At 54.9% G+C, this 56670-nt stretch carries 54 protein-coding genes and 1 tRNA gene (1 of these 55 only partly in view); 20 read left to right on the top strand and 35 right to left on the bottom strand.

Translation table 11 applies throughout. The features are described 5' to 3' along the window. The 5 genes from FEE96_RS19275 to FEE96_RS19255 all read left to right on the top strand — a co-directional run. Positions 1-594: the 3' portion of an alpha/beta hydrolase gene (locus FEE96_RS19275; RefSeq protein ID WP_138164761.1), read on the top strand. It extends 156 nt beyond the left edge of the window; 594 of the gene's 750 nt are visible here — the last part of the coding sequence; its start codon lies beyond the left edge, outside the window; its stop codon occupies positions 592-594. Then, positions 594-1586 carry an alpha/beta hydrolase gene (locus FEE96_RS19270; protein WP_138164760.1) on the top strand — a complete coding sequence of 331 codons (993 nt, stop codon included), beginning with the start codon at positions 594-596 and terminating at the stop codon, positions 1584-1586. Before FEE96_RS19275 ends, FEE96_RS19270 begins: the two co-directional genes overlap by 1 nt. After that, a complete protein-coding gene (locus tag FEE96_RS19265) occupies positions 1586-2011 on the top strand; it encodes a VOC family protein (protein WP_138164759.1) in 426 nt (141 codons plus the stop codon). The genes FEE96_RS19270 and FEE96_RS19265 overlap by 1 nt, the downstream gene beginning before the upstream one ends. Positions 2012-2030: 19 nt before the next feature. Continuing rightward, the gene (locus FEE96_RS19260; protein ID WP_138164908.1) at positions 2031-2645 is read left to right on the top strand and encodes a hypothetical protein; all 615 of its coding nucleotides are present in this window, start codon (positions 2031-2033) and stop codon (positions 2643-2645) included. Between the two features lie 91 nt (positions 2646-2736). Continuing rightward, positions 2737-3459, top strand: coding sequence for an alpha/beta fold hydrolase (locus FEE96_RS19255; RefSeq protein WP_138164758.1), 723 nt, complete (start codon positions 2737-2739; stop codon positions 3457-3459). 3 nt (positions 3460-3462) lie between these two features. Here FEE96_RS19255 and FEE96_RS19250 read toward each other — a convergent pair whose 3' ends face one another. From FEE96_RS19250 to phaZ, 3 genes are all read right to left on the bottom strand, one after another. Further along, the gene (locus FEE96_RS19250) at positions 3463-3888 is read right to left on the bottom strand and encodes a GFA family protein (protein ID WP_138164907.1); all 426 of its coding nucleotides are present in this window, start codon (positions 3886-3888) and stop codon (positions 3463-3465) included. An 87-nt stretch (positions 3889-3975) separates the two neighbouring features. Then, the gene (locus FEE96_RS19245; protein ID WP_138164757.1) at positions 3976-4554 is read right to left on the bottom strand and encodes a DUF6151 family protein; all 579 of its coding nucleotides are present in this window, start codon (positions 4552-4554) and stop codon (positions 3976-3978) included. Position 4555: 1 nt separating this feature from the next. After that, the gene (gene phaZ / locus FEE96_RS19240; RefSeq protein WP_138164756.1) at positions 4556-5833 is read right to left on the bottom strand and encodes a polyhydroxyalkanoate depolymerase; all 1278 of its coding nucleotides are present in this window, start codon (positions 5831-5833) and stop codon (positions 4556-4558) included. 132 nt (positions 5834-5965) lie between these two features. On the opposite strand from phaZ, the gene phaC reads away from it, so the two are divergent. Then, a complete protein-coding gene (gene phaC / locus FEE96_RS19235) occupies positions 5966-7768 on the top strand; it encodes a class I poly(R)-hydroxyalkanoic acid synthase (protein ID WP_138164755.1) in 1803 nt (600 codons plus the stop codon). Positions 7769-7901: 133 nt separating this feature from the next. Further along, positions 7902-8345 (top strand): phasin, PhaP, encoded by a 444-nt coding sequence (locus FEE96_RS19230; protein WP_138164754.1) that lies wholly within the window; start codon positions 7902-7904, stop codon positions 8343-8345. A gap of 121 nt (positions 8346-8466) precedes the next feature. On the opposite strand, the gene FEE96_RS19225 is transcribed toward FEE96_RS19230, so the two are convergent. Next, on the bottom strand, positions 8467-9336 hold the full coding sequence (locus tag FEE96_RS19225; protein ID WP_138164753.1) for an NAD-dependent epimerase/dehydratase family protein: 870 nt from the start codon (positions 9334-9336) through the stop codon (positions 8467-8469). A 210-nt stretch (positions 9337-9546) separates the two neighbouring features. Here FEE96_RS19225 and phaR point away from each other — a divergent pair, with 210 nt between their 5' ends. Next, positions 9547-10104: a polyhydroxyalkanoate synthesis repressor PhaR gene (phaR, locus tag FEE96_RS19220; protein WP_138164752.1), complete on the top strand. Its 558-nt coding sequence runs from the start codon at positions 9547-9549 to the stop codon at positions 10102-10104. A gap of 101 nt (positions 10105-10205) precedes the next feature. On the opposite strand, the gene FEE96_RS19215 is transcribed toward phaR, so the two are convergent. The 15 genes from FEE96_RS19215 to FEE96_RS19145 all read right to left on the bottom strand — a co-directional run bounded on the left by FEE96_RS19215 (position 10206) and on the right by FEE96_RS19145 (position 26112). Then, complete coding sequence (locus FEE96_RS19215; protein WP_138164751.1) at positions 10206-11414, bottom strand: DegT/DnrJ/EryC1/StrS family aminotransferase; 1209 nt, start codon at positions 11412-11414, stop codon at positions 10206-10208. A 138-nt stretch (positions 11415-11552) separates the two neighbouring features. Continuing rightward, a complete protein-coding gene (locus FEE96_RS19210; RefSeq protein WP_138164750.1) occupies positions 11553-12863 on the bottom strand; it encodes an NAD(P)/FAD-dependent oxidoreductase in 1311 nt (436 codons plus the stop codon). A 117-nt stretch (positions 12864-12980) separates the two neighbouring features. Continuing rightward, on the bottom strand, positions 12981-14339 hold the full coding sequence (locus FEE96_RS19205) for a glutamine synthetase family protein (protein ID WP_138164749.1): 1359 nt from the start codon (positions 14337-14339) through the stop codon (positions 12981-12983). Then, positions 14339-15019, bottom strand: coding sequence for a type 1 glutamine amidotransferase (locus FEE96_RS19200; protein WP_138164748.1), 681 nt, complete (start codon positions 15017-15019; stop codon positions 14339-14341). Before FEE96_RS19200 ends, FEE96_RS19205 begins: the two co-directional genes overlap by 1 nt. A 59-nt stretch (positions 15020-15078) precedes the next feature. Continuing rightward, positions 15079-16398 carry a glutamine synthetase family protein gene (locus tag FEE96_RS19195; RefSeq protein WP_138164747.1) on the bottom strand — a complete coding sequence of 440 codons (1320 nt, stop codon included), beginning with the start codon at positions 16396-16398 and terminating at the stop codon, positions 15079-15081. A gap of 151 nt (positions 16399-16549) precedes the next feature. Beyond that, positions 16550-17356 (bottom strand): ABC transporter permease, encoded by an 807-nt coding sequence (locus FEE96_RS19190; RefSeq protein WP_138164746.1) that lies wholly within the window; start codon positions 17354-17356, stop codon positions 16550-16552. Next, a complete protein-coding gene (locus tag FEE96_RS19185) occupies positions 17353-18234 on the bottom strand; it encodes an ABC transporter permease (RefSeq protein ID WP_138164745.1) in 882 nt (293 codons plus the stop codon). The genes FEE96_RS19190 and FEE96_RS19185 overlap by 4 nt, the downstream gene beginning before the upstream one ends. Before the next feature lie 100 nt (positions 18235-18334). Further along, positions 18335-19042, bottom strand: a complete 708-nt coding sequence (locus FEE96_RS19180) for a transporter substrate-binding domain-containing protein (protein ID WP_138164744.1) — start codon at positions 19040-19042, stop codon at positions 18335-18337. A 40-nt stretch (positions 19043-19082) separates the two neighbouring features. Next, positions 19083-19856, bottom strand: coding sequence for an ABC transporter ATP-binding protein (locus FEE96_RS19175; RefSeq protein WP_138164743.1), 774 nt, complete (start codon positions 19854-19856; stop codon positions 19083-19085). A gap of 381 nt (positions 19857-20237) precedes the next feature. Continuing rightward, entirely contained in the window at positions 20238-21008 is a 771-nt protein-coding gene (locus FEE96_RS19170) for a phosphate/phosphite/phosphonate ABC transporter substrate-binding protein (RefSeq protein ID WP_138164742.1), read from the bottom strand. After that, complete coding sequence (locus FEE96_RS19165) at positions 21005-21445, bottom strand: tellurite resistance TerB family protein (protein ID WP_138164741.1); 441 nt, start codon at positions 21443-21445, stop codon at positions 21005-21007. The genes FEE96_RS19170 and FEE96_RS19165 overlap by 4 nt, the downstream gene beginning before the upstream one ends. Next, positions 21445-21906, bottom strand: a complete 462-nt coding sequence (locus FEE96_RS19160; RefSeq protein WP_138164906.1) for a tellurite resistance TerB family protein — start codon at positions 21904-21906, stop codon at positions 21445-21447. The genes FEE96_RS19165 and FEE96_RS19160 overlap by 1 nt, the downstream gene beginning before the upstream one ends. 42 nt (positions 21907-21948) lie before the next feature. Next, the gene (locus tag FEE96_RS19155; protein ID WP_138164740.1) at positions 21949-22242 is read right to left on the bottom strand and encodes a DUF1330 domain-containing protein; all 294 of its coding nucleotides are present in this window, start codon (positions 22240-22242) and stop codon (positions 21949-21951) included. 211 nt (positions 22243-22453) lie between these two features. Next, entirely contained in the window at positions 22454-25561 is a 3108-nt protein-coding gene (locus tag FEE96_RS19150) for a valine--tRNA ligase (protein WP_138164739.1), read from the bottom strand. A gap of 119 nt (positions 25562-25680) precedes the next feature. Then, positions 25681-26112: an Lrp/AsnC family transcriptional regulator gene (locus FEE96_RS19145; protein WP_138164905.1), complete on the bottom strand. Its 432-nt coding sequence runs from the start codon at positions 26110-26112 to the stop codon at positions 25681-25683. 105 nt (positions 26113-26217) lie between these two features. Between FEE96_RS19145 and FEE96_RS19140 the strand changes: the two genes are divergently transcribed. Then, entirely contained in the window at positions 26218-27375 is a 1158-nt protein-coding gene (locus tag FEE96_RS19140; RefSeq protein WP_138164738.1) for a type III PLP-dependent enzyme, read from the top strand. A gap of 365 nt (positions 27376-27740) precedes the next feature. After that, a complete protein-coding gene (locus FEE96_RS19135; RefSeq protein ID WP_138164737.1) occupies positions 27741-28823 on the top strand; it encodes a DUF2235 domain-containing protein in 1083 nt (360 codons plus the stop codon). 140 nt (positions 28824-28963) lie between these two features. Here FEE96_RS19135 and FEE96_RS19130 read toward each other — a convergent pair whose 3' ends face one another. Beyond that, on the bottom strand, positions 28964-29455 hold the full coding sequence (locus tag FEE96_RS19130) for a PaaI family thioesterase (RefSeq protein WP_138164736.1): 492 nt from the start codon (positions 29453-29455) through the stop codon (positions 28964-28966). 52 nt (positions 29456-29507) lie between these two features. Next, complete coding sequence (gene metF / locus FEE96_RS19125; protein WP_138164735.1) at positions 29508-30374, bottom strand: methylenetetrahydrofolate reductase [NAD(P)H]; 867 nt, start codon at positions 30372-30374, stop codon at positions 29508-29510. Between the two features lie 96 nt (positions 30375-30470). Here metF and FEE96_RS19120 point away from each other — a divergent pair, with 96 nt between their 5' ends. Beyond that, positions 30471-31376, top strand: a complete 906-nt coding sequence (locus tag FEE96_RS19120; RefSeq protein WP_138164734.1) for a LysR family transcriptional regulator — start codon at positions 30471-30473, stop codon at positions 31374-31376. Between the two features lie 87 nt (positions 31377-31463). Here the strand turns inward: FEE96_RS19120 and FEE96_RS19115 are convergent, their stop codons facing one another. Beyond that, complete coding sequence (locus tag FEE96_RS19115; RefSeq protein ID WP_138164733.1) at positions 31464-32492, bottom strand: NADP-dependent oxidoreductase; 1029 nt, start codon at positions 32490-32492, stop codon at positions 31464-31466. A gap of 179 nt (positions 32493-32671) precedes the next feature. Between FEE96_RS19115 and FEE96_RS19110 the strand changes: the two genes are divergently transcribed. Further along, on the top strand, positions 32672-33457 hold the full coding sequence (locus tag FEE96_RS19110; RefSeq protein ID WP_138164732.1) for an inositol monophosphatase family protein: 786 nt from the start codon (positions 32672-32674) through the stop codon (positions 33455-33457). Between the two features lie 155 nt (positions 33458-33612). On the opposite strand, the gene FEE96_RS19105 is transcribed toward FEE96_RS19110, so the two are convergent. Next, positions 33613-34389: a rhomboid family intramembrane serine protease gene (locus tag FEE96_RS19105; RefSeq protein WP_138164731.1), complete on the bottom strand. Its 777-nt coding sequence runs from the start codon at positions 34387-34389 to the stop codon at positions 33613-33615. A 47-nt stretch (positions 34390-34436) separates the two neighbouring features. Next, the gene (gene putA, locus FEE96_RS19100) at positions 34437-37841 is read right to left on the bottom strand and encodes a bifunctional proline dehydrogenase/L-glutamate gamma-semialdehyde dehydrogenase PutA (RefSeq protein WP_138164730.1); all 3405 of its coding nucleotides are present in this window, start codon (positions 37839-37841) and stop codon (positions 34437-34439) included. A 115-nt stretch (positions 37842-37956) separates the two neighbouring features. On the opposite strand from putA, the gene FEE96_RS19095 reads away from it, so the two are divergent. The 5 genes from FEE96_RS19095 to FEE96_RS19075 all read left to right on the top strand — a co-directional run bounded on the left by FEE96_RS19095 (position 37957) and on the right by FEE96_RS19075 (position 42663). Further along, on the top strand, positions 37957-38433 hold the full coding sequence (locus FEE96_RS19095; RefSeq protein WP_138164904.1) for an Lrp/AsnC family transcriptional regulator: 477 nt from the start codon (positions 37957-37959) through the stop codon (positions 38431-38433). Positions 38434-38509: 76 nt separating this feature from the next. Beyond that, positions 38510-39112: a tetratricopeptide repeat protein gene (locus FEE96_RS19090; protein ID WP_246079519.1), complete on the top strand. Its 603-nt coding sequence runs from the start codon at positions 38510-38512 to the stop codon at positions 39110-39112. A 92-nt stretch (positions 39113-39204) separates the two neighbouring features. After that, positions 39205-39291: transfer RNA gene (locus FEE96_RS19085), tRNA-Leu, on the top strand. Between the two features lie 466 nt (positions 39292-39757). Continuing rightward, a complete protein-coding gene (locus FEE96_RS19080; RefSeq protein WP_138164729.1) occupies positions 39758-42346 on the top strand; it encodes a CHASE3 domain-containing protein in 2589 nt (862 codons plus the stop codon). A 134-nt stretch (positions 42347-42480) separates the two neighbouring features. Further along, complete coding sequence (locus tag FEE96_RS19075) at positions 42481-42663, top strand: hypothetical protein (protein WP_138164728.1); 183 nt, start codon at positions 42481-42483, stop codon at positions 42661-42663. Here the strand turns inward: FEE96_RS19075 and FEE96_RS19070 are convergent. Then, on the bottom strand, positions 42660-43460 hold the full coding sequence (locus FEE96_RS19070) for an alpha/beta fold hydrolase (RefSeq protein ID WP_246079518.1): 801 nt from the start codon (positions 43458-43460) through the stop codon (positions 42660-42662). The two genes, FEE96_RS19075 and FEE96_RS19070, sit on opposite strands and share 4 nt — an antisense overlap. 58 nt (positions 43461-43518) lie before the next feature. Here FEE96_RS19070 and FEE96_RS19065 point away from each other — a divergent pair, with 58 nt between their 5' ends. Both FEE96_RS19065 and FEE96_RS19060 read left to right on the top strand, forming a co-directional pair. After that, entirely contained in the window at positions 43519-43884 is a 366-nt protein-coding gene (locus FEE96_RS19065) for a hypothetical protein (protein WP_138164727.1), read from the top strand. 63 nt (positions 43885-43947) lie between these two features. Then, complete coding sequence (locus tag FEE96_RS19060) at positions 43948-44541, top strand: TetR/AcrR family transcriptional regulator (RefSeq protein ID WP_138164726.1); 594 nt, start codon at positions 43948-43950, stop codon at positions 44539-44541. Positions 44542-44579: 38 nt separating this feature from the next. On the opposite strand, the gene FEE96_RS19055 is transcribed toward FEE96_RS19060, so the two are convergent. The 3 genes from FEE96_RS19055 to glyA form a co-directional block, all read right to left on the bottom strand. Beyond that, positions 44580-45344: a DUF817 domain-containing protein gene (locus FEE96_RS19055; RefSeq protein ID WP_342770981.1), complete on the bottom strand. Its 765-nt coding sequence runs from the start codon at positions 45342-45344 to the stop codon at positions 44580-44582. An 89-nt stretch (positions 45345-45433) separates the two neighbouring features. Beyond that, a complete protein-coding gene (locus tag FEE96_RS19050) occupies positions 45434-45967 on the bottom strand; it encodes an RNA 2'-phosphotransferase (RefSeq protein WP_138164724.1) in 534 nt (177 codons plus the stop codon). 100 nt (positions 45968-46067) lie between these two features. Then, on the bottom strand, positions 46068-47363 hold the full coding sequence (gene glyA, locus FEE96_RS19045; RefSeq protein WP_138164723.1) for a serine hydroxymethyltransferase: 1296 nt from the start codon (positions 47361-47363) through the stop codon (positions 46068-46070). Positions 47364-47529: 166 nt separating this feature from the next. Here glyA and FEE96_RS19040 point away from each other — a divergent pair, with 166 nt between their 5' ends. After that, the gene (locus FEE96_RS19040) at positions 47530-48297 is read left to right on the top strand and encodes an NAD kinase (protein ID WP_138164722.1); all 768 of its coding nucleotides are present in this window, start codon (positions 47530-47532) and stop codon (positions 48295-48297) included. 207 nt (positions 48298-48504) lie between these two features. Here FEE96_RS19040 and FEE96_RS19035 read toward each other — a convergent pair whose 3' ends face one another. The 7 genes from FEE96_RS19035 to FEE96_RS19005 form a co-directional block, all read right to left on the bottom strand. Beyond that, the gene (locus FEE96_RS19035) at positions 48505-49950 is read right to left on the bottom strand and encodes an amidase family protein (protein WP_138164721.1); all 1446 of its coding nucleotides are present in this window, start codon (positions 49948-49950) and stop codon (positions 48505-48507) included. Between the two features lie 200 nt (positions 49951-50150). After that, on the bottom strand, positions 50151-52043 hold the full coding sequence (gene prpE / locus FEE96_RS19030; RefSeq protein ID WP_138164720.1) for a propionate-CoA ligase PrpE: 1893 nt from the start codon (positions 52041-52043) through the stop codon (positions 50151-50153). 307 nt (positions 52044-52350) lie between these two features. After that, a complete protein-coding gene (locus tag FEE96_RS19025) occupies positions 52351-52968 on the bottom strand; it encodes a hypothetical protein (protein ID WP_138164719.1) in 618 nt (205 codons plus the stop codon). Further along, complete coding sequence (locus tag FEE96_RS19020; protein ID WP_138164718.1) at positions 52965-53378, bottom strand: hypothetical protein; 414 nt, start codon at positions 53376-53378, stop codon at positions 52965-52967. Before FEE96_RS19020 ends, FEE96_RS19025 begins: the two co-directional genes overlap by 4 nt. Further along, positions 53378-54448, bottom strand: a complete 1071-nt coding sequence (locus FEE96_RS19015) for a hypothetical protein (RefSeq protein ID WP_138164717.1) — start codon at positions 54446-54448, stop codon at positions 53378-53380. Before FEE96_RS19015 ends, FEE96_RS19020 begins: the two co-directional genes overlap by 1 nt. 290 nt (positions 54449-54738) lie before the next feature. Next, complete coding sequence (locus FEE96_RS19010; protein ID WP_138164716.1) at positions 54739-55233, bottom strand: hypothetical protein; 495 nt, start codon at positions 55231-55233, stop codon at positions 54739-54741. Next, positions 55230-56543: a phage head spike fiber domain-containing protein gene (locus FEE96_RS19005; RefSeq protein WP_425467342.1), complete on the bottom strand. Its 1314-nt coding sequence runs from the start codon at positions 56541-56543 to the stop codon at positions 55230-55232. The genes FEE96_RS19010 and FEE96_RS19005 overlap by 4 nt, the downstream gene beginning before the upstream one ends. Positions 56544-56670 lie beyond the last annotated feature (127 nt).

Here is a 56670-nt window from a genome sequence, read left to right as displayed (position 1 = left end):
GGCCGGGCGTTCCTACGGTTTGACTATTCTGGACATGGCGAAAGCTCGGGCACATTCGAAGAAGGCTGTATTGGCGACTGGCATGAGGACACTGTGGCGGCAGTCTCTGCGTTGACCCAGGGCCCAATTGTACCTGTCGGGTCATCAATGGGCGGGTGGCAGGCGCTGTTGCTGGCCAAAGAGATGCCAGAACGTATCCAAGGGTTGGTGACTGTGGCGGCGGCGCCAGATTTCACTGAAGATGGCTATTGGGCAAATTTCACGGTTGCCCAGAAACAAGCGCTGGAAGAGGTTGGCCATGTCGAACTGCCAAGCGACTATATGGAACCCTATATCATCTCGAGGCGGATGATTGAGGATGGCCGCACCCAGCTTGTGTTGCGCGCGCCGTTAAACCTGCCGTTTCCGGTGCGGTGTTTGCAAGGGACCGCTGATACAGCAGTAAGCACCGAGACCGCATTGCGCCTGATGGACCACGCCACTTGCGACGACATGCGCCTGACATTGGTCAAAGATGCCGATCATCGGTTTTCGGATGGACCGTGTTTGCAGATGATCGAAGATGCCGTGGTTGATGTACTGGGCGGGCTCTAGTGCGTCTGTTTGGAAAATGGCTGGGGCGGGTCCTGCTGGCATTGGTTGTCATCGGGGCTGCCCTGTGGGCATTTGGGCCTTATGAGGAAGTTGATCTCAAGACCTCGTTTGAACCGCGTCGATTTGGCGAAGGGGTGCAGGTCTATTTCGAAAGCATTGAAAGCCATCACAAGGATGTAACCCCTGGTGTTGAGAAGCGTGTGATCTGGCGCGAAGGGTTCAAGGAACAGCGCACGCCTGTTTCGGTGCTTTATGTACATGGATTCTCGGCAACCTCCGAAGAAATCCGTCCAGTACCGGATCAGGTCGCTGAGGCGCTGGGCGCCAATCTGGTGTTCACCCGGCTGCGTGGTCATGGACGGTCAGGAGAGGTATTGGCAGACGTGACCGTCAATGACTGGATGATGGACATGGCCGAAGGTCTGGCCGCTGCGCGACAGGTTGGGGACCGGGTTGTGGTGATCGCCACATCGACAGGCGCGACGCTAGCAACAGCTGCTGCATTCGACCCTGAGATGTCAAAGAACGTGGCTGCGATGATCTTTGTGTCTCCCAACTACGGCATCAACAAACCGCTGGCGCCACTTCTAACCTTACCGGCTGCGCGGTATTGGGTACCGCTGTTGGCTGGCCGTGAAAGAACACGACCTATGCAGAATGCAGACCATAAGACCTATTGGACCACGACATATCCGCTTGTGGCGGTGTTTCCGGTGGCGGCTCTTGTTGACACGGTTGTAAAAATGGACGTATCACAAATAAATGTTCCGGCTTTGTTCTGGATTTCTAACAGGGATCAGGTTGTGCGTCCTGATATGACGGCGCTTGTCGCCGATCGGTGGGGTGGCCCTGCCGACCTGCAGCTGGTGGTCCTTGACGGGAAAGGCGATCCGCGGTCGCACGTTATCGCAGGGGATATCAGATCGCCTGACCAGACCAAAGCCGCGACCGAAGGGTTTTTGAAGTGGTTGAAGATGCAAGGAATTGAGTGATGGAACAACGTGTCAGCCTGATTACATTGGGTGTTGAAGATATGGAAAAGGCCGCTGCGTTTTATGAGGCGCTGGGCTGGAAACGAGCAGAAAGCCCGGATGGGGTGATTGCTTTTGATATGGTAGGGCAGACGCTGGGTTTGTATCCGCTAACGGCGTTGGCAGAAGACATTGGTCTGCCGGTTTCTGCACTGGGGCAGGGGGCAATCACGCTAGGCCATAACACGCGTGCAAAGGAAGATGTTGCTGAGATCCTGGCACGAGCCGAAGTGGCTGGCGCAGAAGTTTTAAAGCCAGCAGCGGATGTATTCTGGGGTGGTCATCACGGGTATTTTCGGGCTCCGGATGGCTCAATTTGGGAAATAGCCCATAATCCATTCTCAACTCTGGGTGAAAACGGCGCGTTCCGTTGGAACGGCTACTGACATGCGTCGCCCAGGCAGCATGTGGAGCCTGGAAACGCTGGGCCGTGTGCGCCTGTCCGAACATTTTTACATGCGCGAATTTCTGTATTCAGAGATCGCCAATTTTCACCAGATCCAGAACATTCCCGATGATCCGGATCTGGCCATTGAGAGCGGCAGCGCGTTTTGCCGGTCTTTGCTCGACCCTTTGCAGGATACCTTTGGCCGGGTGGCAGTGCGGTCTGGGTATCGGTCTCGGGCGGTAAATGAATATGGCAATAAGAACCGTTTGAACTGTGCCCGCAATGACAATCCGCTGGAATGCCACATCTGGGATTGGGCGCGCGGTGATGCGCGTGTGGCCGGAGCATCAATTGTGATCCCCTGGTTTGCGGATCAGTATGACCGCGGGCGGGACTGGCGGGATCTGGCCTGGTGGCTGCATGATCATCTGGAATACTCCGAGATTTGGTTTTTCCCCAAACTCTGTGCCTTCAATCTGGTTTGGCGCCCCCAGCCCATGCGCCGCATCGACAGCTATATTGCACCGCGCGGACGGCTGTTGATTGCAGGTGAAACGCCGACGGAGACGTTAACGCAACGACAGTGTCGATATGGTGACTTTCCGAAATTCCAAGGATTGGTCTGGGCTTAGGCCTCTTGCCATGGCGAAGATAAGGGCGCAGTGATAGGAAATAGATCAATGCTTGCGCTTTGCTGGCGATCATGACCAACGGATAGGCACTATGGAACAGACTGGGCAATTATCACAGGATCCGCTGGTGTTGTTGCCTGGGATGATGTGTGACGCGCGCATTTTCCAACCTCAAATCATGGCGCTGTCGACGCAGGTTCCGGTGACCGTCGCCCCGTTGATTGGCGGCGAACGCATAGAAGACATAGCAATCCAGCTACTACAGCAACTGCCATCGAGATTTGCACTGGCGGGATTGTCGATGGGTGGAATTGTGGCGATGGAAATCCTGCGCCGTGCCCCAGAACGGGTCAGCCGGTTGTGCCTGATGAGCACCAGCCCTTTGCCAGACACTCCAGCCCAGGCTGCCACCCGCGAGCCGTTGATTATTGGTGCCCGAACAGGGCGCATGGATGACGTTCTGCGCCAGTCCATGCTGCCTGAATACCTGGCCCCAGGACCGCAACGGATCGAGGTCTTGAACCTGATGCATCAGATGGGCATGGAGTTAGGGCAGGCCCTGTTTGTCGCGCAGACGCGGGCCTTGCAACGGCGGCGAGACCAGCAGGGGACTCTGCGTAAGTGCAAGGTCCCAACATTGATCCTGTGTGGGGAATACGACCCGCTGACACCTGTGAAGCGTCATGAGTTCTTGGCTGAACTGATACCGAATGCCTCCTTGCAGGTGATCACCTCTGCTGGGCATCTCCCAACACTGGAACGCCCGGATGTGGTGAACAGGGTGTTGGCAGAGTGGTTGGCAGGTCAAACCTGATTTTTACGTATCAGGTTTCCAATCCGGCTGGGTCGCAAAAGACATGACATCCGCCCCAAGCTGGTCCCAATGCTGTTTGTCGCGTTCGAACACCACGACCTGTATTTCCAGAGCCGTGGCATCATCCATTGTGCCGAGGGAAAAGGTCAAATGATCTGGTGCGTGCGAATTGGAGCCGTAGATTGGGCTTCCACATTTCCCACAAAAGGCTTTTGTAACTTCAGAACCTCTGTTTGACTGGTATTTGAATGTGCTCAGTTCTCCGTTCAGAGTGACTGTATCCAAGGGGAACATAGCGCCAACCGTGTGGCCCGTTCCGCTCAACCTGCGACATTCTTCGCAGTGGCACTGTGCGACCACTACTGGTTGTCCGTTTGCCTTGTAAGTGACCGAGCCACACAGGCATTTTCCAGAGAAATTGTTTTTCATAAGCCGGAGAATACGGGCTGTCACAGCGGGTACAACTCACATCCCAGTGAGGCTTAACGCTCGATCACCCACTGTGTGGGCCAGCCCCTAATAGAACTTTGCCCGTTCTTCCTTGGTCGGGATCTTGGGCTCTGCAACAGGTTCGCCTGTTTCGATATTGAAAAATGGGGTCTGGCGCCAGCGGCCCGACATGCGACTGGTGGCCATGCGGCTGATGATACCTAGGGCCATGACGGCAGCGCCAGTCGTTTTGGAAGGCTTGCCTGGTTGCGGGACAAAGGCACGAGCGCGGATTTTCCCCAAGGCATCTTGGTTTGCAAAGATATCTGAAAGTAGACCGGCAAAGGGCAGGCCGGGTTTTGCGAGGGTGTTGGCAAAGGGGGTGCCGCAGCAGCTCGCGTACCAGCGCAGAGTGCCTTTGGGGCTTAGCCGCAGCAACTGCAGACAATCCGTACCCTGTGTAATTTCGATGGTATCTGGTGACACTTGGAAAAGGTCCACTGGGCCAGGGGCGGGGTCCGGCTGATTGTGATAGAGTTGTACGGCACGGCAATCGGGACAAAAACACACAACCCGAGTGCCCGTTTTCATCCCATGGGCGGTGACATGGCCGCGTAGTGTCCCACATTTGCAGGAAAAGGCTTGCTGTGCTGCGGTGGCCATCATCTTATTTCACCTTGGTTTTGCGCGGTGCTTTGCGTTTGGGTGCTGGCTTGCGGCTGTTGGCGTCCATGAATTCAATCACCAGTGGGCGGATGTTGTTGCGCCAGCTGCGGCCAGCAAAAATCCCGTAGTGGCCTGCGTCTGGCTCAACATGGCTGGCCTTGCGGGCGTCGTCCAGTCCGGTGCACAGATCCAATGCGGCGATACATTGGCCAGGGGCCGAGATATCATCATTGGCGCCTTCGACGGTTTTTACTGCGACATCGGTGATTTTTCCGAAGTCGACCTTGTGCCCGTCGATGGTGAACTCATTCCGGGCGATATCTCGGTTCTTGAACACCCTTTCAACGGTCGATAGGTAGAACTCGGCGGGCATATCCATCACTGCCAGATATTCATCGTAAAACCGGTTGTGGCTGTCATGATCCGAGGTTTCGCCTTTGGCGGCGCGCTGGATCTGATCGTTGAACGCCTGAGAATGGCGCTCGCCATTCATCGAGATGAACGAGGTGAGCTGAAGCAGCCCCGGATAGACCATGCGGCCAACACCGGAGTATTTGAAACCAACCTGCTGGATCATGGTTTCTTCGAGCTGACCCATGGTGACCCGGCGGCCAAAATCGGTGACTTCGGTTGGCGCAGCGTCTGGGTCAATTGGGCCGCCGATCAGGGTCAGCGAACTGGGTTGAGCCTTGGGATCCTGTTCGGCCAAATAGGCCGTGGCGGCCAAGGCAAGCGGGACCGGCTGACAGACTGCGACCACATGGGTCTCTGGGCCCATCTCACGCATGAAATCAACCAAGTAGAGAGAGTAGTCTTCGACGTCGAATTTACCTGCGGAAACCGGAATGTCGCGGGCGTTGTGCCAGTCTGTGACATAGACCTCGCAGTTTACGATCAGGCTTTTGACGGTGGAACGCAGCAAAGTGGCGTAGTGGCCGGACATTGGGGCGATGAGTAAAACCTTGCGCGGCTGTTCTTCGCGGCCCGCAACTTTGAAGTGAATGAGGTCGCCAAAGGGACGTTCAACCACTGTATCGATTTCGACCAAGTGGTCCTTACCGTCTTCGCAGGTGAAGGTGCGGATACCCCAGTCGGGTTTCACTGCCATGCGCTGAAAACTACGCTCGGTCACTTCCCCCCAGGCCGCCATCCAATTAAGGGCCGGGTTAGGCATTGCGGAAAACATAGGGTAAGATGCCATAGCTCTGGCGGTTGAGCCCAACCATTGGTTTGTGTTGCGGGCTGTTTCCATCAGATCGTAGGTCATCATATAGCGCATGCGTGTTTCCCTTGATTGCCGCCCGCATCACAGGGATAAAAGAATTCCAACCCATCGGACTTTTCGTCGCTTTGCCATAACGTTGGGGCGACATTATTCTGCATGGCAGAAAGTTAGGGGTAATTTATTAAAATGACAACAATTGACGATACTTTCACTGGAATATCCCCGGAACATATTGAACGACTTAAGAAAAACATGGATCATGTCGAGCAGCTTTCAAAGCGGTTGGCAGACGTGATGGGAAATAAGACAGCACATAACGCGGCTCTGGATGGTCCGAATCAAGATCTCTTTGCACGTGCAGCAACGGCATATTGGGCCGAAGCGGTGCAAAACCCTGCCAGACTATTGGAGCAACAGGTTGAATTCTGGGGCAAATCCGTGATGAACTTTGCTGAAGCCCAACAGGCGATAACGGCAGAAAGTGCTGAGGGATCCGTGCCGAAATCCAGTGATCGTCGCTTTGCCAACCCCATGTGGCAGAACAACCCTTATTTTCATTTTGTCCAGCAACAATACATGACCAATGCAGATGCTATCCGTCAGTCTGTCGCAGACATCACTGATTTGGAGGGCAAGGATAAACAGCGGCTCAGCTATTTTGCGGATCAGATCGTTGATATGATGGCGCCAACTAATTTTCTGGCCACCAACCCGGATGCTCTGGAAAAGGCCGTCGAAACCGAGGGGCAGTCCCTGATCGACGGATTGGAAAACCTGGTTGCTGACCTAGAAGCCAACGGTGGCGAGCTGGTTGTCAAACTTGCCGATGAAAGCGCCTTTGAGCTGGGGCGCAATATCGCCACATCAGAAGGCGAAGTTGTCTATCGCAACCGGATGATGGAGCTGATTCAATACAGTCCCAGCACAGATACTGTTTGTGAGACCCCAATCGTTTTGTTCCCGCCCTGGATCAATAAATTCTACATTCTGGATTTGAAGGCGCAGAACAGTCTGATCAAATGGGTGGTCGAGCAAGGCTATACCCTGTTTGTGGTGTCCTGGATCAATCCGGATGAAAGCTATGCTGAAGTGGGCATAGAGGACTATATTCAGGATGGGTTCCTGACCGCAATTGAAGAGGTCAAACAGATCTGTGAGGTCAAACAAGTCAATGCGGTGGGGTATTGCATTGCTGGCACCACACTGGGCCTGACCTTGTCACTGCTGAAGCAACGCGGTGACAAATCGGTGAAATCGGCGACATTTTTCACAGCACTGACAGATTTTTCCGATCAGGGTGAATTCACGCCATTCCTGCAAAATGATTTTATTGACGGTATTGAAGAAGAAGTGGGCGAGGTTGGCATGCTGCGCTCTTACATCATGGCGCGTACGTTTTCGTACCTGCGATCCAATGACCTGATCTATGCGCCAGCCATACGCAGTTACATGATGGGGCAAACGCCGCCAGCCTTTGATCTGCTGTATTGGAACGGTGATGGTGCTAACCTGCCGGCCAAAATGGCAGTGCAATACCTGCGTGGGCTTTGCCAGCGAAATGAGTTTGCTGATGGTGGGATTGAGCTGATGGGGCACACGCTGCAATTGAGCGAAGTGGATGTTCCATTGATGGCGATCACTTGCGAGACGGATCACATTGCGCGTTGGAAAGACTGCTATCGCGGCGTGCAACAAATGGGGTCTCGCTCAAAGAGCTTTATCGTCTCGCAGTCGGGTCATATCGCTGGCATCGTCAATCCACCAAGCAAGAAGAAGTATGGGCACTATACCAACGCCGACCTGAAAGTTGATGCCGATGCGTGGTTTACGAATGCCCAGTTCCACCAAGGGTCGTGGTGGCCGCGCTGGCAAACATGGCTGAAAAAGCGATCCGGTAAGCAGATTGCAGCGCGTCAACCGGGTGATTCGAACCACCCGCCGTTGTCCCCAGCGCCCGGAACCTATGTGAAGGTTAGTGCAAGGCGTTGAAAACATTGATGGCGTAAGTTTTTTCTGCAGTGCAGCAATAAATATCTTGAAATGCTGCGCTGCAGAATGCATATAGTTCTCATGCTGAGCAGGCGGGATTGTCCCACCGGCGGCACTTTGAGGATTTGGAACAATGGCTTCGACCCAAGACTTTACCGCCGTCATGAAAGACATGATGGGTGCATTTCCCGTAGACACCGCTTCGATGGAAGACGCGTTCAAGAACACTGCTGCTCTGAACGAAAAACTGTCGACTGTTGCTCTGACTGCTGCTGAGAAATCAGCTGAAGTGTCCAACAAGTGGACCAAAGAAACTCTGGCTAAGCTGAGCGGCGTATCGAAAGCCCCTGCTGATCCTGCTGACTATGCCAAATCGGTCACTGACTTCGCCAGCGCATCAGCAGAAGTTGCAGCTGAAAACCTGGCTGCTTTTGCTGAAATCGCCAAGAAGGTCCAGATGGACACTGTTGAGCTGATGATGGCTGCTGGCAAAGACATCAGCGAAGAAGCAGCAACTGCTGTTAAAAAGGCCACCGCTGACGTGACCACTGCTGCTAAAAAAGCCGCAACCAAGTAAGATATAAATGCGAGCGGCACCGGCTCCTCCCTCTTGGTGTTCTCGCAATGACGGGCAGGTCGTAAGACCTGCCCTTTGTCGTTTCAGAGCCTGGGTTTCTTGCTGGAACACCTAGGACCCGTCAAAAGACAGCATTCTGGAATTGAGCATGTCGCGGTGACCAGCCACACAGGCGGCGAATTTTCTCTGCGCTCATTTGCTGGTCCAGCGTTGGTCCCTCGGCCCAATTGCCATGTTTAGCCACCACATGTTTTAAGTTCCGAACGAGGTAACCTGCCTTGTGGCTGTGCCTTTTAGAAATCTCGGCGACGATGTCGCCTACGCTGGTACCGTCCTCTGTGCTGACGTTGAAAGAGCCGGTCAGATTGCTATCTTCCAGTACCATGCGATAGGCTACCGCCAAGTCGTCACGATGGACCAGTGGCCAGCGGGTGGAGATACTGCCCCAGACCTCAATTGGGTCACCATCCTGTGCCTGCTGGATGAAGCGTGCAAACACGCCACCATCTTGGTGGTAAACCATCGCAGGGTGAAGAATTGCCGCTGAGATCTGTGCAGCATTTGCCAGAGACTGACCATTCTTCGTCATCCAGGCAAAAGATTCGATTGGACGCAGCGGCCGGGTCTCGCTGGCAACACTGTTGCCGGTAGCCCCATATAGCCAGCACCCCCCAGTATATAACAATCGGAGCGGAGTTTCACGCTGGGCTGCACGGCGCAGAATTTCCGTGATTGCACGGGTATCCACTGCTGCCATATTGTCATCAAAAGTGGTGGCCAACTGGATCAGCCCGTCGACTTCACGTACCAAGTGCGCCCAGTGGTCCGGTTTGCGTAAGTCTCCCCGATAGGGGGTCGCACCCAGTTGCAACAGTGTCTGGTCCGAGATTGCCGAGCGGCTAAGTCCGATGACGTTATGCCCGTGCCGGGTCAACTCTGTGGTCACTGCGGTGCCGATGGTACCTGTGCCACCCAGAATAAGAACTTTCATGGAGATCTCCCAAATCATCAGTATTGGGATAAGTCTGTAAAAGCTGAAGCCTACTTGAGGTCAAGTGAAAATTGTGGACGTGGAGGTGCTAAGCTCGTTCTGGTAATCCATATCTGACAACAAAATCTCGGGTAGGAAGCGCGGTGCTTTCCTTTTCTTCTGCACTCGCATAGGCTTTGCTGCAATGCATCATGTGGCGGGAGTAATGACATGGCGGAACGGGATAAACCCCTGCTGATCAAGCGATATGCCAGCCGTCGGCTGTATAACACCGAAACCAGTGATTATGTGACACTGGAAGATATCGCAGGCTTTATTCGGGCCAACCGCGAGGTCCAGATCATAGATTTGAAGTCAGGTGATGACCTGACGCGGCAATACCTGCTGCAAATTATTGCTGAACACGAGAGCCGCGGTGAAAACGTACTGCCAGTAGACGTGCTGAATGATTTGGTGCGCAGCTACATGGTTCCCGGTGGTGGAGTGATGCCACAGTTCTTGCAAAGCTCTTTTGAAATGCTGCGCGACAGTCAGTCCCAGATGGCAGAGACAATGACCGCGATGAACCCGATGGCGCAAATTCCGGGTTTTGACGCCATGAAGGCGCAGCAGGAAGCGTTCCTGAAAGCTATGACCGGTGGTCTAGGAGCGGGCTGGCCTGGCGGCCCACGCGAGACGCCTAAAGCAGAAAAAACGGGTGGCGAAGATCTAAATGAGATCAAAAAGCAACTGGCTGATCTGCAAGATAAATTGTCAAAATTGAAGTGATCTGAATGGAGGATGGTGCGTGCAAGCACGCACCCTACACAGATTGAAATGTTTGAGTGTAAGCCCAGGATGTGTCCTGGGCTTTTTCTTTTTCCGGGGCCTTAGGCTGCGGCTTTGCCTTTGACGTCGGCTACGGCGTCCAGCAAAATATCGGCAATTATGTCCAGTTCCGCACGGGTCAGCCGCACCGGCAGCCGCACATCGCAGGCGTGGGCTAACATGGCGCGTGTTTGTGGCAATTCTGGTAGATCATTCAGAAACTGCCAGTTCCAGAATGCGCGGGCATTATCAGTGGACAGGCCAAAGATCTGTACCTTGACACCACGTGCTGCAGTGGCTTCGGCAAAAGCCGCAATTTCCTGGCTGTCCATGTTGACCAGATTGAACTGGATCGAATCCGGGGCGCGGACCTCCGGAGGTAGCGAGGCGGGGACATGCAGGCTGGCAGAGGTGTTCAATCGCTCCGCCACATAGTCATGGTTGCTCCGTCCATCGCGCACCCTGCGCAGGAGTTCGGGCAATTGCGGTCGGATGACTGCCGCTGACAGGTTGCTCATCCGCAGATTATATAGCGGCAGTTGGTTCTGCCATTTGGCAAAAGCCTGTGCCAGTTCCGGTGAATTGTCACCGCGCGGCCCTTTATGTTTTTGCCAATTGTGCTCGTAAGCGCCGGACATGATCACTGCTCGGGCCACCAGATCCGCGTCGTCCGTGATCAGGATGCCACCTTCGCCGGCGTTGATCATCTTATACGACTGGAACGAAAAGCAGCCGATACGGCCAATGGTGCCGATGTTCTTGCCATGCCATGTGGTGCCCAGCGAATGTGCCGCATCTTCGATGATGGGTATATCGCGCGCGTCACACAGAGCAGCGATCGAATCCATATCCGAGGTATGACCACGCATATGGCTGATCAGAACCGCACTGATATTGTCGTCCAGCTTGGCTTCAAAATCAGCAAGGTTGATGCGGTAGGTGTCACCCACCTCACACAGAACAGGCACGCAATCGGCATGCACGACGGCTGATGGAACAGCAGCAAAAGTGAACGCGGGGATCAGCACCTGCGCGTCGCGTGGCAGTTCCAGTGCCTTAAGAGACAGGAACAGTGCAGCTGAACAGGAGGACACGGCAAGGGCGTATTTGCTGCCCAAAAGCTCGGCAAATTCTTGTTCCAGCAAAGCCACCGGGGCGTCTTGCGGTGCAGTATAGCGAAACAGATCACCCGAAGCCATCAACGCGTCAATCGCTTCGCGGGCAGCAGCGGGGATTGGTTCAGCGTCATGTACATTGGGAGGTTGTGTCATATTTCAATTTCCAAAATTTAACTTTTTGAAAATGTAAAACACTTGCGGGGAGCTGCCAAGTGGATTCCTGCGCTCGGACTCTGCAATAGTAAAAATTTCACGGAACTGTTGCTTGCGCCACACTCGGATAGCGGGTGTTTAAACGCCCAGCCTATCGCGCAACGCATACCAGGTCATTGCCAGCACCAGTAGAGGAGAGCGCATTCTGGGCCCTCCGGGAAATGCCGGAGCCGGCACCCGTGACATGGTGTCAAACCCTTCAGACTGACCTTGGATTGCCAAGGCCATTAGCTGTCCGGCATGAGAGGCGGTGCCTACGCCATGCCCTGAATAACCTGAGGCGGATATAACGTTGGTTCCCAACCGCGCCAGATAGGGCATTCGCTTCATGGTAATGCCGAGGGTTCCCCCCCAAGTATAGTCCACTTTTACGTCGCGAAGATGGGGGAATATCTGTGTCATCGGCTTGCGTACAACCGCGTCAATGTTGCTGGGGAACCTGTAACCGTAGCTTTCGCCACCACCAAAAAGCAGCCGTTTGTCAGCGCTGAGGCGGAAGTAATTGACAACAAATTTGCTGTCAGCAATGGCCACGTCGCGGGTCAGCACCTTGGCCGCGTCATCGCCAAGAGGTTCGGTCGCTGCGATGAAATTGTTGATCGGCATCACACGGGAGGCCACCTGAGAGTTCAGGCCACCAAGGTAGCCGTTACACGCCAGAACCAGGTGATCAGCGCGGACACTACCAGAGGCCGTGCTGACCTTGACCTCAGTGCCGGGATCAATTTGCAGAACTTCGCTTTGTTCGTAAATTTCAGCCCCTGCTACCGCTGCGGCGCGCGCGAGACCCAGCGCATAGTTTAGAGGATGCAGGTGCGCGGCGCCGTGATCCAGAAAACCACCTTTATAATCGGGTGAGGGGCAGAGCTGATGACAGGTTTGCTGGTCAAGAATTTCCAGTTCACCATAGCCATAGTGGTTTTGCAGATGCGCGCCGTATTCATGCAAATGCGCCACTTCGCTTACGCTGGATCCGGTCCAGGCCACACCGGGTTTTAGATCGCAGTCAATTGAATGGCGCTTGATCAGGTCTTTGACCAGGTCCTTTGCGTCTTCACCCAGTTTCCACAGTTTCTGAGCCTCAGGATCGCCCATCAGGGCCTCTAGGCCTTCTTGATCCAGACGCTGGCCGCTGCCCAACTGACCGCCATTGCGCCCGGATGCGCCAAAGCCAACACGGTGGGCTTCAAGCAGCACAACGCGCATCCCAGCCTCAGCCAAATGCAGGGCGGTTGAAAGACCTGTATAACCAGCCCCAATGATACAGACATCCGCGCGAATGTCGCCGCTGAGTGAGGCAAAAGGATCAAGCGTATTGGCCGTGGCGGCATACCAACTGCTTGGGTATTCACCCTTGTTGTCATTGCTGTGCAGAAGGTTCAAAGCCATGTTGCCACCCTGTTTGACCGAGCCGGATAACGTGATCAGGCCCTTGATGTTTCTTTTTGCCAAAAATACTCAAAACTGCCCCCGCCAAAGCGGGGGCAATTGGGGAAGATCTTTTGCTCAGACGTTCAGCAGCAAGTGCTCGCGCTCCCAAGGTGAGATTACTTGCAGGAACTCGTCATATTCTGCACGTTTTACAATTGAATAGACCCGCGCAAAATCTTCCCCCAGAACCTGGTGCAGGGCGTTGGAATTGTCGAACAGGTCCAGTGCGTCGCCCATCACTCGTGGGATGTCTTCGTCGGCTGCATAGGCGTCGCCTTTGAACTCCGGGCTGGGTTGAAGTTTTTCAACCATGCCCAGATAACCACAGGCCAAGGATGCGGCGATCCCCAGATAGGGGTTGCAGTCCATCCCGGCCAAACGGTTTTCAACCCGACGGGCGGACGGGCCAGACAAAGGCACGCGAATGCCGGTGGTCCGGTTGTCTTTTGCCCAGCTTAAGTTGATCGGCGCGGCATGATCCTTCACATAGCGGCGGTAGGAATTGACGTAGGGCGCCAGCACTGCAATTGCAGCGGGCAGGTGGGACTGAAGTCCACCAATGAAATGGTGAAACGCGTCAGTTTCTTCGCCGTCAGGGCCGGAGAAAATATTCTTGCCAGTGGCAGTATCAAGTATCGAATGGTGGACATGCATGGACGAGCCTGGCTCGTTGGCAATAGGTTTGGCCATGAAGGTGGCATAGCAGTCGTGGCGCAGTGCCGCCTCGCGGATCAGACGTTTGAAATAAAACACTTCGTCCGCCAGTTTGATCGGATCGCCGTGGACCAGATTGATTTCAAGCTGACCGGCACCGCCTTCCTGAGTGATGCCGTCGATCTCAAATCCCTGCGCCTCGGCAAAGTCATAGATGTCGTCAATCACCGGGCCAAACTCGTCGACAGCTGTCATCGAGTAGGCCTGACGTGCTGCAGCGGGGCGGCCCGACCGGCCCATCATGGGTTTGATCTCTTGCAACGGGTCAGTGTTGCGCGCGACCAGGAAAAACTCCATTTCCGGCGCAACAACAGGGGTCCAACCCTTGGCAGTGTAGAGCTCTACCACACGTTTTAGCACGTTGCGTGGTGAAAACGGGATCGGCTCACCGGCACTGTCAAAGGCGTCATGGATCACCTGCAGGGTCCAGTCGCCGGTCCATGGGGCGGCGGTGGCCGTGCTCATGTCGGGGCGCAGCACCATATCCTTTTCGATAAACCCGTCATCGCCTGCGGCCTCACCCCAGTCTCCGGTGATGGTCTGATAAAACACGCTGTCGGGAAGGTGAAAATAATCCTGCCGCGCGAATTTGGAGGCAGGAACTGCTTTGCCGCGGGCAATGCCGGGTAAGTCCGAAACAACGCACTCAACTTCGTCCAGGCGTCGGCCTTCCAGATAGGCTTTGGCGGCTTCGGGTAGGCTATCAGTCCAAGCGGGCATCAGATCCTCTCCTTCTTCAAAAACTCGGCCATGAAGGCTGCGATGGTGTGGCTGTTCAATGGACCGTGTAGGTCGTTTCTTGCACGGTCTAAAATGTCATCGGGCACAACGCCACGGCCGCGCTTTTCAATCAGGTCAGCGACAAACGGGCTGGCGAACTCGGGATGTGGCTGCAGCGTCCAGATTGTGTCACCATAGGCAAGGACGCCGTTCTTGCAGAACTCATTGCCAGCCAGAACACGGGCGCCTTCGGGCAGCGTCACAACTTGGTCTTGGTGCCAGGCATTCAAGGTCAATTCTTGACCATCCTGCTCGTACTTTACGCGACCCACAGCCCATCCGCCGGAGTATTTCTCGACGATTCCACCCAGCGCCTGTGCGATGATTTGGTGGCCAAAGCAGATACCAACCATCGGCAAGGCTTGGGCATTAATGTCCCGGATCAGATTCTCCAGTGGAGGTATCCAGTCATGATCTTCGTAGACGCCGAATTTTGAGCCGGTAATCAACCAGCCGTCAGCCGCCTCTGGGCCCGAGGGAAAGATGCCGTCGAGCACAGCGTAGGTCTCGAATTCAAACCCGTGCCCGTCCAGCAGGGTGCGAAACATCTGGTCATAGTCGCCAGCTGTATCAATCAACTGGTCGGGTGCGTGGCCAGTTTGCAGTATTCCAATTTTCATGTCTCACCTGAATTTGATCAAATTTAGCCTAGCGGAGGGTTTCTCACCGCACAAGGGCCTCAAACCGACTCGAGCAAGGAGAGCCAATGGCTGTCTTTGGGGCGTTCGGCAAACAGTTTCATTTCTTGACGTTTGGTCATCGCCATATTGCTGATCATCATGGCAGGCAGGATACGCGCGATCAGTGGGTCCTGTTCAAACGCTTCAATGGCTGCACCCCAATCCGCCGCCAGCTGTGGCACGCCTGCGGCTGCATAAGCATTGCCAGTTGTTGGCGCCGGTGGCGTCATTTTGTCTTCGATCCCCAGTATGGCGGCACCCAGTACTGTGGCCAACATCAAGTAGGGATTGATATCGCCACCTGCCACCCGGTGCTCAATGCGGCGAGCCTTGGGGTTGCCGCCAGGAATGCGAATGGCGACGGTGCGGTTTTCATATCCCCATGTGGCCGCTGTAGGGGCATGGGCACCGGGAACCAGCCTGTCATAGGAGTTTCCATGCGGCGCAAAAATCAAAGAGCTTGCGGGCATCGCAGCAAGACACCCAGCCACCGCTTGTTGCAGAAGCTCTCCTCCGGTTTCGCTGCCATCGTCAAAGACGTTGTTGCCGTCACGGTCAACAACCGAGAAATGGACATGCATGCCGTTGCCAGCCTCGTCCGCATAGGGTTTGGCCATGAAAGTTGCGGCCATGCCATGCTTGCGTGCTATGCCTTTGACCATTACCTTGAACAGCCAGGCATCATCGGCCGCGCGCAAGGCATCCTGATGGTTCAGGTTGATTTCAAACTGACCCAACCCGCCTTCGGAAATTGCGGTTTGCGCCGGAATACCCATCGCAGCAGAGGCTTGGTACAGATCGGTGAAAAAGGCGTCGAAAGCGTCCAGTTCAGCCAATGAAATAATAGCATGGCTGTCCAGAGCCCGGCCGGTCAGCGGGTTTTTGGGAGGGCAGGGCTGGTCGCCACTGTCATCCACCAGATTGAACTCCATTTCCGTGGCTGCCATGACGGTCCAGCCACGGTCTGCGTAGCGCGCCAGAACGGTTTCCAACGCATGGCGGGGATCACCGGGAAAGGGAGTGCCATCATCATAGTGCAATGTCATAGGAACCAGTGCAGAGGCCGTTTCCAGCCAGGGCATCGGCACTGGACCACGGCTGGTGGGCTTCAGAACCCCATCAATATCGCCGCTTTCAAAAACCAGTGGGCTGTCATCAATATCGCTGCCCCAAAGATCCAGGTTCAGAGCTGAGAGCGGCATCCGTGCGCCACCATCCGCCAGCTTGGCCGCAGCTTCAGAGGGCATACGCTTACCGCGCAACTGCCCGTTTAAGTCACAGGCGGCAATTCTGATTGTTGAAAGGCTGGACAGATCCATGGTTGGCTCCTTTGGGTAGATAAAGGAGGTGTAGCGCAGGACGCATCCCGCGCCAAGAAAATTTGATCAAAATATTTCGACACTCTGGGAAGGGACAAAAAATGGCCCCCGAAGGAGCCATTTGGTTTCAGAGCACATTCTCCAGCCAATACTAGCGGATCAGATTGATACGCAGCTTTAGCTTGGCACGGCGCGCCTGTGGCAAGTGGCGGTTCAGCCGCTTATTGACCAGTCCAAAGCCGCTGATGATCACCAATGTGAGTAAGATGAAGTAGAACGCCAGGATCGGGTAAGGGATAAATGGGTTGAAAGTCTTATCCGCAAAATAGCTGGCGTAATAAAGGGCATCGCCTTTTTGGCGCCAGGCTGGAAAGCCCGAAAAATAGACCAGCGTTGTGGCATGGAACAAAAAGATAGCTTCGTTTGTATAGGCAGGCCATGCAAGGCGCAGCATGGTGGGCCAGACAACCCGTCGAAACCGGGGCCAGCCAGATAAGCCATAGGCATCGGCAGCTTCGACATCGCCCTTTGGGATGGACTGAAGGGCGCCGTAGAAGATCTCACCTGTGTAGGCGGCTGTGTTCAGGAACAACACGATCAAGGCCCCGAGCCATGCGGAGGTAAGGGGATCAAAAATAGGCGATACACCTTTGAGGCTCAGGAACATGAAGTAGGCAAAGAAGAACTGGATAAACAGTGGCGAACCGCGGAACAGGAAGATAAACCATTCAGCTGGCTTGCGGTAGATTGCCTGGCTTGAGTTTTTTGCCACTGCCAGCGCGGTAGCAAGGAAAAAGCCGGTAAAAACGGCGACCACTCCGAAGTAGATATTCCAGATCATGCCTGAGCCGATCAGAGTGAATTGTTCACACAGAGTGAAATCACTGCGTGGCAGCAGGCGTTCGCCATAGCCCAACGATCTGAAGGCGTAATCTTGTAAGGTTTGGAAGCAGCTCATGACGCTTTCCTTTGCGCTTCACCACCCAGAGTGGCCTGCCCGTGCGACAGGCGTTTCATCAGCTTTTCCAGAACCACCTCAGACACCTTGGTGAAGGTGAGATAGAAAATCAGGAGCGCCAGGAAATACCACATACGCCAGTCACCATGCGGGTAGGCGGTGAATTTTGCGGTCTTGGAACCACCCAACTCGCGGGCCCAGTAGACAATGTCTTCGACGCCCAGCAGGAACAACAGTGGTGTAGCCTTGATCAAAACCATCCAAAGGTTTGATAGGCCCGGCAGAGCATAAACCCACATCTGCGGCACCAGGATACGCCAAAACGTCTGGTGGTGTGTCATGCCATAGGCTTCGGCTGTTTCGATTTGACCATGGGGAACGGCGCGCATCGCACCATACAGAACGTTGGCGGCAAAAGCGCCAAAAACAATGGCAAAGGTTATGACAGCAAGCGAGAACCCATAGGTCTCGTGCATCCATTGCGGTGACGATCCCAACGGCATTTTGGCGATGTCGCAGACGACAAAATCGCTGCCCTGGCGAATGGGTTCGTCCCAATCCGGACATTTGACTTTGTGAAGCAGCCATTCAATGCCCTGGTCCAGTGCAATGACAAAGAACATGAAGAAGGCAATGTCGGGGACACCACGGACAATGGCGATGTAACCTTTGCCCAGCCAGCTAAGTGGTGCAAATCGGGCGCGTGCGGCCATTGCACCACCAAAACCCACGGCCATCGCGGTCGGAGCGGTCACGGCCAGCAGCAATAGAACTGTCCCAAATGAGGTGTAAAAGGACATGTGTTTACCGGTGGTCAGGTAACAGCTTAACCATTTGATGCCCTCGAGGGTGGCAGGATCTGAGCAATAGGAGAAAATGGTGTGCCTCGTAGTCTAGCGCCGAGCTGAATCGCAACGGAAGGTAGTAGGAGAGGGGGCAGGGCCCCCTCTCGCAGGTCTTGATGTTAGATCAGGGCGATCAGAACTTGCCCTCGATCTCCCACTTGTCCAGCATAGCGTTCAGCGAGCCGTCTTCTTTCATCGAAGCAATTGCAGCGTCGAACTTGGCATGCAGTTCAGAGTCGGACTTGCGAAATGCCATGCCGATGCCACCACCGAGAAGGATGTCTTCGATGAACACCAGGTCGGTTTCTGCAACAATTGGGTTTAGGAAGTCTTTGTCAGACAACACAGCGTCAGCTTCGCCGGATTTAACCGCAGCAATGGTTTCATCTGGGGTTGGGAACTCAACCAAAGTAGCACCAGATTCAGCAACGTGAGCTGACTGGATAGTGGACGCCTGAGCCGCAATTACAGCAGTTTTCAGGTCAACGTCCGCAGACATCGAAGCGAAAGATGATGGCGAAGGCTGAGTGTAGCCTTGTGTGAAGTGTACAACTTCAGCGCGCTCTGCAGTGATCGACATGCCAGCGATGATGGCGTCGTAGTTGCCCGAAGTCAGGTTAGGGATGATCGAATCCCAGTCGTTGGTGACCCATTCGCAAGTTTGGCCAGCGCGTTTGCACAGCTCGTCGCCCAGCTCACGCTCAAAACCATCAACTTCGCCGGCATCGTTCAGGAAGTTGTATGGAGGGTAGGCGCCCTCGGTGCCCAGACGAACGGTGTCGGCCATGGCCAGACCTGCGCTAAGTGCGAGGGCCGCTGTGCCCAAAAACAGTGATTTCATAGTAGTTCTCCCAGTTAGTGTGGTTTTTTGTAGTCTTGTATTAGTGGCGGGTGGCGGACAGGAAGCCGCGCAAACGTTCGGATTGGGTGTTGCCAAACACTTCGTCTGGGCTGCCCTGTTCCTCGATCAGGCCCTTGTGCAGAAACACTACGTGGTCCGACACATCTGCGGCCAGCTTCATATCGTGGGTAACGATCATCATGGTACGGCCTTCCGCGGCGAGATCCTTGATCACCTTGACGACTTCTTGTTCCAGCTCAGGATCTAGTGCCGACGTAGGTTCGTCGAAAAGCAGGGCTTCGGGCTCCATGCACAGGGCCCGGGCAATGGCGGCGCGTTGTTGTTGCCCACCAGAGAGCTGAGCAGGAAACACATCACATTTGTCGCCGATCCCTACCTTGTCTAAATACTGACGGGCGGCGGCTTCGGCTTCATCCCGATCACGGCGCAAAACGGTCACTGGCGCTTCCATTACGTTTTGCAGGATGGTCATATGGGCCCACAGGTTGAACTGTTGAAAGACCATCGACAGGTTGGTGCGGATTCGCAGCACCTGTTTTGCGTCCGCTGGACGTCGGGCCAGCCCGGTCCCATGCCAAGAGATTGGTTCGCCTTTGAACAGGATGTTACCCTGTTGACTGTCTTCCAACAGGTTGCAGCAACGCAAGAGGGTGGACTTACCGGAGCCGGATGAGCCGATCAGCGATACCACATCGCCACGATGTGCGGTGATATCTACACCTTTAATGACTTCAAGTTCGCCATAAGATTTGTGCAGGTTGCGAATTTCCAGAACAGGTGTTTCGTCAGTCAAGGTTTAAAATATCCGCTAGCTGTTAAGTTGACGACAGTATTGGACCTAAAAATGGAGCCAATGCAATGCGCAAAACGATTAATACAGCGTGCAAAGAGGCGTTTTGGCGGCTGAGCAGGTCGGAACGGAAGGTTGATGATTTTGGAAACTGATCTTTCCAAAATTTCGTCGAGCTGTGTTCGACTTGCGAACGGCAGATGGCCACTGGCGGTAGCCTCGAAAGACAGAGGAAATTTGCTGTCCCCGCTTGCTGGATGCCCAGTTGGTACAGCCGGTAACCGTTATGGTGCGCTTGCCAAGTAGACATCTTGCTCACAAAACGATGACACTCTGCGCCTGCGACCTTAGCTGCGCTGCAATATGATCGACACGGGCGCGCGCTTACATTTGTGGGTCACGCCCTTGGTGACGCATCAGGGCAGGGCCTAAAGGCGTGGGGACCGCGAGATAATCAGTGGCTGGTATGGCCTCCACTCCCTTTAGGTGCAGGGTTGTGCGGTGGGTGTCTGACAGTTCTAAAATCGCGGCTTGTATCGCCAGGAAAAGCGGCTTTGCATCACGTCCCATGGCAGTGATGTAGGGAAGCGCTGGTGTGGGTTCTGTGCGGGTCAGTTCTACCAAGTCGTTGGCGAAAGCATCATATCGCTGGATCATTTCCCAAGACAGTGCATCCAGGGCGGCAAAGTCGCCCCCCCCCTCGGCAACGACCTGCGCCGATGCTTGATGTCCGCCGGTTTCCACGAGTTCACCGGGCATCAAGCTGCGAGATCTCATATGGGTGATCGGGGCGGCCCAGCCGGATTGAGACAGCGAATCATTATAGGCAAAGCGCTGTCCGTCAAAATCGCCAAGCTTGGCGCCAGCACGATCCCGATGGGCGACGATAACGCTATTGTAATATCCCGGCTGACAGCCGGGCAGGCCATAGTCAGGCGCGCCAATCAGTTGAACGTCGCTATAGAGGCGGGTGCGATAGGGCATGCCACATGTCTGTGCCAGCAACAGATCGGGAGAGCGCCAGACCTGCCAGGGATCTGCGTCACGGGTCAGGCTATTCGGGCCAAACCCTAGTTGCGCCCGAATGGCATCCCAATAAGCGTCATTTGCAGCCGCAGTTTCTGGGCGGTCATACATTCCAAGATGGGCAATCACAGCGCGCGCTCCATCCGTTGCCGGGCCTGGGCGCTGTCGACGTCGCTCACACCCAATAGATTGGCGGAGAGTCGCAAAATGGCATCTTCGCTATCGTCTCGCTCACCATCGGCAAGCACCACTTGCCACAGTGCCTCGATCACCGCTATGCGGTCCTCATAAGCCACTGCTTCTTTGATGGCGCGGGTGAAACGCACCGTGTCAGGGGCCTCGGCCTCCATTGCCTCGGCCTGTTCGCGCAGAATGATGGCACCGCCCATATCAAGCCCGTAGCGGGCGGCAATAATGCGGTCTATCCGGTCCTGCTCAACATCGGCGTAATTGTGATCAGAGCGGGCAATACGCACCAAGAGTGCGGTGAGCGCCAAACGGGCATCCTGAGGGTCCAGCGCAGAAGGGATTGGTTGCAATAGCTTGTTCAGCAAGTCCTTGAACATCAGTTTTCCTCTGACAGAGATATGAGTTTGGCTTTGGCTTTGGCGCGAGCGGTCTGGCTGTCGGCATAAGACAGTCCCATTGCCCGGCGGATTTCCTCGACGATGGTGACTTCGCCCGGGTGCTCTTTGTTGTCTGCCAGTACCACTTCCCACAGGGCATCCATCGCGGCCAGCCGTTCTTCGATATCGGTGGTTTCGCGGATCAACCGTCCAAACGTATCACTTTCCGGTGCGGCTGCCTGCAGCTTTTCACAGGTGGCGCGAACCTTGGCGGCTTCAATAGCGTTGTGCTGGTACAGCCGGGCCAGGATCCGGTCGATCAAGCTGATTTCTTCAAGCTGGTATTCGCGATCCGATTGCGCCACCCGAACCAGCAAGGCGCCCAAAGCCAGTTCGGCGTCCGGATCGGGCAGCACCACTTGTCCTTTGGGACGAATGGCCTGAAACAGTTTTTTCAACATTGGCATGGCGGTCTCCGCGAGGACTAATCAAGAGATTGCGTTTTAGCTACCATAGCCTTCAATGATCTCCATGTCGCCGGTGGAAACCGGGTCTCGCAGAGCCTTGGCATCTTGATAAGACACAGAGTCATAGCAGGCTTTGGCCGTGGCATAGTCGCGAAATTCAATCACCACGGTGCGGGCACGTGTTTGACCCTCGCGGACCTCTTTTTGGCCGCCGCGAACCAGAAACCGGGCTCCAAACTCGGCAAAAGGTGCCGCATTGGCAGCGACGTAGTCTTTGTAGCGAACCATGTCGTCAACATCGACATGGGCAACCCAATATCCTTTTGGCATTTGTCTCTCCCTTAGTTCCTGCGCGCAGGCTGGAACAAATTTGTGTGCATATCAATGAGTTGCTTGAACATTTTTTCCCCGTATCACAGTTGCCAGGGGATGGTGCGTGCAAGCACACACCCTACACAGACAGGTCTTGGTGGGGAATGTTGCAACCCTGCATAAAAACGCCCACCAAATGGCGGGCGCTTTTTGTTGGATTTTGGTGGGCTCAGCCGATCTCAGAGAGACGTGCCAGCGCCTCTTTGATCTTGGCTTCTTCCTCTTCGCGCAGAACCAGATTGGCGCGGGTTTCGGCCACCACTTCGGCTGGTGCGGAATCCGCGAACTTGGGGTTCTTCAACCGACCGCGCAGACCGCCTAGTTCTTTCATTAGCTTGCCAAGGTTCTTTTCCTGACGGGCCTTTTCTGCCGCGACATCAATGATCTCGGCCAGTGGTAACGCAAACGAGGCCCCCGGTGCACCGATGGAGATGCAGCCTTTGGGTAGGGTGTCAGCGTGTTCAAGGCTCTCAATGCGGGCAAAGCGTTTGATCAGCTCGCCATTGCGATCCCAGTAGGATTGGCCAGCCGCGTCGATCTCGGTCACCAGCATCGGCACCTTGGCACCGGCAGGCACGTTCAGTTGGGCGCGGGCAGAGCGGATGTTGTCGATGACCGCAATCACCCAGTTCATCTCGCGCTCAGCATCTGCATCGACCAGATCAGCGGCCGTGTAGGTTGGCCAATTGGCGTGCACCAGCATTTGCGCTGAGTCGCCATCGGCATACCCTCGACCCTGAGTGACGTTCCAGATTTCCTCGGTCACGAAGGGCATGATCGGGTGCATCAGGATCAGCGCCTGATCGACGGCCCAGGCATAGACGGCCTGAGTTTCATCTTTGGCGGCCTGATCGTCGGCAAAGAAGATCGGCTTGGTGAATTCCAGATACCGCGCGCAGAAGCTGTTCCAGAAGAACGAATACAGCGCATTGGCGGCGTCGTTGAAGCGGTAGGCCTCAAACGCGCCATCAACCTCTTCCCGCAGTTTGGCGATCTCACCGATGATCCAGCGATTGAGGGGCAGGGTGGCCTTGGGCGGCTCGACCCCACGCTCGGCACTGAAGGCATCAATCTGGCTGTCACCGTAGGAACAGGCCTGCCAGATCTTGGTGACAAAGTTGCGATAGCCCTCGATCCGTTTCATGTCGAGTTTCAACACGCCACCAAGCGAGGCCATGGCCGCATTGGTAAAGCGCAGCGCATCGGCGCCGTATTCGTCGATGATTTCCAGCGGGTCGACAACGTTGCCGGTAGATTTCGACATCTTTTTGCCCTTGGCGTCGCGCACAAGGCCATGCAGGTAGACGGTGTCGAACGGGATCTTTTCGGCAACCGGACGGTCCGACAGAACCGCCATCTGCATCATCATCATCCGCGCAACCCAAAAGAACAGGATGTCTTGCCCGGTGACTAGGGTTGAGGTTGGGAAATATCGCTTCATTTCCTCGGTGTCTTCGGGCCAGCCCAGCGTGCCGATCGGCCAGAGGCCAGAGGAGAACCAGGTGTCGAGCACGTCGGGGTCGCGCCAGACTGGTACACCGCCGTTGGCTTCGAACTCTTGCTTTAGTTCTGTTGGGTTAGTGTAGCCTGAGTGGAAGAAATCAAAAGTGACGCTTTGTTCACTCAAGTAGTTTTCAACTTGTGCTTTTGCGTCTTCTTCAGTTGCTGCGCAGAAATGAATTGGGGAACTGAAATCCAACTCCGCGTCGTTGATCGACGAGGAGCCTTTGGCTTTCTTGATTGAGGGCAGATACCAAACCGGGATTTGATGTCCCCACCACAACTGGCGCGAGATGCACCAAGGCTCGATGTTTTCCAGCCAGTGATAATAGACCTTTTCGCCCGATTCCGGCAGGATCTTCACATCGCCATTCTTAACTGCGTCCAGCGCCGGGCCGACGATCTTGTCGGTCTCAACAAACCACTGGTCGGTCAGCATCGGCTCGATCACCACCTTGGAGCGGTCGCCAAACGGCTGCATGATCGGCTTGCTCTCAACGTAAGGTGTGGTTTCAGAAACCTCGGTCTCGCTGCCGTCTTCATCCTTGATAGTCTTGGTCACGGTTTGCATCACGGCCAGACCTTCGGCGGTGATGTCGGCAATAACCGCTTTGCGCGCCTCAAACCGGTCCATGCCCCGGTATTCTTCCGGCACCAGGTTCATCGCAGCGATCGAGGCCTCAGTGAATTCCGCCTCGCCATTGGCAATGGCCTGCGCGGTGGTGGCTTCTTCAACATAGGGCGCACCGTCGGCGCGCATATTGGCCTTGGTGTCCATCAGGTTATACATCGGAATGCCGCCGCGCTTGGCAACCTGATAGTCGTTGAAGTCATGCGCGCCGGTGATTTTTACCGCGCCGGAGCCAAAGTCCTTGTCCGGGTACTCATCGGTGATGATCGGGATCAACCGGCGCTGTGCCTTGGGGCCGACCGGGATTTCACAGAGCATACCAACGATGGGCGCATACCGCTCGTCCGAGGGGTGCACCGCAACCGCACCGTCACCCAGCATGGTTTCAGGGCGGGTGGTCGCGATGGAGATATAGTCGCGCTCTTCAGACAGCGTGATGTTGCCGTCTTCGTCTTTTTCGACGTAAGTGTAAGTCGCGCCACCAGCGAGCGGGTATTTGAAGTGCCACATGTGGCCGGCAACTTCGATGTTTTCGACCTCAAGATCGGAAATCGCGGTCTCAAAATGCGGGTCCCAGTTGACCAGCCGTTTGCCGCGATAGATCAGGCCCTTATTGTACATCTCCACAAACACCTTAATCACGGCGTCGTGAAAATTGGGCGAGTTTTCGTGACCGGTGCGGGTGTCACCTGCCGCGCCGGACATGGTGAATGCAGTGCGGTCAAAGTCGCAGGAGGCGCCAAGGCGTTTTAGCTGCTCAACAATGGTGCCGCCGGATTGTTCTTTCCAGGCCCAGATTTTGCTCAGGAACTCCTCGCGGCTGAAATCGGTGCGCTTCTTGCCTTCTTTGGCCAGCTCACGCTCTACAACCATCTGGGTCGCAATACCCGCATGGTCGGTGCCGGGCTGCCACAGGGTGTCAAACCCCTGCATGCGCTTCCAGCGGATCAGGATGTCCTGCAGCGTGTTGTTGAAGGCATGACCCATGTGCAGCACGCCTGTCACATTGGGCGGTGGGATCATGATCGAGAAAGAGGCGGCACCGGGTTTGGCATTTGCCCCCGCTTTGAAACAGCCTGCTTCGTCCCAGGCCTTGTACAGCCGGTCTTCGGCTTCGGCCGCGTTGAATGTCTTTTCCATCGCCATGCGCTTCGTCCTGAATAGGTATCCTTGGTTGAGGTTTCCCATATCGAATAGGTGGGCCAAGGGAAAGGGAGGAAGGGCATTGGTTGATCAATGTCGGTGAGAATGGCTGGACCTGTGGTTCAGGTGCGATCGAGTTTGGTGGCCAGATGGATCAGGCTTTCCGAGGATTTAACACCGCGTGCCTCGCCTATCCGGTCAATGGTTTCATCCAGTTCAGATGTGGTCTGTGCCACGACCTGGGCCAGCAGATCAAACCGCCCTGAGGTGGTATGCACCACCTGCACGCCGGGCAGGCTGCGGAGACGGGCCAGAACCTCAGGTCCGGTCCGAGGCTCAATGGAAATGAGGACGGTGGCTTGTAGCGGTGGGCGGGTCGCGGCTGAGCTACGCAGGGTATAGCCGGCAATGGTGCCGCTACTTTCCAAACGTTCGATACGGGCCTGAACCGTGGTGCGGGCCAACCCCAGTTGCCGGGCGAGGTCAGCCACCGGGCGGCGGGCATTTTCGCGCAACAGGGTTATGAGTTTCAGATCGATGTCGTCATTTTGCATGGTGGCGTCGTCGTTTGTTTGGTCAATTTGGGCAGTATAGACGGTCTGACGTGTGATTTCGACGGGAAAATGTCGGAAACTGGGATAAACAAAGAGGCCTTTTCGATGCAGCATATCCCAGCCCTGTGGCATAACCCTGAAACGCATCTTGCGCGACATCAGCCGGATCATCCAATCCTGTATTTTTCGCCAAGGGTTCTGCATCAAACGGCTGAACGGTTTTTGTCCGGGTTTCCGGGATTGGTCACCTATGCGGTCAAAGCCAACCCACATCAGGCCGTGTTATCTAATCTTGTCGCAGCAGGGGTAAGTGCCTTTGACGTTGCCTCACCAGGTGAAATGGCTGCTGTGCGTGCCGCCAGCCCAACTGCGGTAATGCACTACAATAACCCGGTACGGTCTGAGGCCGAAATCCAAGCTGGGATTGAATACGCTGTATCCAGCTGGTCGGTGGACGAACTGGACGAGCTGGATAAGCTGGCAGATGTGCCACGCAACTGTGAGATTGCCGTGCGCTTTGCGCTACCAGTTGCTGGCGCAGCCTATGATTTTGGCAGCAAGTTTGGTGCCACACCTGAAAAGGCGGTGGAATTGTTAAAGCGGGTGGTGGATATGGGCTGGACACCCTCGTTGTGTTTTCATCCCGGTACCCAATGTGAAGACCCGCATGCTTGGGTAAAGTACATCCTTGAGGCTGGTCAAATTTGTAAGGCCGCTGGTGTTCGGATTGCCCGGCTAAATGTCGGCGGTGGTTTTGCTGCCAACCGGGACGGGGTGGCCCCGGATCTGGAGCAGTTCTTCTATGCAATTGCTGACGCGGTTGAAGAGAGTTTTGGTTCTGACCTACCCGCACTGATCTGTGAGCCTGGGCGTGCAATGGTGTCTGAGGCCTTCACCCTTGCGGCGCGGATCAAAGGAATACGTCAGGAGGGCGAAGTGGTTTTCCTGAATGATGGTATTTACGGTGGATTGGTTGATATCCGCGATATGGGTCTGCCAGGTCGGGTCTATGTGGTTGCTGGGGATGGGACACACCGGAGTGCAGCTGCCAAACCTAGGGTCGTATTTGGCCCAACCTGCGATAGTCTGGATCGGCTGCCGGATGGGTTGCCGTTGGCGCAGGACACACAGATAGGGGACTACGTTTTGTTCCCGGGGCTAGGAGCTTACTCTTCGGCGATGAGTACACAGTTCAATGGATATGGGCTTTCTGATGTTGCGACAGTGATTGAACTGGGCGGGTCGAGCCCCGACGCGCGGTAGTCTGAACCGACACACATACCGCTGGCCTGCTTCACCAAGTTGCACGGCGCATGCCAGCGTTACCTTATCTTCAGTATTATGAGCGATCCTTTACAGGCAGAAGAAAATGCCTTTTTTGAAGGATGGACTTGTGATCGTTGCTGTCGGCATCCAGTTTCCAACTGACCAAAAAATAACCTCTGTTGGTCGGGATATGGTCCGCCTTTTAACCAAAGCGGAAGTGCAGCATCTGGTGGACGATTCCTCAACTGGCGTTATCTCAATATGAGGGGCACTGGCCCGGATCAGGACGATATTCTCAGGTCGTGACCTGCGGTATCCGAACCCGTCAGATGCTCCGTACTGAAAGAGGGAAGTGGTGAGGAATGTTACTGAATCAGCTCGGTAAAAAGATCATCGGATGGTTGGGGCGGCCACTTCGCTCAGAGCATTCAGGTGAAACTAAGCTGCGAGGGCCTCGGGCCCATGTAATCATTCTTGATGGCACTATGTCGACGTTGGATCCTGGGCATGAAACCCATGCTGGAATGACCTACCAGTTGTGCCGGAGGATGGGCCCGGAAATCTCTGTGTTCTATGAAGCAGGGGTGCAATGGAACAGTTGGCGCTCCACTTTGGATGTTTTGATGGGGCGTGGGATCAACCGTCAGATCCGGCGCGCATATGGGTATCTCGCCTCTCGCTATCGACCAGGTGACCGGATTTACCTGATGGGATACTCGCGCGGCGGATATGCTGTTCGATCCTTGGCGGGGGTGATTGATCAGGTTGGCCTTTTGAAAGCTGAGCATGCCACGGTGCGCAATATTCGCACTGCTTACCGTCACTATCAGGGGGATGGCAGCAAAGCCGCACGCCAATTTACCAAAGCCTTTTGTCATAGTGAGGCAGACATCGAAATGATTGGTGTCTGGGAAACCGTGAAGGCGCTGGGCCTGCGGTTACCACTGCTATGGCGTTGGGCTGAAGCGCGGCATGCCTTTCATAGTCATCAGTTGGGCCGCAACATCCGCAACGGGTTTCAAGCGCTGGCGCTGGATGAAACCCGGCAGGTATTTGCACCGGTTCTGTGGGAATGCCCGCCGGGCTGGCAAGGGCATGTCGAGCAAGTTTGGTTTCGCGGTGCACATGGGGATGTTGGTGGACAGCTGGGGGGGCTTGATGCAGCACGTCCGCTGGCAAACTTGTCGCTGGTGTGGATGCTGGAAAAGGCCGAAAATTGCGGCTTACCACTGCCAAAGAACTGGCGGTTAGAGTTTCCGGTTGACCCCGCGGCCCCGTCGGTGGGCACTTGGCGTGGATGGGGAAAGATCTTTCTGTTGCGCGGTGGCCGTCGTGTTGGTTTGGACCGCAGTGAGCGGCTGCATAGCAGTGTGGGGACCACTGCCCAAACCAAGGCAACAGGGTTGAAGAGCTTGCAGTCCAAAGTGGCTGCAAGGGCAGACTGAGCATCCTCGGCCCGAGATCAAATCGCAGTCTGAATAAAAAAAATCGACATCTGACAGGTGGGCAGCGCTAAATCCGCCGACCTGTCACGGGTTCGTCTTATCTGTAGTTTAAGAAAAAGCCGGATACCAAAACGGAGAGGTTAGCGTTTCGTCGCGGACAAATTCATCACAATGCAGGTGGTCGACCCGGTGGCATAGAGCTTGCCATCCTCAATCCCACGAATATCGCCTCGCGCGACGCCGGTTGATCGACCAACATGTTCGGCAAAACCTGTGCTCTCTATTGCCATTCCCAATGGAATCGGACGCAGAATATTGATTTTGTATTCCAAGGTTGTGTAGATCGAGCCCCTTGGGATGCCTGTCATGACAGAACAAGCCATGGCGCTATCCAGAAGGGTGCCATACCAACCGCCATGGACGGTGCCCATTGGGTTGGTGGTTTCAAATGCCGGGGTGCCACGAAACACCACACGCCCTGTTTCTACACTGTGCAGCTGAAATCCGAGAGTTTTGGCAATGGGCGGGGCGGGCAGGCGGCCTTCCAAAATGCCGGTCATGAACTCCAACCCAGACAGTTCAGTGATCTGGGTCGGTTTCAAAAGCTCATCGGGGGTTTGGGCATAATACATGGCGCGTTCCTTTTGGGTGGACCCTAGGAACACGCTGAAGCATCGGCAAGATTTACGCCACGTTCTCTAGCGACACCTTGGGCGCAACACCTAAGGCATGGCAGACGTCACGGGTCAGTTCGGGGCGGTTCATTGTGTAGAAATGCAGCTTGTCTACGCCGCCGTCCAGAAGCTCCGAACACAATTCAGTGCAGATTGCGGTGGCCAGCAAATCCTCGCGACCGTCGCGCAATGCGGTTTCAAAAGCATCATCAAGCCACTGTGGGATCAAAGTGCCGCAGCGGCGGGCAAAATTGCGTGCGCCCTTCCAGTTTTCAATTGGCAGAATACCAGGGGTCAGGACGTGATCGATGCCGACTTTGGCGCATTTGTCGCGGAAGCGGAAAAAGGTATCGGCCTCGAAAAAGAACTGGGTCAGGGCTTCGCTGGCACCGGCATCAATTTTACGCTTCAGCCAATCCACATCCGAATCCGGCCCAGTGGCTTCGGGGTGACGGTCCGGGTAGGCGCCAACGCGGATGTTGAACTTGCCGGTGTCAGCCAGGGCTTCGATCAGTTCAACCGAATTGGCAAAGCCGTCTTCGTGTTGGGTGAAGCCACCAGCCCCCTTGGGGGGATCGCCGCGCAGGGCGACGATGTCGTTGACGCCAGCGCTGGCAAATTGATCGGCAATCGCCAGGGTTTCAGCACGGCTTGCATTGACGCAGGTCAGGTGTGCAGCGACATTCAGCCCTGAGGATTTATGCAGAGTTGCAACTGCGTCGCGGGTTAAGTCACGTGTGGTGCCACCAGCGCCGTAGGTGACGGAAACAAAACGTGGGTCCAGTGGCGACAATACCTGAACAGTGTCCCACAGACGAAAGGAGGCCTCGAGGTTCTGTGGCGGAAAGAACTCGAATGATATCTCTGGCGTCGTCATCTTGGGGCATCTCCTGTTCAACTCCCCCCTTGTTGCACGTGCAGCATTGTGAGACAATTTCATAATTCTCAAGAACAACATGAGTGAAGTGATAGGATGCATATCGAATTTCGCCATCTTCGGACGATAAAGGCGATCCACGAGGCGGGCGGGCTCGCGCGCGCCGCTGATCAGTTGAACATCACCCAGAGCGCGTTGAGCCATCAGATCAAAGGTCTGGAGGATCAGGCTGGGGTTGAACTGTTCATGCGCCGCTCCAAGCCGATGAAGCTGTCGGCGGCCGGGCTGCGGTTACTTCGTTTGGCTGAGCAGGTCTTGCCGCAAGTCGAATCCATGCAGGCTGAATTTTCCGCTCTGCGCGATGGGCACACTGGTCGCATGCATATCGCCATAGAATGCCACGCCTGTTTTGAATGGCTGTTTCCGGTGCTGGAGGGGTTCCGCAAAAGCTGGTCTGACGTGGATGTGGATATTCGCCCGGGTCTGGCCTTTGACGCGCTGACGGCATTGCAAAAGGAAGAAGTTGATTTGGTGGTCTCATCGGACCCAGAACAGATCTCTGGCGTTGATTTTATTGAACTGTTTGATTACGCGCCGGTGTTTGTGGCCTCTGCTCAACATCCGCTGGCGGTTAAGCCATACATCGATGCCGAGGATTTTGCAGGTCAGACCCTGATCACATACCCCGTTGATAAGCCCAAGCTGGATGTCTTTAGCCAGCTGTTGATCCCCGCAGGGGTCGAACCTGGCGCCATTCGCCAAGTGGAGTTGACGGCCGTGATCCTGCTGCTGGTGGCCTCCAATCGCGGTGTTTCGGTCTTGCCTGACTGGGTGGTGCGCGAGGTGAAATATTCCTCGGATTATGTCACCCGACCTTTGACCAAAAACGGGATCACGCGCAGCCTCTATGCAGCGATCCGTAGCGAGGATCGGGATAAACCCTATATGCAAGAGCTGATCCGGCTGGCCAAGGTTGAGGCGCGGAAGCTGCAATTGCAGTGAGCTGGTGGTGCGTGCAGGCACACACCCTACCTACACTGCGTCCGACCAAAGTAAGTGTAGGGTGCGTGCTTGCACGCACCCTGGGGGTTATATCAGTTTGACGATCTGCTTGCCCATGTTGCCGCCCTTTAGCATTGCCATAAAAGCAGCAGGGGCGTTTTCCAGACCCTCAGCGATGTCTTCAATGTACTGAACCTCGCCTTTGGCAACCATGGGGCCGACTTGTTTCAGGAACTCAGGGTACTGGTCGAAATGATTCATGATAATAAACCCATTCACTGACAGGAACTTCACCAGAATATTGCGCCAGATCATCGGGGCCGTCAGAGTAGCGTCAGCGCCTTGTGCACCTCCATACCAGCTGATCATGCCACAAACCGGAATGCGGCCATGGGGATTCATCAGGGGAATGACGGCTTCCAGCACTTTGCCAGCTACGTTTTCAAAGTAGATGTCGATGCCGTCAGGGCAGGCCAAAGCAAGATCTTTGCGCAGCGAATTGGCATCCGCGTAAGCCCGGTGATCCATGCAGATGTCAAATCCAAACTTTTCAGTCGCCAAGGCACATTTTTCAGCTCCACCAGCAATGCCAACGGTGCGTAGTCCGGCCTGTTTCGCCAGCTGACCAACCATTGACCCAACTGGGCCGGTGGCAGCTGCGACAACCAGAGTTTCTCCCGCTTTGGGCTTTCCATAGGTGTTCAAGCCATGCCACCCGGTAAAACCCGGCATGCCGAGAACGCCGAGCGCGGTGGTTATGGGGCCATGGTTTGGGTCCAGTTTTTGCAGTTGATTGGCGGGTAGGCAACCATGACTGGCCCATCCAAACATACCAAACGCAAAATCGCCGGGTTTGAATTCCGGGCTGTTTGAGCTGATGACCTCACCCACTGCTCCGGCCTCCATGGTGCCGCCAATGGCCACAGGTGCGGCATAAGATTTCGCATCATCCATACGGCCACGCATATAGGGGTCTAAGGACATATAGTGCAGTTTCACCAGCACTTCGCCGTCCTTTGCAATTGGCATTGCGACGGATTCAAAGCTGAAATTTTCAGCCACTGGGGCGCCAGTAGGGCGGCTGGCCAGAGCTATGCGTTGCATCTGTTGTGACATGGGTTCTCCGTGGGTGTTCTGACATTTGCTAAACTGTGTTGTTTCGCTGGGACGCTGGCAAGCGCGGCATTTGCATAACGTTACGGAAAATGTCTGTGGTATTGCCTATTGGCAAGGGCACAAAGGCGGCGTATAGGCAGCCTTTGACCAACATCTCTGTGACCAGACAGGAGCCCGACATGATCGGCAGCGCTAATCTTAACATTATGCTCAAAGCCGCCCGCAAGGCCGGTAAATCTCTGGTCAAGGATTTCCGCGAAGTGGAAAACCTGCAGGTGTCGGTGAAAGGTGCCGGAGACTTTGTCTCAAAGGCGGACATCACGGCTGAGAAAATTCTGAAAGAAGAGCTGCTGGGCGCGCGTCCAACTTACGGCTGGATTGCGGAAGAAGGCGGTGAGATCGCTGGCGAAGACCCTACCCGTCGTTGGATCGTTGACCCGCTGGATGGCACCACCAACTTTCTGCATGGTCTGCCCCACTGGGCCATTTCGATCGCACTTGAGCACAAGGGTAAGATTGTTGCCGGGGTGATCTTTGATGCGGCCAAGGACGAGATGTATTTTGCCGAAAAAGGCAATGGCGCCTGGATGAACGAGAGCCGGATCCGGACTTCGGGCCGCAACCGGATGATTGAAAGCATTTTTGCAACCGGGTTGCCCTTTGCTGGGCGCTCGGATCTGCCTGCGACTTTGCAGGATCTGGCGCGGTTGCTGCCTGCCTGTGCTGGCGTGCGCAGGTGGGGCTCGGCAGCGCTGGATATGGCCTATGTGGCCACCGGCCGTTACGATGGGTTCTGGGAGCGCCGTCTGCATTCCTGGGATCTGGCTGCAGGTATCATTCTGGTGCAGGAGGCCGGTGGTCTGGTGGAACCGCTGACCCCGGGCGATAACATTGTCGATAGCGGCGAAGTGATTTGTGCCAACGAGCCGATCTTTGAAACTTTTGCCAAAGTGATCAGAGGCTAAAGCCCGTCACCGAAGTCTGAGTTTTTAGCACGCGTCTGAGACATCAGGCGCGTGCCTTTGTTTAGAGCTGTGTTAACCCCTAAGATGGCGATTGGCGCCACTGGGGGAGCCTCCGGCGGGGATATTTTGGGCTAGATGAAGGTGGATCGGAGATTTCAACGATCACTGCCCCAAGGCGAGCGCCCCGGCTTTTTACGGGGCAGTCGAGGGATGCGACTGGCACTGTACTTGTATTTGGCTTGCGGATGTGGCGGCTGGCCATGGGTTTTGCCCCAAAACGCGCGGGCACCGCGTTTGACCCACAAAGGCACCGTCAACAACAGCCCAACAGCAAACCCACCGGTATGGGCCCAATAGGCCACGCCGCCCTGACTGGGGTCGGAATTGAGAGATCCAATGAATTGCATTGCAAGCCAGACGCCCAGCATCAGGTAGGCTGGGATTGCAAAGATGCGGAAGTAGATGATGAGGATGAGCAATATATCGATGCGAGCACGTGGGAACAGCAAAAGATACCCCCCCATTACACCTGCTACCGCGCCAGAGGCACCAATCGTCGGTACATGGGACCAGGGGGCTGAGGCCACGTGGATGAGGCCTGCACCAATGCCACAGGCAATGTAGAAGGCCAGAAACGGCAGATGGCCCATCTCGTCTTCCATGTTGTCGCCGAAGATCCATAAAAACAACATGTTGCCGGCCAGGTGCATAAACCCGCCATGCAGGAACATAGAGCTTACCAGTGGCGACAACCGACGTGAGACATCGATCTTTGCCGGGATCAAGGCGTAGGCATCATAGAACTGCGCCAACTCTCTCTCGGTATCAAAGCTGATAGTGTAGAGGGCATAGGCCAGAATGTTCAACGCCATCAGCGTATAGACGACATAGGGTGTACGGCCGGAAGGATTGTGATCACGTAAAGGAAACATGATCTGACGCTGGGCCGAAAATAGCCCAGCGTCAAGGGGTTATGGTGCTAGCTTGCGCCACCCAACAGGGCTGCGTTTCCGCCAGCGGCGGTTGTGTCAACGCAGATATGGCGCTCGCCCAACACTCGGGCGCGATCAGGAATGCCAGAAATGAGCGGCAGGATCGGACCGGAGCGTTTTGCCAATGCTTGTTCGATGGCGCGGCCGGTTTCCTCATCTCCCCACCATAATACACCAGAAATACCCTCAATTTGGATCAGCCGTTGCGGGTCGATCTGGCCACTGGTCTGAATAACCGTTCCACCAAGCCCCGTGACTTCACTGGTCTGGGCCAAGACCGCATCAGGGCCGGGGCCCAGGCAGAGCAAAGGAGGTCGGGCTGAAAGTGTGAGACGGTTGCTCTCGCCAGTCGGGCCGGGCAGGCTGCTGCTGCTGGGGTTGGCCGGAGTGCCGGTTGGGTTGGGCAGGTCACTTTGGCTGGACTGCCATTGGGCGCCACTGTGTTGGTGGTCGGGGGCGCAGAACCGCGCAAGATAGTTGGGGCCGCCAGCCTTGGGGCCTGTTCCCGAGAGACCCTCGCCACCAAAAGGCTGACTACCAACCACAGCACCGATTTGGTTGCGGTTGACGTAGATGTTGCCTGCCTCGATGCGGTCGGTGATGTGTTGCACCCGGTCGTCGATACGGCTGTGCAGACCAAAAGTTAGACCATAGCCGGTGGCATTGATGTCATCGATGACCTGGTCCAGATCACTGGCTTTGAACCGAACCACATGCAGGACCGGGCCAAAGATCTCTTTCTTGAGCGTAGAAATGCCTGGAATTTCGATCAGCGCAGAGCCGACAAAGGTGCCCTCTTGAGGGGGCAGGGTTTGTTTCAGTAAACGGCCTTCGGCGCGGGCGGTTTCAATATGGGCCTGAATACCGTCTCGGGCAGTCTGGTCGATCACCGGGCCGCTGTCTGTGCTCAATTGCCAGGGGTTTCCAAGCTGCAGGGCCTCCATTGCGCCGGTCAGCATGGTCAACACACCATCAGCGACATCTTCCTGCAGGTACAGGCAACGTAGGGCGGAGCACCGCTGGCCTGCCGACTGAAAGGCGCTTTCAACGATGGATTGAACGGCCTGTTCTGGCAAGGCAGTGCTGTCAACAATCATTGCGTTCAGCCCGCCGGTTTCTGCGATCAGCGGCGTGCCGGGGCGCAGATTGTCTGCCATGGAGGCGCGGATTTTTAGCGCGGTGGCGGTTGAGCCGGTAAAGGCGACGCCATTGATTCGTGGATCCGAGGTCAGGGCTGCCCCAACTGAGCCGCCGCCGGGCAGCAATTGCAGGGCGGTGCGGGGTACGCCGGCCTCATGCAGCAAAGACACGGCGCGATAGGCTATCAGGGGTGTTTGCTCTGCTGGTTTAGCCAGAACAGCATTGCCTGTCGCCAACGCGGCTGCGATCTGACCAGAAAAGATCGCGAGTGGGAAGTTCCAGGGGGCAATGCAGGTGAACACACCGGCTGCCTCTGCTTGGGGAATACGAGACGCGTAGTAGCGCAGGAAATCCACGGCTTCGCGCAGTTCGGATACACAATCGAGTTGTGTTTTGCCTGCTTCGCGGGTCAGCAGGGCGAACAGTTCGCCGTAGTTTTCTTCGTACAGATCCGCGGCCCGGTTCAGCACTTCGGCGCGGGTGTTAGCCGGAGCATCCCAGGTGGAGGCTTTGGCAAGAGCAAGGTCGATGTCGTCTGTGCTGGCTTCACTCACTTGGCCAATCACCGATAGATCTGCCGGGTTGATGACATCTACGGTTGCGCCTGATGCGGCATCTTCGGCCAGCAGGGGCGCGGCGCTCCAGTTGTGGGTCAGCCAGGGCGTGCGGGCCTCATCGATCTGTCGCACCGTTGGGGCATGGGTCAGATCAAAACCAGCGGAGTTGACGCGGTCGGGGGCAAACAGTTCTGGGCCGGTGGCAATGGTACGGGTGACATCTGCGATCATATCAAATGGATCTGCAGCAACCACTTCAGGCGGGACATCTTCGTCCACAATCTGGTTTACAAAGGAGGAGTTGGCACCATTCTCCAGCAGGCGGCGCACCAGATAGGCCAGCAAGTCGTGGTGCGCACCAACCGGCGCATAGATTCTGCATTTAGTGTGGTTCTGTTCAAGTACCATTTGGTGCAGCGTTTCGCCCATACCATGTAAGCGCTGGAACTCATAAGGTTGGTCGGGTTGCGCCATTTGTAAGATGGCGTTGACTGTGTGGGCGTTGTGGGTGGCAAACTGGGGATAGATGCGATCGGTCATGCCCAGCAGTTTGCGGGCATTGGCGATGTAAGACACATCGGTCAGCGGCTTGGAGGTGAACACCGGGAAGCCATCGATGCCCAATTCCTGAGCCCGCTTGATTTCGGTGTCCCAATAGGCGCCTTTGACCAGACGCACCATGATGCGGCGGTCGTGACGGGTTGCCATGTCATACAGTGCATCAATGGCCAACCCAGCGCGGGGACCATAGGCCTGCACCACTACGCCAAACCCATCCCATCCGGCCAATGCTGGATCAGCCATCACGGCTTCGATAACTTCGAGCGACAGGGACAGGCGGTCGGCTTCTTCGGCATCGACGTTCAGCCCCATGCCGGCGGCCTTGGCCAACAATGCCAGAGCGCTGAGACGCGGAACTAGCTGCTGCATTACGCTGACCTCTTGCGCCAGTTCATACCGGGGGTGCAGGGCAGAAAGCTTGACCGAAATGCCGGGGTTTTCCCGGATATCGGTATTGGTGCAGCCATCGGCAATTGCAGAAATGGCGCGCGAGTAGCTGAGATGATAGCGGGCGGCGTCTGCCTCGGTACGGGCAGCTTCGCCCAGCATGTCGTAGGAATAGGTGTAGCCCTTGGCCTCCATACCGGAGGCGCGTTTCATCGCGGACTGGATGCTTTCGCCCAGCACAAACTGACGGCCCATTTCTTTCATGGCACGGCTGACGGCAGTGCGGATGACCGGTTCACCCATACGTTTGATAGCGCCGCGTAATGCACCAACGGGACTGCGTTCATCGTCTAGCACCTTACCGGTCAGCATCAGCGCCCAGGTTGAGGCATTGACGAGAGAAGAGGAGGATTTGCCCAGATGCTTACCCCAGTTTGACGGAGCAATCTTATCTTCGATCAGCGCATCGATGGTTTCTGCGTCCGGCACTCGCAATAGGGCCTCGGCCAGACACATCAGGGCCACGCCTTCGTCGGTGGACAATCCATATTCAGCTAAGAAAACTTCCATCAATCCTGGTGCCGAATGGCCGCGGATGTCACGGACCAGCGCTGCGGCATTGGCGCAAATGCGGGCGCGGTCCTCGTCGCTCAGCGCTGCTGTAGCGACCAGTTGATCACGAAGATCGTCCTGATTTGCGTAGGTCATTGCATCAATGGTGTGGCGCAGGGCGGTCGGGTGTGACATCGGGGAAACTCCGAATAGGATAAGTGTTATATAACCAATACTGGGAATTCTTCGGGACATTCGCCTGAATATCTGTGAATATAGGGTGATCGTGTCGAAAATCGAGGCCTTGGCGATGCAAATGGATTTTTCACAACTTGATCGCTTTGATCAGGCGATTCTGAATGTTCTGGGCGGCGAGGGGCGGATTTCCATTGCTGATTTGGCGCGTCGTATCGGACTGTCAAAATCGCCGACGCAAACACGGCTGAAGCGGCTGGAGTCTGAGGGGATCATCACTGGCTATCGCGCGTTGGTGGATCCGGTCCGGTTAGGTCTTGATCATGTTGCCTTTGTTGAGGTGCGTCTGAACGATACCCGAGAAAATGCGCTGACTACCTTTAACGCTGCGGTGGCGCGGGTGCCGGAGATTGAACAGGCTCATATGATTGCGTCGAATTTTGATTATCTTCTCAAGATCCGCACCCGGTCTATGACCGAGTATCGGATGGTTTTGGCGGAAAAAATATCAACCCTGCCGAATGTTGCGTCGACTTCGACATATGTGGCGATGCAGGCGGTGAAAGATGACGGGGCGTTGGCACCAGAATAGGGGGGCTAAACCGGTGGCAACGTGACCGCGCGGTAAGTTGACTTGAATGTTACCCATTTGAGCACAGCATTAAACCATGTTTGGTTTTTCCTTTCTGGCTTTTGGCCCCCGTCTAATATCGATTTGTGCTGCCTTCTTTCTGCCAGCTCAACTGGTGAGCGCGCAGGACTGTCCGCAGGCCCCGGACCACTCTGCTTCATTTGAGCTGCTGTTCCAGCAGATCCAAGCCGCCGAGACCGAATGGGCGGCCCGATTGATATCCAACCAGATGTGGGAACTCTGGGCTCAAGCGCCAAATGAGCAGGCGCAGGCGGTGCTTGACCGTGGCATGTCGCGTAGGTCTGGGTATGACTTAACGGGCGCGTTGGAGGATTTTGACAGGTTGACGGCGTATTGCCCACTTTATGCCGAAGGGTATAATCAACGTGCCTTTGTGCATTTTCTGCGTCAGGATTTTGCTGCCGCGCTGGTAGACCTAAACCTAACACTAGAATTGTCTCCACAACATGTGGCCGCGATGAGTGGACGTGCCTTGTCGCTGCTGGGCCTGTCACGCACTGATGAGGCCCGCGCTGCGCTGCAAGCGGCATTGGCGCTAAATCCATGGCTGCCAGAACGTGGCCTTGCAGCCCCGGGTGGACCTTTGGCACCAAATGTTAACAAGGATATCGATTTATAGCGAAATTTCCCGCGGAAAAGGCAACAAAATGGATTGTCCCTGCCATCAGGCCCCGGTAGACCTAAGCAAGTGATTTGCGAGCCAAATCAAGTGCGGGCGTGGTGGAATTGGTAGACACAAGGGACTTAAAATCCCTCGCTTTCAGTAGCTTACGGGTTCGAGTCCCGTCGCCCGTACCAAGAAAATACCCCTTATTGCTTTTTTGAATGAAATCAATGACTTGCGGTGCTTCTTGTTGTTCCTTTGAAATTGACTTGTTGAAATGCTTGTACATGGCTCCACCAGAGCCGGTGATTAGGGCGTTTTCAAGCGCATTGTGGCCAGGTGCCCTGTTGGATCAAGGGCAGTTCCCTGAGAAATCGCGATAAAGCCAACGTTAAAATGTTGAGTTCGAACTGACGCATGGTGTGAAAACGTGATGACGCTTTTGGAGAAAAGGCAAAAACTCCGATAAATAAATTGCGGATTCTGGGCATATAAATTGAGCGATTTCACTCTGGAATCCATTTATCCATCTGAAATACATCAATAAATTGACAATCAAGCTCGGCGGTGCCGAGAGCCGGGCCTTTGCCGATCTAAACGGAAAAGTTAATGTTCGGAGTGCATTGTCTTTTCATCTGAGTAGAAAAGGGACTTGCATCAATGCCGGATGGAAAACGCCCAGTGGGGCTGTTCAAACGTCTCTCGCTCTCGAACTTAAATGCCAAGACCAAAGTTGTGTTGGTGGCTGCTGCACCTTTGATCCTTACTATCGCGATAGGCATTATCGCCAGCGTGAACCTTTTCCGCATGTCCGAGACAGCAAAGTGGGTACAGGACACTCAGATTGTTATAGCTGAAGCCGAAACGCTTGTCGCTGCTGCGGTGGACATGGAAACCGGTATGCGCGGTTACCTGTTAGGGGGCAACGACTCCTTTTTAAAACCGTACCGAAGCGGTTCAGTCGCATTCTATGAAAATTTCTCCCTACTAAAAGAGCACCTTAGGAATGATCCGGATCAGTTGAAATACTTGCTTGAGGCTGAGCAGGTTTTGAAACAGTGGCAAATAGAGGTTGCGGAGCCGCAAATTCTGCTGCGGCGTGAAATTGATACCGCTGCAACAATGAACACGATGGCGCAGCTGGTCAGACGGGGCGAAGGAAAAGCCTACTTTGATACCTTCCGGCTCCAGATCAAAGCGTTTGTTGACGCTGAAGAGGCGCTTCTTCAGGAACGCCTGGCGGCGATATCCCAACCCCAGGCAGAGACCAGATCTAACGCTCCTTTGACCGACACAATTGCACAGCTTCAAGATCAGTCACATCATGTGATCGAGTTGGCACGCGGCACCCTAGCTGCGGCAGTTGACATGGAGACCGGGATGCGCGGCTATCTGCTTGCCGGTGATGTTCAATTTCTTGAGCCGTATCAAACCGGAAGGGACGTTTTTGACCAGTTTGTCAACGAGCTGGCTGTGGCTGTTAGCAACAACCGTACTCATGTTATTCGCGTAAAGGAAATTCAGAGGCTCAATGCCAGGTGGCGCACTGAAATCGTTGAGCCGGCCATGGAGCTACGTCAACAAATAGGTACCGCAAAGACCATGGATGACATGGCTGATCTTGTGGGCGAGGCCCGTGGGCAAATGTTGTTTGATCAATTCCGAGAAATCATGTCAGCCTTTACGACTGAAGAAGCGAGGCTGCTGGACCTACGCAGCTCTCAGAATGAGCGGGCGTTCCAAAAAACCAAGGTCGTCCTGTTGGTTTCAGTGATTGCAGCCGTTGCGCTGGGTGCCGCTTTGGCCGGGATCATCGGCTCTCACATCGGGAAATCAATCAAGTCCGTTACCTGTTCTATGGGGCGCCTTGCAAAGGGCGATGTCGAGCACCCGATCACAGGACATGAGCGCCGCGATGAAGTTGGGGCGATGATACGGGCCCTATGCGTTTTCCGCGAGTCGTTGATCCGTGAAAAGGCACTTGAAGCGGCAGTTGTGGAACGCTCGATCGCAGCCGAAGCCGGCAATCTGGCCAAGTCTGAGTTTCTAGCAATTATGAGCCATGAAATTCGCACCCCTATGAATGGCGTCCTGGGGATGAGTTCGTTGTTGTTGGAAACTGATCTGGATGAGGAACAAGAATTGTTTGTTCAAACCATTGCCGATTCCGGTCAGTCCTTGTTGGTGATCATCAACGACATTTTGGATTTTTCTAAACTGGAAGCTGGAAAAGTTGAGCTGGATGAAGGTGTATTTGATCTTCAGCAGCTGGTGCAGAGTATTCTAAACCTGTTGTCGCAGCGCGGGGCGATCAAAAACGTCGACTTGGTGATGGACTATGATCCAGACCTGCCAAAACTTTTGATTGGGGATGAAGGGCGTATCCGACAAATCATCACAAATCTTGTTGGAAACGCAGAGAAATTCACTTCAAGTGGGAGTGTGACAGTTCAGGTTTCCGGGACGTCGACACAAGGGGACGCTGCATTGGAGATCGCGGTGCACGACACCGGGATTGGAATACCGGATGACAAGCTCAGGCATATCTTTGACAGGTTCGCCCAGGTGAACGGGAGCAAGAACCGAAACTTTGGTGGTACCGGGCTGGGCCTGGCTATTGCGTCTGATCTGTCCCGTTTGATGGGGGGCGAAATTTCAGTGCAGTCCCAAGTCAACAAGGGGTCATCGTTCACATTTAAATGCAGTCTGAAAACCGCGGAAAATGTGGAACTACTGTCTCAGGATGCAGATCATGAGGCAGGTACTCTGATCGACCAGAATTTGGCTGAGGTTGATGTTGAGATTAAGTCTGTGCCGAAGAAAATATTGGTAGCAGATGACAACCGGACCAACAGGTTAGTGCTTCAGAAAATGCTGAAATTACTCGATACCGAAATCCTGTTTGCTCAGGACGGTTGTGATGCAGTGCACCAGTTTGTGACCCATCATCCCGAGCTCGTTTTGATGGATATATCGATGCCCAAATTGACCGGCATAGAGGCAACAAATGAGATCCGCGCTTATGAAGAGGAAAATGGATTGCGAACGTGCCCAATTATTGCACTGACCGCAAATGCCATGGCTGGGGACAAGGAAAAATATTTAGAATGCGGCATGGATGACTACCTGAGCAAGCCCATCCGAAAAGCCAGCCTGCTGGAGGTGTTATCACGTTGGTCTTTTGACGACGATGGTTGGCAGCAGGTTGCGTTGGAGCGAAATGAACCACGGCAAATAAATGCATATTAAGAACTCAGACATCGAATTTTGTAGCTGCAAAGTTAGAACATCACACATCTGTAAAGGTGATCGAGATCAAGGCGTCGCGCCTACGAAGAGCTAGGCTGCGGGCAAATGAGTTGCTCACAATACAGGAGAGCCCCATGTTGCGCCTTGCCTCTATTCTTTATTCGCTGATCGCCACCAGTTTGGCCGGGGTCGGCGTGATTACCGTTTTGGTGGCCGGTTTGATTTCGGTTCCGGCGATTTTTGGTGCCGCAGCAATTGGGGCCCTGATCGCTGTGCCGGTGTCGTGGCTGGTTGCACGGCAGATTATTCAGACTTAAGCGTTTAGAAAGGCCCGCGCGGTGGCTTCGAATTCGCGCGGCTTTTCGGCATGTAGCCAATGACCTGCGCCGGGGATCTTGGCAAACCGCGCTTGTGGAAAACGGGCGCGGATCTCGCCTCGGTGTTCGGGCCTCACATAGTCAGAGGTGGCACCGGATAAAAACAACACTGTCCCATCCCAGCTAGCATCAGTTTGTGGAAACGACATCACATTGGGCATTTGATCGGCCAATGTATCCAGGTTTAGACGCCATCGACGGTTTGGAATGTCTAGGGACTGGGTGAAAAAGCTCCGCAAAGCTGGATCTACACCAGCCTCGGCCAGTTGTGCCTCGGCCTGTGATCGCCGTTCTAGCGTGGCAAGGTCAATACTGTGCATGGCTTCGATGAACTGGATCTGGCTGTGCGTGTAGGCCACGGGTGCGATATCAGCGACCAGCAGGCGGTTTACACAACGGGCATGGTTGAGTGCCAACATCATTGACGCCTTGCCGCCCATCGAGTGGCCAATAACATCCATGGTTCCACCATGTGCGGCAATGACTTCAGCCAAATCCTCGGCCAGCTCTGGGTAACTGTGGGTTTGCGTCCAATCACTGTGGCCATGGTTGCGCATGTCTACCGCGACGACCTGACGTTCGTCCGAGAGGCGTTTGGCGATAACACCCCAATTGCGCGCTGAACCATATAGACCATGGGCAATCAGCAGGGGTGGTTTGTCTGTGGCAGTGCCATGAGTGATCGTGTTCAACATGCCACCGTGATAACGCCGTGCGGACAAAGCTGCCAGCCCCATTGAGCACCTCTGGTTCAGCAGGTAATGTGGCGCGAAAGCCAGACAGGAGAGAGCAACAATGGCCCAGAGCATTGCAGAACAGATTGCCGAGGTGCAGGAATTGCTCAAATCTCGCGAACATGCTTCTGGGGATCTGGTTGCGGCGCTGAAAAAGGCGCGTCGACGTCTGCCACGGCGGATCTTCAATCAAGGAATGGTATTGGCTCAGGCGATCCCGCTGATGGATCATCCCAAGCTGCGGCTGACATTGGATGAACCCGCCCTGCGTAAAGCGGCGCGAGAGGTGACAACCCATCTGAAATCGATCGATTTGGCCGACCGTCGCAAAGGCCGCGTGCTGGATGTTCTGAGCAGCATGGCGTTTTCGCTGTTGGTTGTCTTTGCACTGCTCATTGTGGTGTTGCGGTGGCGTGGCTTGATCTGATTGCAACACGGCCGAGGTTAGTGCTATTTCATTTCTGAACGCAGTTCAGGAAATAGAGGTACTATGGCAAGCAAAGCTGAGCAACGTAGGGCAGATCTGCGCGAAAAATTAGTGATAGCAGCCGAAAGCCGAATAGACCGTGACGGGGCGGTGGCCTTGCGAGCGCGTGATCTGGCTGGCGACGTTGGCTGTGCGGTAGGGGCGATATATACAGCCTATGATGATCTGAATGCGCTGATTATGGCCGTGAATGGTCGAACGTTTCAGAACCTGGGGCAGCAGGTTGCCGCATCAGTTCAAGGGGCGGAAAACGAAGTTGCAACGCAACGGCTGATTTTGATGAGCAACGCCTATCTTGCCTTTGCTGCGGAAAACACCAACCTGTGGCGGGCTCTGTTCGATCTGAAAATGCAAGCAGGCGACCGCGTGCCGGAATGGTACGTTCAGGCGCTGCGAGACCTGTTTGCCAATATTGCCCGTCCGGTGGCCGAGCTGTTTCCAAATGATGGGCCTGAGGAGCTGGACCTGATGGTGCGGGCCTTGTTTTCGTCTGTGCATGGAATTGTACTGCTTGGATTGGAACAGCGGATCTCGGCTGTTCCACTGGACAAAATCAAGCAGATGATCGCGCAGATCTTGTCCCAAATTGGTGGTTAAAACATGTTCCTTCAGGCCTTACTGAACCGTCGCAGGCTTTAGGTTGCCTTATAGCACAAAGGCTTACGGGACAGCGTATCCCGTATCACTACAGTGACAGTGACAAAACTAACAAAGAGCAGAAGGTACCAGGACCCCATCTTTGCCAAGCTGACCATTTGGTGACTGTCCTGACCGCTATAGATCCAGGTTTTGGTGCTGGTCCCAATATTTTCTGCAAGCCAGAGAAAAAAGCTGGAGAAAAAGGCGGCCAGCGGCAGGGGCATCCAATAGTGGGTTTCTGCGATGCGAAACCAGATCCGGGTGCGGGCAAATAGCAAAAGGGTCGCTGCAAATAGGGCCAGCCGGATGTCGGGAAGGAAATGGTGGGCAAAGAAGTTCCCATAGATTGCGGCGGCTAACACAACTGTTGTCCAGAACGGCGGGTAGGGGGCAAACCGCATGTCAAACAATCGGATTACCCGCGCCATATAGGACCCGACGGATGCATACATGAATCCGGAAAACAGCGGCACACCCCAGAGTTTCATCACGCCGCCGCCCGGATACCCCCAACTGCCCGCATAGACCTTGAAGATCTCCATCGCGGTGCCGGTGATGTGGAACAGTAAGATGACACGGGCTTCACGCCAGCTTTCCATGCCGGTGGCCAGAAACAGCGCCTGTAGGGAAATGGCATAAATTAGCAATGCGTCATAGCGGGCGAGCGGCCAGTCGGGCTGCCAGATTTGGCTGCTCAGAATCATGCCTCCCAATAGAAGAGTCCCAAACAGTGCTGCCCAGCCTTGTTTCAGGGTAAACATGACAAGCTCGCTCAACAGATATGACAACTTGGAGCGGGTCCAGTCGCCTAGCTGGCGCTCGAGTTGGCGGGTGCGGTTTGGTGAATCGCTCATGGGCGCAAAAAAAGTGGGGGGACTTGATCGCAAAGCCAGACACCGTTTTCGGACAAAAGAAAAACATGGCCACTTGCGTGCATCCGACCTGCCTCGACAACAAGGACGACAGGTTTGCCGTGCCGCATACCAACCTGTCGCGCTGTCTGGGCATCTGACGACAGGTGCACGTGGTGACGGTTCTGACGGGTCAATCCCTCGGTGCGGATTGTTTCGATTTTGCAAGCCGCAGTGCCATGAAACAAAATTTCAGGAGGGCGGCATGCGGGCAGCCCCAGATCAATTGGAATTGAATGCCCCTGATTAGCACGGATTTTTTTGCCGTCGGCAGAAATTGCAAACCGTTGCTTGGAATTAGAGACGACAATCTCTTCAATTTGGTGCCGGGTTATCGGATGCTCTGACTTATCAATGATCTCATCAATGGTGACCCAGCCCTGGGGATCCATTGTCAGTTGCAGGGTTTCTGGCTTGTGACGCAAAAGGTAGCTCAGAAATTTGCTGCGCGCTCGTAATTCTTTTTTCTCCATAACCGCATCTAATCATTGGGTGGCGACGCGGTCCAGTAGAGTTGAGAAAACCGCCGCAGCCACAGGCCACGACGGCTTCAAAGTGTTGAATTCCCAGAGTTTACAGGTTTGGATACAGCGGGAATTTGGCGCAGAGATCAGCGACTTTGGTGCGAACGTCGGCCTCGACCTCGGCATTGCCTTCTTCGCCATTGGCAGCCAGACCGTCGACAACTTCGACGATCAGATCCGCGATCTGACGGAATTCAACTTCGCCAAAGCCACGGGTGGTCCCAGCAGGGGTGCCCAGACGCAGGCCCGATGTGACCATAGGCTTTTCCGGGTCAAACGGGATGCCGTTTTTGTTGGTGGTGATATGGGCGCGACCCAGTGCCTTGTCGGCGATATTGCCGGTGACCGCTTTGGGGCGCAGATCCACCAGCATCACATGGGTGTCGGTGCCACCGGTGACAATGTCCAGCCCGCCTTTGATCAGCTGATCCGCCAGTGCAACCGCGTTTGCACGCACCTGTTTTTGGTAATCTTTGAACTCGGGGCGCAGAGCCTCACCAAAGGCCACAGCCTTGGCTGCAATCACATGCATCAATGGGCCGCCCTGGATACCAGGGAAGATGGCTGAGTTCAGTTTCTTGGCAATGTCTGCATCGTTGGTCAGGATCATGCCGCCACGTGGTCCACGCAGAGTTTTGTGAGTGGTGGTGGTGGCTACATGTGCATGTGGAAACGGTGAGGGGTGCTCTCCTGCGGCAACCAGACCGGCGATATGCGCCATATCGACCAGCAGATAGGCGCCAACCATATCCGCGATTTCGCGGAAGCGAGCGAAGTCGATCTGGCGTGGAATGGCCGAGCCACCCGCGATGATCATTTTAGGCTGGTGTTCTTTAGCCTGAGCTTCGACCTGATCATAATCGATCAGGTTGTCGTCGCGCTTTACACCATAAGACACAGCGTTGAACCATTTGCCTGACTGGTTGGGCCGTGCACCGTGGGTCAGGTGCCCACCTGATGCCAGATCCATGCCCAGAATGGTGTCGCCGGGTTTGATCAGGGCCTGAAACACACCCTGGTTGGCTTGGCTGCCCGAGTTTGGTTGCACATTGGCAAAGTCACAGCCAAACAGCTGTTTGGCGCGGTCGATGGCCAGGTTTTCAGCAACATCAACGTGCTGGCAGCCGCCGTAGTAACGGCGTCCGGGGTAGCCTTCGGCGTATTTGTTGGTCAGCACAGTGCCCTGTGCCTCCATCACGGCAGCAGAAACGATATTTTCGCTGGCGATCAGTTCGATTTCGTCGCGCTGACGTGTCAGCTCGTTGGTGATCGAGCCATACAGCTCGGGATCACGTTCTGACAGGGACTGGGTGAAAAAGCCGGGGTCACGGGGGGAGTTGCTCATGGTGGCTCCGTAAAGTTGGACTGGGATTGGCGATTTCCTATAGGAAACTTCCCTGTGCGAAAAGCCTGTAAAGCGACGAATCCCTGCGACAGAGCGGCAAGACTGGCCATCTGGGGAAAGGTGTGGTTGTTTCGGAACCAATTGGGCAACACCGGAAACTGATTTCATGAGTATGAGAATCGCCTTTTTGGCAAGTCAAACGTCCTCGGCACAAAGTGCATTCGACGTTTTGACGGAACGGTATGGCAATGTTGAGCCCAATACAGCCGATGTGATCGTGGCCTTGGGCGGTGATGGTTTTATGCTCCACACGCTACATGCCACCATAGATGTTCCTGCGCCGGTCTACGGTATGAACCGTGGTACAATTGGCTTTTTGATGAATACCTATAACGAAAGCGAACTGATCAAGCGGTTGCAAGCTGCTGAGCAGGAAATCATCAACCCATTGACCATGCGTGCGATGGACCGAAATGGAAAATTGCATCAGGCCTTGGCAATCAACGAGGTTTCGCTTTTGCGAGCGGGCCCACAGGCTGCCAAGTTGATGATTTCGATTGATGGACGGCAGCGTCTGGCGGAATTGGTCTGTGATGGTGCATTGGTTGCAACCCCAGCGGGGTCTACGGCTTATAATTATTCCGCGCATGGTCCCATTGTGCCAATTGGATCGGATGTGCTTGCCCTGACTCCCATCGCCGCGTTTCGTCCACGTCGTTGGCGAGGCGCGTTATTGCCAAGTGGGGCCAATGTGCGGTTCGACGTTCTTGAGGCCGACAAACGGCCGGTAAACGCAGATGCGGATTCTATCTCCAAGTCGATTGCTGACATTGATTGGGTTGAAATCAGTACAGAATCCGAGGTCCGTCACAAAATCTTGTTTGATCCAGGGCATGGGTTGGAAGAACGGCTGATTTCGGAACAGTTCTCCTGATCTTTTTGCACACGAAAACGTGAGGTCGGATCACAAGACGTAGCATCAAATTACACTACCTCTGGTTGGCTGGAAACAGTGGTGGTCTCCCCATGCGGAGCCATAGTGTTGTAAATGAGTATGCATGGTGTGCAAGCGTCGGGCGCGGGGCCTCAACCCCACGCCCGCGTTTGATTTTGTATGCGCCTTTGTTTGAAGCGGCGGGTATCAGCGGCTACCACCTTGCTCCATTTTCTGCCAAAGCAGGTCACACATGCGCCCAACACGCTTTTCGATGGCAGCACAGGCATCCACAGCCAGATCCTCGCGCCACCGGCGGGCAACAATTTGCACGTTGATCGGTTGTGGCCCCTGAGGCAAATCCGCCAACCGAGAAGGCACGCAACCCGCTGGCAGGCCCATATAGTTGATGGCGTAGGAATAGACTGCGCAACCCAACACCTCATGCACACCTTCAGCGCCTTCTGTATCGCGATCTGGTTTGAAAAACGGCTGTGGCAGAAAGGGCGTCAGTACTAACGGATATTGTTCCAGAAATAGTGACCACTCACGGGCATAATAGGTGCGTTTGGCCATCATTTGCAGCAGTTCGGTTTCCAAAAATGGCGGGAATTCCTGGAAATAAACCGCAAAGATATCACGCACGGTTTGTGAACCCGCAGCATCAACATCTTTCTTCATTAGCGACCAGACCTCCCCCATCAGGGCGCGATAGCCCGTGCGACCTGCGTCAAAGACATTTGGCGGTTCGACTTCTTCGACGATGTATCCGGCGTCAAGCAGGGCGTCGCGTGCGGTGTCCAGTGCCGCTTCGACCTCGGGGTGCAGATCATAGCCAAAGGTGTTCTTGGTAAAGGCGACTTTGATTGGTCCTTCGATTGGGGCACCATGCCAGGGCATTGGGACATGGAAGGGATCGCGTGGATCCGGAGCAATCAGAGTTGGCATCGACAGGTGCAGGTCGGCGGCGTTGCGGGTCAGCAGACCCTGTACCGACATTGACTGAGCCAGTATTCCACGTTCGGCAGACTGACTGGGGTTGTAGGCGGGGACACGGCCCAATCCGGGCTTAACCGTCACCGCGCCGTTGGCTGCAGCCGGAAAGCGCAAAGATCCACCAATGTCATTGCCATGCGCCAACGCACCGATGCCGGCCATCACAGCGGCGCCGGCCCCACCAGACGAACCACCGGGCGAGATGTGTTTGCCCCAGGGGTTATGAGTGCGGCCAAACAGTGGATTGTCAGTGTCCGCCCGGAAGGAAAACTCGGGCGTATTGGTGCGCCCAATCACAACGGCGCCTGCGTTCTGCAAGTTTGCCACCAGTGGTGCATCTGCCGGGGCAATCAGATCCTTTAGCGCTGTGACCCCGTTGGAGGAGGCATGACCCGCCTGATCCACGTTAATCTTGATGGTGACTGGCACGCCGTGTAACGGGCCGGGCGTGGTGCCATCTGCGCGGGCCTTGTCCAGTGCGCGTGCGCGTTCCAAAGCTTCCGCACTCAGATCTTCGACCACGGCATTAAGGGCTGAGTTTGCAATGTTCATACGGGTGATCGAGGCAGTAATGCTGTCCTCGGCACTTAGGTCACCGGCACGGGTGCGGTTGGCAATCTCGCTGGCGCTAAAGCGCCAAATATCGTTGTTTGTCATGTCACTAATCTCCTGTGGGCAGGTTAGACAGCGACAGAGGAGTTGCAAGGGAAACCCAAGGTCACAAAGGTGAGCAGGCAGCTAATATGCCCCTCTTGCATGTGTCGGTTGCAGCGGCCCAAGAGGGTGAGGGCGTCGTCTGACAACTCCCTCACCGACCCCACCTGTGCGGCGGGGACTTATGTTTAGTTTAGGCGCGGTTACTCACCGGCATAGCCGATTGTTTGCAGCGCAGTCTTGATCTCGTCCAGAACGCTAGGGTCCTCAATGGTGGCCGGCATTTTGAATGTGGTTCCATCGGCGATGTTCACCATGGTGCCACGCAGGATTTTTCCCGACCGGGTTTTTGGCAGTCGGTCCACAACCACGGCCAGTTTGAATGCGGCAACCGGGCCAATTTTTTCACGCACCAGTTTGACCACCTCTGAAACAACATCGGCGTGATCGCGGATCGCAGTGGCATTCAGGCAGAGGAACCCAACTGGCATTTGCCCCTTCAACTGGTCGGTGACGCCAATTACGGCGCATTCGGCAACATCCGGATGGTCGGCCAACACTTCTTCCATGCCGCCAGTTGACAACCGGTGACCTGCTACATTGATGACGTCGTCCGTGCGCGCCATGATGTAGAGGTAGCCGTCTTCGTCTTTCATGCCAGCATCACCGGTTTCATAGTAGCCGGGAAAAGCGTCCAGATAGCTTGACTGGAACCGTTCCGGGGCGTTCCACAGACTGGGCAGGGTGCCCGGTGGCAGTGGCAGCTTGATGGCGATGGCGCCCAATTCTCCCGCTGCAACTGGATGGCCTGCGTCGTCGAGAATATCCACTTGGTATCCGGGCATCGCGACCGCAGGTGAGCCAAGCTTGGTAGGCAGTTCTTCGATACCTAGCGGGTTGGCGGCAATAGACCAGCCGGTCTCGGTTTGCCACCAATGGTCGATTACCGGCACACCAAGGTGTTCCTGTGCCCAGAGAATGGTGGCGGGATCCGCGCGTTCCCCTGCCAGATAGACCTGACCCAAATTAGTAAGGTCGTATTTTTTGATGAATTCGCCAGTGGGATCTTCACGCTTGACCGCGCGGAACGCTGTGGGGGCGGTGAAAAAGCTTTTGACTTTATGTTCAGAAATCACCCGCCAAAAAGTACCGGCATCAGGGGTGCCTATCGGCTTGCCTTCGAACACAATCGTAGTGTTCCCTGCGATTAGCGGTGCATAGCAAATGTAGCTGTGACCCACGACCCAGCCAACATCCGATGCGGCCCAGAACACATCGCCAGAGTCGACGTTATAGATGTTCTTCATGGTCCAGTTCAGCGCAACCAGTTGACCAGCTGTGTGGCGGATCACGCCCTTGGGCTGACCGGTAGTTCCTGAAGTGTAGAGGATATAGGCTGGGTGGTTGCCTTCGACCGGCAAACAATCTGCGGGCTCAACCCCGTATTGAAACCCGTGCCAGTTGACATCTCGGCCTTCGATCAATTGGGCGACATCTTGTTCTCGCTGGAAGATCACGCAGAAATCCGGCTTGTGTTCGGCCAGATCTATGGCACCATCGAGAAGCGGTTTGTAGTGCACCACACGATTGGGTTCTAATCCGCAGGAGGCAGCGATAATGGCTTTGGGTTTGGCATCGTCAATGCGCACCGCCAGTTCATTCGCAGCAAAGCCACCAAATACCACCGAATGCACAGCACCGATCCGGGCACAGGCCAGCATCGCCTCCAGTGCTTCGGGGATCATTGGCATGTAGATGATGACCCGGTCACCTTTTTCGACGCCTTTTGCGCGCAGTGCCCCCGCCAGGCTGGCAACGCGGTTGCGCAACTCAACGTATGAAATCTCGCGTTTGGTATGGGTGATTGGGCTGTCGTAGATGATCGCCGTCTGTTCACCGCGACCTGCTTCCACGTGACGGTCGACGGCGTTGTAGCAGGTGTTGACGCGGGCGTCAGAAAACCATTCGTACGAGGGCGCAGCATCGTCGAACAGGGCCTTACTGGGCCGTTGATCCCAGCTGATCGCCTCGGCGGCCTGCATCCAGAACCCTTCGGGATCATTTTTCCAGGCTTGATAGACCTCTTGGTACGACATGCTGTGTTCCTCCCATTCCTCGTATCCGAGTTAGGCGGAAGCGGGCCTCTCGGGCAAGGGATCTGCGGCAGGACGCGGCAGATTATCGCAATTTATTTGCAGATTGAGTGTGGATGGTGTTGCAAAGTTTTGCAAAGCTCATCGTTCTGCGTGATGCGGCGAAACTTTTTTCAGAAATTGCAAATTTGCTAAGTCGTGCATGCAAAGAATTTCGAATCTTTTGTTTTCTAAGGAAATCAGTTTATATGTTGTAGCGGGACAGAGATTCTTGCAAACTGGGACAGAGAAAGTTGCAGCAACTCGTTTGTTATTTCTTTGGTGCAAAATAGAGTGGAATCAATCGGTGCCGTATATGAAAAGGGAGACCGCTGTTTTCACATTGATGCCTGGATCTAAACCAAAGACGCGTGTCGGTTTTGTCCTCGTAGATCTCAATACCATGTTGAACAGCCTTCAAACGTTCTTTCCAAGTGTTCAGAACATCGAGCCCAACTCGGTTGCGGCAGTAAATAATGATTTCGCCGTGGTCTTGTCCGTAACCGCCAGTCGCATACCGAGTAGATAGCTGCTGGAAACCGTCCTCCAGCCATTGATAGCCTCCGTGGACCTTGGCCTCGCCTATCCAAAGGAAGTGATCCTTCCCTTCCACGTGAACATCACAGTGACCGCCAGTTTGAGTGTCATGAGTTGCCTGGATGGCGAGGACTCGCAACTGCTCTACTATCTGAACGGATAGCTCATCTTCGCCCTGCTCTTGGTTAAGGTGACGATTCCTTACCAAACTATTGTACGAAAACTCGACAATACGTTCCAATGCATCAACTCGTGTGGGGTGATCTTTAGCAAGGTGATAGGCAGATACAGCGCCATCACACATGATTCCAGAAAGTGCATCGATTTGGGAGAGTGACGTTTCGGCTGTCATTTTGGTGCCCACTCCAAGCCTTTTGGAAGAGACAGCGCAAAATAAGGCATCACTTTATCTTTGGCATCTATAACTATTTCACCTGTTCCAGGATGAACCAAGAACCCGGACTTGAGCACTTCGTTAAAATCCACGTCCTCCAATGGATATTCGTCACCGTCATCGTCAATTAGTTGGCCATGCGCTTCGAGTAACGCGTATCTGGATGAAGTGAGGAAATGCACCGCCGATACTAAGGGGGTGTCGATCTCAGGGTAGTTCAGCAATTTCTGCAACGAAGTGTAGGTCAACATTTGACCATGTGCATCATCGAGATGAACGAGTTGATCGATGAGCTGAACGCATAAACTCGCGACCTGAGTAGTACCCAGCGCAGCATTTAGTTCAAGTTTCAGCTCATCAACTTTCACTAGGTGCCTACCTCTTCCTTTAAGCTTTCCAAATGATGGTGCATTCTCGAAATCACATATTCAAAATCTGCACGGCCTACACAATTACGGATAATTGCTCCAGAAATGCCTACCTTACCGGGCTCTCCAATCGTCGAACGCCCTCTGGCCGTTCCGACCAGACCCAATTCGGGTGTAAGCCTTATATCATCGGTGGCCACAGTCCACCTAACAAAAAGTCTAAAAGGCTCAATGGGTGTGCCCAGGCCCTTTTTGCCAGCAAGATGGTAGGGTTCGGTCCTCAGGTCCAAACCTGCTCTTCTCATCTTTTCATTTTTTACTGAAGCTGAAGTTGTCGAAAAGCCGAGCTCGACAACAAGCCCGTCTCTACTGTCTTCATAAATCGCCTCGAGCAACGGGAACAAATCAATAGGTCGGTTCAACTCAATGATTTCAGAGTCGTTCAACGTTCTTCTGATCTGTGATTGCACTGCGTGGGCGAAGTCCGTCGACATCCCGGCGGGCATGTCAGTGCGGATCTCGATAGCATTGCGATCATGGGGAACCCAAGCAATGCTGAACAACTGAACAGTTCGATACTTCAGGCCGATGATTTCATCATACTGATCTTCGAAAACGGAGGGATCGTCCACGAGATCGCCGAGTTCTATTTTTTCGCGAGTCGTGAGACGGATCACGTGGGTATATACGGCACCAATTCCGTCGTCGTTGCGAACTACTGACACGAGTTGAGGAGGGGCACCAATTTCATCGATTTCATTTGCAGGAAGAGTTAATGGGTATGCTCTGGTGAAAAGGTTTTCGGGAACCTCCAAACCAGAGATCCAATTTTGGACCAACCTATGCTCTTCAGGTTCAATCTCATAGATCTTGGTGAATTTCTCACCGCAAAGATTGTGTTCTTCAATTTTGTCGAGAAGCGGGCCAATATGTTTTTGCTGTGGAGCGTCAGCGTACTTTTTTATCGTGCGTTGCCATCCTTGGCTTGGCTCAAGTCCCAGGGACCTTAAGAGCACCCGCGCAACAGGCCATGGCATACGGTCCCGCATGCTGTTAAAAATTTTCTCCATACCATCCCTTAAATATATCAATTGAAATATGTGTTCTCAGACACGTTATAAGGGTGCGAATGATTCGTCACGATGCAGATTGTCGCTATCAATAAGCGTGAAACATCTTTCCCAATCTTCCGTTGTTAAACCGCAGTCGTTTTTTTTAGGGGTGTTAGCTCAGAAAGGCCGGACCCTCGCGAGGGGTGGGAGCGGCCATAAAGTGAAAGCTGGTCGGCGGGGTTTTGTGTGAAAATATGGCCCCGTGTTAAGGAGTGTTACAGCACCCCTTAGCCTCCCCGTAGGGAGGGTTACGCTACGGCTCCCTGCGGTGTCTGGACCTTCGACATGTCAATCAATGAAACGCCCGACATAGCCAAGCCGGGCACCTTGCCGTTGACGGTGGTTTCAGCACCGGCCCCCATCCATTCCAGCAACAGCAGTTCCCAAAGGAACCAACCGTGTCCGTCCACCTTGCGGACCAGATCACCAACCAAGACCAGATTGACGCTGTAGGACGTATCCATGACAGGTTCAGCGATGACCTCGCCTTGGGCGTCTCGGACCGCAGGCACCAGTTCAACAGCTACCGGAAAGAAGTTTGCATGGGGTACTTCTTCGACCCAGTCGCGCAAGACACCGTCTTGGGTTTCCTGCTTGGTGACCATTAGATTTTTGGCCAGTGCCGCTGCCTCAACATGGGCAGGCGTGGGGGCGTTCAGCGCAAAGCTCACTTGCCTGACCGTGCCGTTTTCGTCCTCGACAACATCAGCGAAAACCTCGGTTCCTCGGATGTGATAGGTCATGCCACCAACTCCTGCACCAGATCAATTCCAGACGCACCCAGGCGCAGCTCAAGACTGGAAATTGTCATGGGGCTTTCTGGGGAAAATGTCAGCGCGGCGCCGCCCAAATAAGGAAAGCCGGAAACTGCTTTTGTGGTCGAGAAACCGCCCCTTTCTGCAACCGCCGTTTCAGTGGTCGAAAAGGAGGTCGCCACACCAAATGGAACCCCCATGTCAGGTGCCCAGGTCGAGGTGTCGCCGGTATAGGTGAGAACACCGTCTGCACCCTGAACTGCAATCAGATCCCCGGTGCCATTCACGGTATCAACCTTCGCGCCAATCCGGTTTGCGGCATCGTTTCGAAGCTCCCAAAGATTGAGCGTCGAATAGGTGTTCAGCTTCGCATAGGTCATCCGGCCTTCAATATGCACAGTCAGATCTTCGATCACTTGCTGCCCATCCTGCCGGGCGGGCATGTTGACCTCTTTGATGCTGGCTCTAAATGTCGAGGTTTCCCCGCCAGTGAACTGCCGTCCAGAGACATTAGGGGCAACGCCGGTGGCTGTCCAAAGCGTGGCGCGGCCGGTTTCGCCAGGGCTGAGTGTGCCTTGATTGTAATCGGTGCCGCCCTCGGAAATATATGTGGCCATTGCAGGCCCCGACAGGTGATCAAAGACCACCAGATACACCTTACCGATCTCAGCGGCGAAATCGCAATTCGCGCGGGCGGTCGCGGTTGTGTTGGCCACATCCACACCGCCTAGCTCAGCATTATAGATCATTGAGCCGCCGGGGCTTGATCCGTCATCCCATCCCGGCAAGCCAGGCGCAGGTGGCGTGGTCAACTCAGGCTCTTGATTATGCTCCACCAGAAGACGGGCCAGCGTCACAGCCGAAAGGGTCAAAACATCCTTTGCGCGCGAGGTTGCAACACCGTCGGAAAGGATGGGCGAGGTTGGCACGTTGCCCTCCTCAAACTGCACAAAATAAACTGTGATGTCATCGCCAGTCACGGCACTGTCAGGGCCAATACCAACGGACATCAAGCCGGTAAAGTTCGGGGTGAATGTACAATAGATAAGGTGCCCGCCGGGAACCGCCAGTTGACGGAGTAAGACCGCATTCCCCGCCGTCTGGTTCGTGACGGCCAATGCGCCCAACGGCCCCAGAATGTGAGTTTCTTCGGCTAGATCTCCATTGCGCATCGTCAGGCGGCAGCGCCCACTTGTTCCCTCTTTGACAAAGGCTGTAACGCTGTACGTGTCGCCGGATACAACGGAGACGTCATCTGCTGGCTGCCCCCGGTGCCAGGTCGCCCCGTTAGAGGTCACCAAGTGTAGAAATGCCGTTACTCGCGGGACATTTCCTTTAACCTCCCAGATTTGGGAAGAAGGAGATGTTCATGAACAAGGATCAACGCGAGATTCAACGTAAGCTGCGGATACTGCGATACGCAGA

The organism is Parasedimentitalea maritima (genome assembly GCF_005771405.1).
GTDB lineage: Bacteria > Pseudomonadota > Alphaproteobacteria > Rhodobacterales > Rhodobacteraceae > Parasedimentitalea > Parasedimentitalea maritima.
The sequence above is the reverse complement of the archived record's forward strand: the minus strand, read 5'-3'. Positions and strand labels throughout refer to the sequence as shown.

Bases quoted from the DNA above. Each gene is read 5' to 3' on its own strand.
- FEE96_RS19120 (WP_138164734.1), top strand. From the start codon at position 30,471: ATGCATATCGAATTTCGCCATCTTCGGACGATAAAGGCGATCCACGAG.
- FEE96_RS19225 (WP_138164753.1), bottom strand. From the start codon at position 9,336: ATGAAAGTTCTTATTCTGGGTGGCACAGGTACCATCGGCACCGCAGTG.
- FEE96_RS19180 (WP_138164744.1), bottom strand. From the start codon at position 19,042: ATGAAATCACTGTTTTTGGGCACAGCGGCCCTCGCACTTAGCGCAGGT.
- FEE96_RS19160 (WP_138164906.1), bottom strand. From the start codon at position 21,906: ATGTTGAAAAAACTGTTTCAGGCCATTCGTCCCAAAGGACAAGTGGTG.
- metF (WP_138164735.1), bottom strand. From the start codon at position 30,374: ATGACGACGCCAGAGATATCATTCGAGTTCTTTCCGCCACAGAACCTC.
- FEE96_RS19145 (WP_138164905.1), bottom strand. From the start codon at position 26,112: ATGCAAAATGACGACATCGATCTGAAACTCATAACCCTGTTGCGCGAA.
- FEE96_RS19115 (WP_138164733.1), bottom strand. From the start codon at position 32,492: ATGTCACAACAGATGCAACGCATAGCTCTGGCCAGCCGCCCTACTGGC.
- FEE96_RS19050 (WP_138164724.1), bottom strand. From the start codon at position 45,967: ATGGAGAAAAAAGAATTACGAGCGCGCAGCAAATTTCTGAGCTACCTT.
- FEE96_RS19110 (WP_138164732.1), top strand. From the start codon at position 32,672: ATGATCGGCAGCGCTAATCTTAACATTATGCTCAAAGCCGCCCGCAAG.
- phaC (WP_138164755.1), top strand. From the start codon at position 5,966: ATGACAACAATTGACGATACTTTCACTGGAATATCCCCGGAACATATT.
- FEE96_RS19060 (WP_138164726.1), top strand. From the start codon at position 43,948: ATGGCAAGCAAAGCTGAGCAACGTAGGGCAGATCTGCGCGAAAAATTA.
- FEE96_RS19245 (WP_138164757.1), bottom strand. From the start codon at position 4,554: ATGATGGCCACCGCAGCACAGCAAGCCTTTTCCTGCAAATGTGGGACA.
- FEE96_RS19150 (WP_138164739.1), bottom strand. From the start codon at position 25,561: ATGGCGATGGAAAAGACATTCAACGCGGCCGAAGCCGAAGACCGGCTG.
- putA (WP_138164730.1), bottom strand. From the start codon at position 37,841: ATGTCACACCCGACCGCCCTGCGCCACACCATTGATGCAATGACCTAC.
- FEE96_RS19055 (WP_342770981.1), bottom strand. From the start codon at position 45,344: ATGTTTACCCTGAAACAAGGCTGGGCAGCACTGTTTGGGACTCTTCTA.
- FEE96_RS19090 (WP_246079519.1), top strand. From the start codon at position 38,510: ATGTTTGGTTTTTCCTTTCTGGCTTTTGGCCCCCGTCTAATATCGATT.
- FEE96_RS19025 (WP_138164719.1), bottom strand. From the start codon at position 52,968: ATGACAGCCGAAACGTCACTCTCCCAAATCGATGCACTTTCTGGAATC.
- FEE96_RS19215 (WP_138164751.1), bottom strand. From the start codon at position 11,414: ATGACACAACCTCCCAATGTACATGACGCTGAACCAATCCCCGCTGCT.
- FEE96_RS19135 (WP_138164737.1), top strand. From the start codon at position 27,741: ATGTTACTGAATCAGCTCGGTAAAAAGATCATCGGATGGTTGGGGCGG.
- phaZ (WP_138164756.1), bottom strand. From the start codon at position 5,833: ATGCGCTATATGATGACCTACGATCTGATGGAAACAGCCCGCAACACA.
- FEE96_RS19210 (WP_138164750.1), bottom strand. From the start codon at position 12,863: ATGGCTTTGAACCTTCTGCACAGCAATGACAACAAGGGTGAATACCCA.
- FEE96_RS19040 (WP_138164722.1), top strand. From the start codon at position 47,530: ATGAGTATGAGAATCGCCTTTTTGGCAAGTCAAACGTCCTCGGCACAA.
- FEE96_RS19035 (WP_138164721.1), bottom strand. From the start codon at position 49,950: ATGACAAACAACGATATTTGGCGCTTTAGCGCCAGCGAGATTGCCAAC.
- FEE96_RS19165 (WP_138164741.1), bottom strand. From the start codon at position 21,445: ATGTTCAAGGACTTGCTGAACAAGCTATTGCAACCAATCCCTTCTGCG.
- FEE96_RS19140 (WP_138164738.1), top strand. From the start codon at position 26,218: ATGCAGCATATCCCAGCCCTGTGGCATAACCCTGAAACGCATCTTGCG.
- FEE96_RS19080 (WP_138164729.1), top strand. From the start codon at position 39,758: ATGCCGGATGGAAAACGCCCAGTGGGGCTGTTCAAACGTCTCTCGCTC.
- FEE96_RS19070 (WP_246079518.1), bottom strand. From the start codon at position 43,460: ATGGGGCTGGCAGCTTTGTCCGCACGGCGTTATCACGGTGGCATGTTG.
- FEE96_RS19255 (WP_138164758.1), top strand. From the start codon at position 2,737: ATGGAACAGACTGGGCAATTATCACAGGATCCGCTGGTGTTGTTGCCT.
- FEE96_RS19095 (WP_138164904.1), top strand. From the start codon at position 37,957: ATGCAAATGGATTTTTCACAACTTGATCGCTTTGATCAGGCGATTCTG.
- FEE96_RS19105 (WP_138164731.1), bottom strand. From the start codon at position 34,389: ATGTTTCCTTTACGTGATCACAATCCTTCCGGCCGTACACCCTATGTC.
- FEE96_RS19230 (WP_138164754.1), top strand. From the start codon at position 7,902: ATGGCTTCGACCCAAGACTTTACCGCCGTCATGAAAGACATGATGGGT.
- FEE96_RS19200 (WP_138164748.1), bottom strand. From the start codon at position 15,019: ATGAAAATTGGAATACTGCAAACTGGCCACGCACCCGACCAGTTGATT.
- FEE96_RS19195 (WP_138164747.1), bottom strand. From the start codon at position 16,398: ATGGATCTGTCCAGCCTTTCAACAATCAGAATTGCCGCCTGTGACTTA.
- phaR (WP_138164752.1), top strand. From the start codon at position 9,547: ATGGCGGAACGGGATAAACCCCTGCTGATCAAGCGATATGCCAGCCGT.
- FEE96_RS19130 (WP_138164736.1), bottom strand. From the start codon at position 29,455: ATGTATTATGCCCAAACCCCCGATGAGCTTTTGAAACCGACCCAGATC.
- glyA (WP_138164723.1), bottom strand. From the start codon at position 47,363: ATGAGCAACTCCCCCCGTGACCCCGGCTTTTTCACCCAGTCCCTGTCA.
- FEE96_RS19075 (WP_138164728.1), top strand. From the start codon at position 42,481: ATGTTGCGCCTTGCCTCTATTCTTTATTCGCTGATCGCCACCAGTTTG.
- FEE96_RS19010 (WP_138164716.1), bottom strand. From the start codon at position 55,233: ATGACCTATCACATCCGAGGAACCGAGGTTTTCGCTGATGTTGTCGAG.
- FEE96_RS19015 (WP_138164717.1), bottom strand. From the start codon at position 54,448: ATGGAGAAAATTTTTAACAGCATGCGGGACCGTATGCCATGGCCTGTT.
- FEE96_RS19250 (WP_138164907.1), bottom strand. From the start codon at position 3,888: ATGAAAAACAATTTCTCTGGAAAATGCCTGTGTGGCTCGGTCACTTAC.
- FEE96_RS19260 (WP_138164908.1), top strand. From the start codon at position 2,031: ATGTGGAGCCTGGAAACGCTGGGCCGTGTGCGCCTGTCCGAACATTTT.
- FEE96_RS19205 (WP_138164749.1), bottom strand. From the start codon at position 14,339: ATGCCCGCTTGGACTGATAGCCTACCCGAAGCCGCCAAAGCCTATCTG.
- FEE96_RS19265 (WP_138164759.1), top strand. From the start codon at position 1,586: ATGGAACAACGTGTCAGCCTGATTACATTGGGTGTTGAAGATATGGAA.
- FEE96_RS19155 (WP_138164740.1), bottom strand. From the start codon at position 22,242: ATGCCAAAAGGATATTGGGTTGCCCATGTCGATGTTGACGACATGGTT.
- prpE (WP_138164720.1), bottom strand. From the start codon at position 52,043: ATGTCGTACCAAGAGGTCTATCAAGCCTGGAAAAATGATCCCGAAGGG.
- FEE96_RS19065 (WP_138164727.1), top strand. From the start codon at position 43,519: ATGGCCCAGAGCATTGCAGAACAGATTGCCGAGGTGCAGGAATTGCTC.
- FEE96_RS19190 (WP_138164746.1), bottom strand. From the start codon at position 17,356: ATGAGCTGCTTCCAAACCTTACAAGATTACGCCTTCAGATCGTTGGGC.